The 55,992-nt window shown below is 66.2% G+C and carries 56 protein-coding genes and 2 pseudogenes (1 of these 58 only partly in view); 39 read left to right on the top strand and 19 right to left on the bottom strand.

Features of this window, described 5'->3' with window-relative positions; translation table 11 throughout:
* Positions 1-430, bottom strand: the beginning of a protein-coding gene (locus ACTWPT_RS42885) for a protein kinase domain-containing protein (RefSeq protein WP_443183366.1). Its footprint begins 3,062 nt before the window's first position; the window shows 430 of its 3,492 coding nt (coding positions 1-430); its start codon is at positions 428-430; its stop codon lies off the left edge, out of view.
* Between the two features lie 406 nt (positions 431-836).
* Here ACTWPT_RS42885 and ACTWPT_RS42880 point away from each other — a divergent pair, with 406 nt between their 5' ends.
* The 6 genes from ACTWPT_RS42880 (at position 837) to ACTWPT_RS42855 (ending at position 6,901) form a co-directional block, all read left to right on the top strand.
* The gene (locus tag ACTWPT_RS42880) at positions 837-989 is read left to right on the top strand and encodes a hypothetical protein (RefSeq protein WP_443183289.1); all 153 of its coding nucleotides are present in this window, start codon (positions 837-839) and stop codon (positions 987-989) included.
* A 73-nt stretch (positions 990-1,062) separates the two neighbouring features.
* Complete coding sequence (locus ACTWPT_RS42875; protein WP_443183288.1) at positions 1,063-4,509, top strand: protein kinase domain-containing protein; 3,447 nt, start codon at positions 1,063-1,065, stop codon at positions 4,507-4,509.
* A 343-nt stretch (positions 4,510-4,852) separates the two neighbouring features.
* Positions 4,853-5,245 (top strand): hypothetical protein, encoded by a 393-nt coding sequence (locus ACTWPT_RS42870; protein WP_443183287.1) that lies wholly within the window; start codon positions 4,853-4,855, stop codon positions 5,243-5,245.
* A 256-nt stretch (positions 5,246-5,501) separates the two neighbouring features.
* Positions 5,502-6,197: a tetratricopeptide repeat protein gene (locus ACTWPT_RS42865; RefSeq protein WP_443183286.1), complete on the top strand. Its 696-nt coding sequence runs from the start codon at positions 5,502-5,504 to the stop codon at positions 6,195-6,197.
* Between the two features lie 35 nt (positions 6,198-6,232).
* The gene (locus ACTWPT_RS42860; RefSeq protein ID WP_443183285.1) at positions 6,233-6,763 is read left to right on the top strand and encodes an RICIN domain-containing protein; all 531 of its coding nucleotides are present in this window, start codon (positions 6,233-6,235) and stop codon (positions 6,761-6,763) included.
* Positions 6,764-6,769: 6 nt separating this feature from the next.
* A complete protein-coding gene (locus ACTWPT_RS42855) occupies positions 6,770-6,901 on the top strand; it encodes a hypothetical protein (protein WP_443183284.1) in 132 nt (43 codons plus the stop codon).
* Here ACTWPT_RS42855 and ACTWPT_RS42850 read toward each other — a convergent pair.
* Positions 6,898-9,480, bottom strand: a complete 2,583-nt coding sequence (locus ACTWPT_RS42850) for a BTAD domain-containing putative transcriptional regulator (protein ID WP_443183283.1) — start codon at positions 9,478-9,480, stop codon at positions 6,898-6,900. The genes ACTWPT_RS42855 and ACTWPT_RS42850 overlap by 4 nt on opposite strands.
* Before the next feature lie 34 nt (positions 9,481-9,514).
* Between ACTWPT_RS42850 and ACTWPT_RS42845 the strand changes: the two genes are divergently transcribed.
* Entirely contained in the window at positions 9,515-9,754 is a 240-nt protein-coding gene (locus ACTWPT_RS42845; RefSeq protein ID WP_443183282.1) for a hypothetical protein, read from the top strand.
* Between the two features lie 55 nt (positions 9,755-9,809).
* Positions 9,810-10,211, top strand: a complete 402-nt coding sequence (locus ACTWPT_RS42840; RefSeq protein ID WP_443183281.1) for a DUF4158 domain-containing protein — start codon at positions 9,810-9,812, stop codon at positions 10,209-10,211.
* A gap of 376 nt (positions 10,212-10,587) precedes the next feature.
* Here ACTWPT_RS42840 and ACTWPT_RS42835 read toward each other — a convergent pair whose 3' ends face one another.
* Together ACTWPT_RS42835 and ACTWPT_RS42830 are read right to left on the bottom strand one after the other, a co-directional pair.
* Positions 10,588-11,526 (bottom strand): hypothetical protein, encoded by a 939-nt coding sequence (locus ACTWPT_RS42835; protein ID WP_443183280.1) that lies wholly within the window; start codon positions 11,524-11,526, stop codon positions 10,588-10,590.
* Positions 11,523-11,909 (bottom strand): hypothetical protein, encoded by a 387-nt coding sequence (locus ACTWPT_RS42830; protein WP_443183279.1) that lies wholly within the window; start codon positions 11,907-11,909, stop codon positions 11,523-11,525. Before ACTWPT_RS42830 ends, ACTWPT_RS42835 begins: the two co-directional genes overlap by 4 nt.
* A gap of 47 nt (positions 11,910-11,956) precedes the next feature.
* Here ACTWPT_RS42830 and ACTWPT_RS42825 point away from each other — a divergent pair, with 47 nt between their 5' ends.
* The 3 genes from ACTWPT_RS42825 to ACTWPT_RS42815 all read left to right on the top strand — a co-directional run bounded on the left by ACTWPT_RS42825 (position 11,957) and on the right by ACTWPT_RS42815 (position 17,704).
* Complete coding sequence (locus ACTWPT_RS42825; RefSeq protein ID WP_443183278.1) at positions 11,957-15,067, top strand: CHAT domain-containing protein; 3,111 nt, start codon at positions 11,957-11,959, stop codon at positions 15,065-15,067.
* A gap of 351 nt (positions 15,068-15,418) precedes the next feature.
* Positions 15,419-16,264, top strand: a complete 846-nt coding sequence (locus ACTWPT_RS42820; RefSeq protein WP_443183277.1) for an aminoglycoside adenylyltransferase domain-containing protein — start codon at positions 15,419-15,421, stop codon at positions 16,262-16,264.
* 630 nt (positions 16,265-16,894) lie between these two features.
* The gene (locus ACTWPT_RS42815; RefSeq protein ID WP_443183276.1) at positions 16,895-17,704 is read left to right on the top strand and encodes an aminoglycoside N(3)-acetyltransferase; all 810 of its coding nucleotides are present in this window, start codon (positions 16,895-16,897) and stop codon (positions 17,702-17,704) included.
* Between the two features lie 84 nt (positions 17,705-17,788).
* Here ACTWPT_RS42815 and ACTWPT_RS42810 read toward each other — a convergent pair whose 3' ends face one another.
* From ACTWPT_RS42810 to ACTWPT_RS42800, 3 genes are all read right to left on the bottom strand, one after another.
* Entirely contained in the window at positions 17,789-18,019 is a 231-nt protein-coding gene (locus ACTWPT_RS42810) for a DUF397 domain-containing protein (RefSeq protein WP_443183365.1), read from the bottom strand.
* Positions 18,016-18,708: a recombinase family protein gene (locus tag ACTWPT_RS42805; RefSeq protein WP_443183275.1), complete on the bottom strand. Its 693-nt coding sequence runs from the start codon at positions 18,706-18,708 to the stop codon at positions 18,016-18,018. Before ACTWPT_RS42805 ends, ACTWPT_RS42810 begins: the two co-directional genes overlap by 4 nt.
* An 87-nt stretch (positions 18,709-18,795) precedes the next feature.
* Positions 18,796-19,173 (bottom strand): MerR family transcriptional regulator, encoded by a 378-nt coding sequence (locus ACTWPT_RS42800; RefSeq protein WP_443183274.1) that lies wholly within the window; start codon positions 19,171-19,173, stop codon positions 18,796-18,798.
* Positions 19,174-19,272: 99 nt separating this feature from the next.
* On the opposite strand from ACTWPT_RS42800, the gene ACTWPT_RS42795 reads away from it, so the two are divergent.
* The 8 genes from ACTWPT_RS42795 (at position 19,273) to ACTWPT_RS42760 (ending at position 25,205) form a co-directional block, all read left to right on the top strand.
* Positions 19,273-19,707 (top strand): hypothetical protein, encoded by a 435-nt coding sequence (locus ACTWPT_RS42795; RefSeq protein WP_443183273.1) that lies wholly within the window; start codon positions 19,273-19,275, stop codon positions 19,705-19,707.
* Positions 19,708-19,806: 99 nt separating this feature from the next.
* Entirely contained in the window at positions 19,807-20,157 is a 351-nt protein-coding gene (locus tag ACTWPT_RS42790; RefSeq protein WP_443183272.1) for a hypothetical protein, read from the top strand.
* Between the two features lie 37 nt (positions 20,158-20,194).
* Entirely contained in the window at positions 20,195-20,566 is a 372-nt protein-coding gene (locus tag ACTWPT_RS42785) for a rhodanese-like domain-containing protein (RefSeq protein WP_443183271.1), read from the top strand.
* Positions 20,563-21,009 carry a MerR family transcriptional regulator gene (locus ACTWPT_RS42780; RefSeq protein ID WP_443183270.1) on the top strand — a complete coding sequence of 149 codons (447 nt, stop codon included), beginning with the start codon at positions 20,563-20,565 and terminating at the stop codon, positions 21,007-21,009. Before ACTWPT_RS42785 ends, ACTWPT_RS42780 begins: the two co-directional genes overlap by 4 nt.
* Positions 21,010-21,177: 168 nt before the next feature.
* Positions 21,178-21,366: a hypothetical protein gene (locus ACTWPT_RS42775; RefSeq protein ID WP_443183269.1), complete on the top strand. Its 189-nt coding sequence runs from the start codon at positions 21,178-21,180 to the stop codon at positions 21,364-21,366.
* Positions 21,367-21,430: 64 nt separating this feature from the next.
* Positions 21,431-21,763: a YnfA family protein gene (locus tag ACTWPT_RS42770; RefSeq protein ID WP_443183268.1), complete on the top strand. Its 333-nt coding sequence runs from the start codon at positions 21,431-21,433 to the stop codon at positions 21,761-21,763.
* A gap of 1,388 nt (positions 21,764-23,151) precedes the next feature.
* Entirely contained in the window at positions 23,152-24,909 is a 1,758-nt protein-coding gene (locus ACTWPT_RS42765) for a hypothetical protein (protein WP_443183267.1), read from the top strand.
* Between the two features lie 2 nt (positions 24,910-24,911).
* On the top strand, positions 24,912-25,205 hold the full coding sequence (locus ACTWPT_RS42760) for a hypothetical protein (RefSeq protein ID WP_443183266.1): 294 nt from the start codon (positions 24,912-24,914) through the stop codon (positions 25,203-25,205).
* Between the two features lie 8 nt (positions 25,206-25,213).
* Here the strand turns inward: ACTWPT_RS42760 and ACTWPT_RS42755 are convergent, their stop codons facing one another.
* Both ACTWPT_RS42755 and ACTWPT_RS42750 read right to left on the bottom strand, forming a co-directional pair.
* Positions 25,214-25,579 carry an ACT domain-containing protein gene (locus tag ACTWPT_RS42755; protein ID WP_443183265.1) on the bottom strand — a complete coding sequence of 122 codons (366 nt, stop codon included), beginning with the start codon at positions 25,577-25,579 and terminating at the stop codon, positions 25,214-25,216.
* 120 nt (positions 25,580-25,699) lie between these two features.
* Positions 25,700-26,197 carry a hypothetical protein gene (locus ACTWPT_RS42750; RefSeq protein ID WP_443183264.1) on the bottom strand — a complete coding sequence of 166 codons (498 nt, stop codon included), beginning with the start codon at positions 26,195-26,197 and terminating at the stop codon, positions 25,700-25,702.
* Positions 26,198-26,810: 613 nt separating this feature from the next.
* Between ACTWPT_RS42750 and ACTWPT_RS42745 the strand changes: the two genes are divergently transcribed.
* The 5 genes and pseudogenes from ACTWPT_RS42745 to ACTWPT_RS42725 all read left to right on the top strand — a co-directional run bounded on the left by ACTWPT_RS42745 (position 26,811) and on the right by ACTWPT_RS42725 (position 32,544).
* A complete protein-coding gene (locus ACTWPT_RS42745) occupies positions 26,811-28,538 on the top strand; it encodes a protein kinase domain-containing protein (protein WP_443183263.1) in 1,728 nt (575 codons plus the stop codon).
* The gene (locus tag ACTWPT_RS42740; protein ID WP_443183262.1) at positions 28,535-28,960 is read left to right on the top strand and encodes a hypothetical protein; all 426 of its coding nucleotides are present in this window, start codon (positions 28,535-28,537) and stop codon (positions 28,958-28,960) included. Before ACTWPT_RS42745 ends, ACTWPT_RS42740 begins: the two co-directional genes overlap by 4 nt.
* A 397-nt stretch (positions 28,961-29,357) precedes the next feature.
* Positions 29,358-29,882, top strand: a pseudogene (locus ACTWPT_RS42735) (LysR substrate-binding domain-containing protein); the annotation flags it as partial.
* Positions 29,883-30,569: 687 nt separating this feature from the next.
* On the top strand, positions 30,570-31,856 hold the full coding sequence (locus ACTWPT_RS42730) for an ATP-binding cassette domain-containing protein (protein WP_443183261.1): 1,287 nt from the start codon (positions 30,570-30,572) through the stop codon (positions 31,854-31,856).
* Entirely contained in the window at positions 31,756-32,544 is a 789-nt protein-coding gene (locus ACTWPT_RS42725) for an ABC transporter permease (RefSeq protein WP_443183260.1), read from the top strand. The genes ACTWPT_RS42730 and ACTWPT_RS42725 overlap by 101 nt, the downstream gene beginning before the upstream one ends.
* A 553-nt stretch (positions 32,545-33,097) precedes the next feature.
* On the opposite strand, the gene ACTWPT_RS42720 is transcribed toward ACTWPT_RS42725, so the two are convergent.
* Entirely contained in the window at positions 33,098-33,733 is a 636-nt protein-coding gene (locus ACTWPT_RS42720; protein WP_443183259.1) for a hypothetical protein, read from the bottom strand.
* 1,231 nt (positions 33,734-34,964) lie between these two features.
* Here ACTWPT_RS42720 and ACTWPT_RS42715 point away from each other — a divergent pair.
* Together ACTWPT_RS42715 and ACTWPT_RS42710 are read left to right on the top strand one after the other, a co-directional pair.
* The gene (locus tag ACTWPT_RS42715) at positions 34,965-36,290 is read left to right on the top strand and encodes a serine/threonine protein kinase (protein WP_443183258.1); all 1,326 of its coding nucleotides are present in this window, start codon (positions 34,965-34,967) and stop codon (positions 36,288-36,290) included.
* Positions 36,291-36,540: 250 nt separating this feature from the next.
* The gene (locus ACTWPT_RS42710) at positions 36,541-37,704 is read left to right on the top strand and encodes a hypothetical protein (protein WP_443183257.1); all 1,164 of its coding nucleotides are present in this window, start codon (positions 36,541-36,543) and stop codon (positions 37,702-37,704) included.
* A 7-nt stretch (positions 37,705-37,711) separates the two neighbouring features.
* Here the strand turns inward: ACTWPT_RS42710 and ACTWPT_RS42705 are convergent, their stop codons facing one another.
* Together ACTWPT_RS42705 and ACTWPT_RS42700 are read right to left on the bottom strand one after the other, a co-directional pair.
* Positions 37,712-38,713, bottom strand: a complete 1,002-nt coding sequence (locus ACTWPT_RS42705) for a hypothetical protein (RefSeq protein ID WP_443183256.1) — start codon at positions 38,711-38,713, stop codon at positions 37,712-37,714.
* 3 nt (positions 38,714-38,716) lie between these two features.
* Positions 38,717-41,095: a hypothetical protein gene (locus ACTWPT_RS42700; RefSeq protein WP_443183255.1), complete on the bottom strand. Its 2,379-nt coding sequence runs from the start codon at positions 41,093-41,095 to the stop codon at positions 38,717-38,719.
* A gap of 772 nt (positions 41,096-41,867) precedes the next feature.
* On the opposite strand from ACTWPT_RS42700, the gene ACTWPT_RS42695 reads away from it, so the two are divergent.
* The gene (locus ACTWPT_RS42695; RefSeq protein ID WP_443183254.1) at positions 41,868-43,379 is read left to right on the top strand and encodes a hypothetical protein; all 1,512 of its coding nucleotides are present in this window, start codon (positions 41,868-41,870) and stop codon (positions 43,377-43,379) included.
* 213 nt (positions 43,380-43,592) lie between these two features.
* Here the strand turns inward: ACTWPT_RS42695 and ACTWPT_RS42690 are convergent, their stop codons facing one another.
* Positions 43,593-44,321 carry an XRE family transcriptional regulator gene (locus ACTWPT_RS42690; protein WP_443183253.1) on the bottom strand — a complete coding sequence of 243 codons (729 nt, stop codon included), beginning with the start codon at positions 44,319-44,321 and terminating at the stop codon, positions 43,593-43,595.
* 157 nt (positions 44,322-44,478) lie between these two features.
* Between ACTWPT_RS42690 and ACTWPT_RS42685 the strand changes: the two genes are divergently transcribed.
* From ACTWPT_RS42685 to ACTWPT_RS42675, 3 genes are all read left to right on the top strand, one after another.
* The gene (locus ACTWPT_RS42685) at positions 44,479-44,832 is read left to right on the top strand and encodes a hypothetical protein (protein ID WP_443183252.1); all 354 of its coding nucleotides are present in this window, start codon (positions 44,479-44,481) and stop codon (positions 44,830-44,832) included.
* A 4-nt stretch (positions 44,833-44,836) separates the two neighbouring features.
* Positions 44,837-45,298, top strand: coding sequence for a GntR family transcriptional regulator (locus ACTWPT_RS42680; RefSeq protein WP_443183251.1), 462 nt, complete (start codon positions 44,837-44,839; stop codon positions 45,296-45,298).
* A gap of 67 nt (positions 45,299-45,365) precedes the next feature.
* Positions 45,366-45,911 carry an HD domain-containing protein gene (locus ACTWPT_RS42675; protein ID WP_443183250.1) on the top strand — a complete coding sequence of 182 codons (546 nt, stop codon included), beginning with the start codon at positions 45,366-45,368 and terminating at the stop codon, positions 45,909-45,911.
* On the opposite strand, the gene ACTWPT_RS42670 is transcribed toward ACTWPT_RS42675, so the two are convergent.
* The 4 genes from ACTWPT_RS42670 to ACTWPT_RS42655 all read right to left on the bottom strand — a co-directional run bounded on the left by ACTWPT_RS42670 (position 45,815) and on the right by ACTWPT_RS42655 (position 48,903).
* Positions 45,815-46,780 carry a hypothetical protein gene (locus tag ACTWPT_RS42670; RefSeq protein ID WP_443183249.1) on the bottom strand — a complete coding sequence of 322 codons (966 nt, stop codon included), beginning with the start codon at positions 46,778-46,780 and terminating at the stop codon, positions 45,815-45,817. The genes ACTWPT_RS42675 and ACTWPT_RS42670 overlap by 97 nt on opposite strands.
* Positions 46,781-47,160: 380 nt before the next feature.
* A complete protein-coding gene (locus tag ACTWPT_RS42665; protein ID WP_443183248.1) occupies positions 47,161-47,619 on the bottom strand; it encodes a hypothetical protein in 459 nt (152 codons plus the stop codon).
* 63 nt (positions 47,620-47,682) lie between these two features.
* On the bottom strand, positions 47,683-48,159 hold the full coding sequence (locus ACTWPT_RS42660; protein WP_443183247.1) for an NUDIX hydrolase: 477 nt from the start codon (positions 48,157-48,159) through the stop codon (positions 47,683-47,685).
* A 3-nt stretch (positions 48,160-48,162) separates the two neighbouring features.
* Positions 48,163-48,903, bottom strand: a complete 741-nt coding sequence (locus tag ACTWPT_RS42655) for an XRE family transcriptional regulator (protein ID WP_443183246.1) — start codon at positions 48,901-48,903, stop codon at positions 48,163-48,165.
* A 151-nt stretch (positions 48,904-49,054) separates the two neighbouring features.
* On the opposite strand from ACTWPT_RS42655, the gene ACTWPT_RS42650 reads away from it, so the two are divergent.
* Positions 49,055-49,261 (top strand): hypothetical protein, encoded by a 207-nt coding sequence (locus tag ACTWPT_RS42650; protein WP_443183245.1) that lies wholly within the window; start codon positions 49,055-49,057, stop codon positions 49,259-49,261.
* Entirely contained in the window at positions 49,258-49,449 is a 192-nt protein-coding gene (locus ACTWPT_RS42645; RefSeq protein WP_443183244.1) for a hypothetical protein, read from the top strand. Before ACTWPT_RS42650 ends, ACTWPT_RS42645 begins: the two co-directional genes overlap by 4 nt.
* On the opposite strand, the gene ACTWPT_RS42640 is transcribed toward ACTWPT_RS42645, so the two are convergent.
* A complete protein-coding gene (locus tag ACTWPT_RS42640; protein ID WP_433002446.1) occupies positions 49,409-49,774 on the bottom strand; it encodes a GntR family transcriptional regulator in 366 nt (121 codons plus the stop codon). The genes ACTWPT_RS42645 and ACTWPT_RS42640 overlap by 41 nt on opposite strands.
* Before the next feature lie 109 nt (positions 49,775-49,883).
* On the opposite strand from ACTWPT_RS42640, the gene ACTWPT_RS42635 reads away from it, so the two are divergent.
* The 7 genes and pseudogenes from ACTWPT_RS42635 to ACTWPT_RS42605 form a co-directional block, all read left to right on the top strand.
* Positions 49,884-50,213, top strand: coding sequence for an SCO3933 family regulatory protein (locus tag ACTWPT_RS42635; RefSeq protein ID WP_394496402.1), 330 nt, complete (start codon positions 49,884-49,886; stop codon positions 50,211-50,213).
* The gene (locus ACTWPT_RS42630; RefSeq protein WP_443183243.1) at positions 50,206-51,525 is read left to right on the top strand and encodes an FtsK/SpoIIIE domain-containing protein; all 1,320 of its coding nucleotides are present in this window, start codon (positions 50,206-50,208) and stop codon (positions 51,523-51,525) included. Before ACTWPT_RS42635 ends, ACTWPT_RS42630 begins: the two co-directional genes overlap by 8 nt.
* 12 nt (positions 51,526-51,537) lie before the next feature.
* On the top strand, positions 51,538-52,200 hold the full coding sequence (locus ACTWPT_RS42625; protein ID WP_443183242.1) for a DUF2637 domain-containing protein: 663 nt from the start codon (positions 51,538-51,540) through the stop codon (positions 52,198-52,200).
* Between the two features lie 20 nt (positions 52,201-52,220).
* Positions 52,221-52,562, top strand: coding sequence for a hypothetical protein (locus tag ACTWPT_RS42620; protein WP_443183241.1), 342 nt, complete (start codon positions 52,221-52,223; stop codon positions 52,560-52,562).
* A gap of 18 nt (positions 52,563-52,580) precedes the next feature.
* On the top strand, positions 52,581-52,742 hold the full coding sequence (locus ACTWPT_RS42615; RefSeq protein WP_305921205.1) for a hypothetical protein: 162 nt from the start codon (positions 52,581-52,583) through the stop codon (positions 52,740-52,742).
* A gap of 215 nt (positions 52,743-52,957) precedes the next feature.
* Positions 52,958-54,331, top strand: a complete 1,374-nt coding sequence (locus tag ACTWPT_RS42610) for a replication initiator (protein WP_443183240.1) — start codon at positions 52,958-52,960, stop codon at positions 54,329-54,331.
* Positions 54,241-54,471, top strand: a pseudogene (locus ACTWPT_RS42605) (helix-turn-helix domain-containing protein); the annotation flags it as partial. The gene ACTWPT_RS42610 and the pseudogene ACTWPT_RS42605, both read left to right, overlap by 91 nt.
* Positions 54,472-54,527: 56 nt before the next feature.
* Here ACTWPT_RS42605 and ACTWPT_RS42600 read toward each other — a convergent pair.
* A complete protein-coding gene (locus tag ACTWPT_RS42600; protein ID WP_443183239.1) occupies positions 54,528-55,646 on the bottom strand; it encodes an IS630 family transposase in 1,119 nt (372 codons plus the stop codon).
* Positions 55,647-55,992 lie beyond the last annotated feature (346 nt).

Below are 55,992 nucleotides of genomic sequence, written 5' to 3'. Positions count from 1 at the left end.
GGCCCATGATGATGTTGTCGGGTTTGAGATCGCGGTGAACGATGCCGGCCTGGTGGATGGCGGTCAGCGCGGTCGCCGCGCCGACGGCCAGGCGGCGCAGCGCGTCCGGCTCGTACGGCCCCGACCCCGCAACCACCCGCCGCAGGCTGGGCCCGGGCACGAACTCGCTGACGATGTACAACGGCACGGAGTCGACCTGTGCCTCGATCACCTTGGCCGTGCAGAACGAGGCCACCCGCTGAGCCGCCGCCGCCTCCTTGGCCAGCCTGGCCTGCGACTCGGCGCTGTCGAACCTCGGCACCTTGACCGCGACCCGCTCCCCCTCCTCGCCATAGGCCTCGTAGACGACGCCCTGGCCGCCCTCGCCGAGCCGGCCTGCAAGCCAGTAACGGCCCAGACGCCGTGGGTCAGAAGGAGTGAGAGGATCCATCAAGTCTGCCATTCTGTTCGAAACACCCCGCGAAGCGGAATTGGGTTCCTCCATGGAGAAGAACCCCATGATCCTCACTGCTGACCGGTCACGGGCATGGTCACCGCCATGGCGGGCTTGTTGTTGTTCAGGACTTCCAGCAAGGGGCGGTGTTCCCGGCTTCGTAGGCTCGCAGGCAGGGCTGCGACCGGATGCCGTGTCGGCGGCGGCCGTGTGGCGCCCGGCCCCTGCCCGATCAAAGCTCGACGTCCCCGTCGTCGGGGCCTGCGTTCTGCCGAGCCGGATGCTGGGTGTCGCGGGCGGCCTTTGAGGCGCGGCCCACCGGTCGCCTCAGGCGCGTTGTGCGCCCCTGGCGCGCTCAACTGATCTTTTGCCGCATGTGCTGCTCCCTTTCAAGGATCGATGGATGTCTGCACCATCGCCTGCGGCGTGTGGAGATTTTGTTGAGAATGCGTTGATCCTGGCCACGCTGCCGGGGCTGGAGAAGGCGTCGCGGACGCTGGCCCGTGCCGCGCGGGTGCTGATCGAGCGGCACGGTCTCAAGGGATATTTCTCATAAGACAGAGCCGCCGCGCGGACTCCGGCCATGGTACGGAATATCACCACACGACTTTGGTGGAGGAAGGATCTTGATGGCGCCTCTGGCCCCCTCCGACCCGCACCGCCTCGGGCGTTACTGGCTGGCCGGGCGCCTGGGCGAAGGCGGTCAGGGCGTGGTCTACGAGGCGTACGGCGACAACGGTGAGCGGGTCGCGGTCAAGGTGCCCAGGTTCGACAGCGCGCAGGCGCGGGCCAGGCTGGCCAAGGAGGGTGCGGCGGCCGAGAGGGTGGCCTCGTTCTGCACTGCGCGGGTGATCGAGGCCCGGGTGGACGTGCCCGTCCCGTACATCGTCAGCGAGTTCGTGCCGGGGCCCAACCTGCGGCAGGTCGTGACCGAGTCCGGGCCGCACCGAGGGGACCGGCTGCGCCGCCTGGCCATCGGCGTGGCGACAGCGCTGACCGCCATCCATCGGGCAGGGATCGTGCACCGCGATCTCAAGCCTGACAACATCATCCTCGGCCCCGACGGCCCGCGGGTGATCGACTTCGGGGTGGCCAGGGAGGTCGGGCCGACGACGAGCGGGCCGCTCATGGGCACCCCCGCCTACATGCCGCCTGAGGTGCTCGCCGGGAGTGGCGCCACTGAGGCGGCCGACCTGTGGGCCTGGGCGATGGTGGTGCTCTTCGCGGCCCGGGGAAGCGACGCGATCGCGCCGGGCGAGCCGATGGCGGTCGTCGGCCGCGTGCTCGCCTTCGAGCCTGACACCGCCGGGCTGCCCGACCCGCTCGGCCCTCTCGTGGCCGCCTCGCTCGCCGCGGACCCCGCTGCCCGGCCCGCCGCCAAGGACGTCCTGCTGCGTCTCGTCGGTGAGGACGAGAGCGAGAGCCACGACCTGCTCACTTGGGGCAGCACGCAGGCGGGAACACTGCGCGGCCCGGCCGAGCCCGACCTGGGCGCGATCGCCGAGGAGCTCTACGGCCTGCTGACCGAGGCGGAGCGCGCGAGCACGCCCGAGGTCTTCCTGCGGATGGTCGACGGCGACACGCTCAGACCGGTCGCCAGGGACGAGTTGCCGGAGACGGAGGCCGTCGACGCGATGCTGGCCGTGTTCGCCGCCGCCGGCCTGGTCGCGAGCACCGGCACGGCCTACGAACTGGCCAGGCCCGGCCTCCTCCACGCCTGGCCCAGGCTCCGGGACTGGGTGGCGGGCAACCGCGAGGGACTGCCCGTGCATCGCCGCCTCGCCGACGCCGCCGCCGAATGGGAGTCGCACGGCAGGAGACCCGCCGATCTCATGCACGGCTCGGCCCTGGACCGGACGCTCCACTGGGCCGCCGCCGAGCGCAAGGACCTCACGCTGGCCAGGCGCGAACGCGAATACCTCGACGCCGCCTCCCGGCAGGCCCGCAGGCAGTCCAGGCGGCGCAACCTGGTCGCGGCCGCCCTGGCCGTGCTGCTCGTGGCCGCGCTCGGCGGGCTGGGCACGGCCGAATACCTGCGCAGGGAGTCCAACCGGCAGCGTGACGACGCCCGTTCCAAGGAACTGGTCCTGCGCGCGGCCGACCTGAGGGAGGTCCAGCCCGAGCTGGCGCGGCTGCTCAGCGTCGCGGCCTGGCGGCTGAGCCCGGAACTGCCGGAGACGCGCGGCGCGCTCTACGACTCCGTGTCGCAGTCCACGGCACGCATCTCGGGCGACGCCTCGATCACCGACGCGGAGGTGCGGTCGCTCAGCCACGACGGCCGCACGCTCGTGGCGGTCGGGAGTGGTAGGGCCCAGATCTGGGACGTCTCCAGTTGGCGGCGCCTGCGTGAGTTCTCCGGGGTCGACGAGAACGTGGACAGGGTCGCGCTGAGCCCGGACGCCCGCGTCATGGCCGTGCAGGGCCGCAAGGGCGTGCGGCTGTGGGACGTCGGCGCGGGCCGCCCGCTCGGCGGCTGGTTCGCCGCCAAGGCCGGGGAGTACTACGTGTTCGGCAGGCTGGAGTTCGACCGGACTGGGCGCCTGCTGAGCGTCCCTGTCGGTCCGACGAGCGAGCAGTTATGGGACGTCGCCACCCGTCGGCGGCGCACCGCGCCGTCAGGGGCGGCACTGACCGCCATCAGCGCAGACGGCCGCCTCGGGTTCGCGGCCACGGGGTCGGGCGAGCGGGCGGAGCTGTGGGACCTGCGCCGCGGCGTCCGCGTGCGCGCCTCCTGGCTGCCGCGCGCCGGGAGCGTCCTCAGGGCCAGGTTCAGTCAGGACGCACAGGAGCTGGCCATCGTCGAAGAGGTGCCGGGCTCGGAGCGGCCCAGGGTGCGCGCGTTCCACCTGGACATTGGGTCCACCTGGCTGACCGACGACGGCGAGGAGGGGCAGGCCGTCGACTACAGCTTCGACGACCGTTTCGTCGCCACCTGGGCTTCGACGGCAGAGGTGGCGGTACGGCGGCGGGCCAATGGGCAGATCGTGTTGCGAGTCGAGCTGCCGGACTTCGTCAGCGAGGTCCGCCTCGACGCCAAGGGCCGGGCACTGCGCGTCCTGACCGACAGCGGCACCGTCCACACGATCGACGTCGCCCACCTCTTCGACCGCTCACTCACCGATCACGCACTGGACGACCTGCATCCAGGCCCCGGGGCACGGGTCCTGGCCGTCAAGCGGGCCGGGATCCTGAACCTGCTGGACACGGCGTCGGGCCGGCCGCTGGTCCCGGCGATCAAGACGGACGACACCGGAGCCGTGATGGCGTTCAGCCCCGACGGCAGGCGGCTGGCCACCGCCGAAGGCACGACGGTCCTCGTCATCGACACCAGCTCGGGCAAGGTCACGGCGCGGTACCGGCTCGCCTCCAAGGGGGCGGCGACGTCCGACCAGGTGGTCTTCAGCTGGGATGGTCGGACAGTGGCTGTCATTCCGTCCGGATTCGACGGCCAAATGCCGCTGGAGTTGCTGGATCTGGAGCGCGGGTCGTCCAGGGTCACCACGATCTCGGGCCTCGGGCCGATGAAGTTCCTGCCGAACGGCGGGCTGATCATGTCGTTTCCCGAGGTCAGGATCGTCGATCCGGTGAAGGGCCGGCCCGCCGCCCCGGGGGCCGCGCCCGTCGCGGACACCTTCGCCGTGGCCGCGGACGGCAGCAGGATCGCGCTCAGTCAGCCTGACGGGATCTCTCTCTGGGACGGGGAGCTCAAGACCCGGCTCGGCTCCTTCCCTTACGCCCCCGACGGCGACCCGCAGATACTCGCCTGGTCGCCTGACAAGAGCATGATCGCCGGCTTCGAGAGCGGCGCGCGCATCAAGCTGTGGGACGTGGCGAGCAGACGTCCCCTGGGCGTGGTGTTCGACGGGCTGGGCGGCAACACGAACGGGCTCTGGCTGGAGTTCTCCGCCGACGGCAGGAAGCTCGTCAGCCTGACGGACGACGGGACGCTCCGCACGCACGACATCGACGAGCATCGCGTGGTGGGGACGGTGTGTGAGCGGGCCGGGCGCGGGCTCACCGCCGAGGAGTGGCGCACGTATCTGCCCGAGATCGAGCCCTTCCACCTGTGCCCTTAGCTTGTCTTGACCTTGCTCGATGCGGTGCAGCCCGGCGCAGGCTCGGCGCCGCGCCGAGGGAGCTGTAGCCGGCATGGCAAGCCCCACGGGATCACACGGTCTATACGCCTGGAGGAACACCGCGAGAATGTACGCCGGGTGGCGCTGTACGGCGTATGCGAAGCCGCCTGCGCTGAGATCGCCGCAGAGGTCGAGAGGAACGCTGCGCTGACCCCGTCCTGTCAGGGTGCCCTTCGTGTGCCACCGACCTGGGTTAGCGGGCTCAACAAATCCTCAACACAATCTCAACGCATGAGTTCCTATCGTCCATGACATCGATCGGTTCAGGTGAAGGGGGAACGGCATGGGGCACATGGTCAAGACATTCGGGGCGCTGGCGATCGCGGGCGCAATGGGGGCGGCCTTGCTGAGCGGATCGGCCGCGGCGTCGGCCGCCACGCTGCCCGGGTGCGGCGGACCGAGTCCGGTCAACGTCGACGACGGCTGGGGCGTCATGCGAGGGTCGTTCAACCTCAAGACCGCTCCGTACGCCGCGTGCGGGAACGTCACCAAGCTCCACGCGGGCCAGGTCCTGTACTTCCACTGCTGGACGCGGAACAAGTACGGCAAGCACTGGGTGTACGTCCGCGTCAAGGGCACCGGGACGCACGGCTGGATGAGCAAGGACAACCTGCGCACCATCAGGAACACCCAGAGGCAGGACTGCGGCGTCGAGGAGCACCGCGACTTCATCTGACGGTTCGGATGAGCTGGGGTGGGCGAGCCCGCCGCAGCTGCTTTGCCGACCGCCGGGAGCCGGCACACGGACGTGTGATCTGTCCCGGTCTGCTTGCAGATCGGGCTCAGCGACTGCTGATGGTCGCGGCCAGTCTTGTGATCCCGTCCCTACCCACCGCGCCTGAAAGGCCGTCACGCCTCCAGGCCCGTGACGGCCTTTCAGGAAAGCGCGGCGCCGCAGCGGTTGCTGCCTGATGTCGATGGAGAGATGAGCTGTGGCGGAGGTCCCGGACGAGGGCGACGGGAGCAGGCGGGCTCGGCTGCTCATGGAGAGGGTGCATCTCGGGGAGTTGGCCAGCGCGGCCGATGCCCTGAGCGCAGAGCGAGAGGCCATCGCCATCTACCGACGGCTGGCCGCGGTCTCCCCCGAGCTCTACCTGTCTGAGCTCGCCACCTGCCTGACCAGTCTCGGCGTGACCCTCTCCGAGCTCGACCGGCATGGCGAGGCGTTGAACGCCGAGCAGGAAGCGGTCTCTGTCTACCGGCGCCTGGCCGCGGCCTGCCCCGACGGTTACCTGGCCGACCTCGCCGATGCCCTCATCAACCTTGGGACGACTCTGGCGGAGCTGGACCGGCCGGCCGACGCCCTGAGCGCCGAGCAGGAAGCGGTAGCCCTCTACCGGCGCCTGGCCGCGGCCTCCCCCGACGGTTACCTGGCCGACCTCGCAGAGGTGCTCGCCGACCTCGGCGTGACCCTGACCGAACGCGGCCTGCCGGCCGAAGCGCTGCCCCTGGCGGAAGAGGCGGTCACCATTTGCCGGGAGCTGGCCGCGGCCTCCCCTGAGCGGCACCGCGCCGGCCTCGCCCATTGCCTGGCCAGCCTCGACGTCGTCACCTCGGCGCTCGGCCGCGAGGAGCAAGCACGCCGATCACGGCCGGCGCCTCGGCCGACTGCCGGCGACGGCCCCTGATCAGGTCCCCAACAACCCAAGAGAGGACGAAACATATGCGTACAGCGATCACCCTTCTGGCCGGCGTCACACTGGCCGGCGCCCTGCTGCCGGTCCCCGCCCAGGCGGCCACCGCATCCAGCGGATCCGTCGTCGAGCTCAAGAACCTCGCCACCGGCATGTGCCTGGCGATCGGCCGCGGCGAAGCACGCAAGGCCAAGCCCGCCATCCAGTGGCCGTGCAACGGCGGGCAGGAACAGCAATGGCTGATGTCGTCCGACGGATACCTGGCCAACGTCGCCACCGGCATGTGCCTGGCGATCGGCGGCGGCGAAGCACGCAGGGCCAAGCCCGCCATCCAGTGGCCGTGCAACGGCGGGTGGGAGCAGCGCTGGAAGCCCAAGCGGCTGTTGCGAATCAAGGGCGTCCCGGAAGACCAGCTCCGGGCGTATCACTTCATGAACGGCGCGACCCAGATGTGCCTGGCGATCGGTGGCGGCCAAGCCCGCAAGGGCAAGTCCGCCATCCAGTGGCCGTGCAAGAAGGGAGGGAGCGAGCAGGCTTGGCAGATCACCAAGGTCGGCTAGCTACTAGTGGAGCAGTATCTCGACATCGCGCTGCGGCTGGCCGACCGGTTCCTGATCCTGGACGCCGGGCACGTGGTCCGCACCGGCGACGCTGATGAGCTGCACCGCGAGGACGTCCGCCGCTTGCCGGCGGTTTAGATGAGTGCCAGGAGGGCGCGGGCGTTCGCGCCGCCCTGGTGGTCGCCGGTCTGCTCGAAGACCTCCAGCGCCGCGCTGGCCAGCTCGCGCGTACGCTCGGCCGCGCCCTCCGCCCAGTTGACCTTGGCCAGCGCCAGCAGGGCGTGCGCGTCGAGCAGCCGGTCGCCGAGGCGCACGGCGATGCCCCTGGCCTGCTCGGCGGCGGCCCTGGCGGCCGCCTTGGCGCCCTGCGCCAGGTGCACCGCGGACAGCTCCAGCAGCGTGTCGGCCTGCCGGTGCCGGTCGCCCAGCTCGGCCAGGTGCCCGACGGCGGCCCGCAGCCGGGCGGCTGCCTCGTCGAGCCGGCCCGCGCGGCGCAGCACGAGGCCGAGCACCTGCTCGGCATCGGCGGCGTCGCGCTCGTTCTCCGCGGCCTCCAGGCACGTGAGCAGGGCCCGCTCCGCCTCCTCCAGCCGTCCCAGCTCCAGGTGCACGCGGCCGAGCCGGCGCCTGGTGTGGTTGACGTCGCGGCTCCTGCCTGATTGCCCGGCCTGGCGCAGGAACATGGCCAGCGCCACCCGCAGCTTCGCGTGCGCGCTGTCCCATTCCCGCTCGGCCAGGTGCAGGTCGCCCTGGTCCAGCAGGGCGAGCGCCTCGCCCCGGTCGTCGCCCGCCCGGCGCGCCGACTCCAGCGCCGGCCCCGCCACGGCCCGCCAGTCGTCGAGGAACCGGTGCCGCTCCAGGAACGGCACCAGCAGGTGCGCCAGCCGCCAGCACCCGTCGTCCAGCCCCGCCGCGTGCAGGTCGGCGACGAGGCTCACGAGGAACGCCCGCTCAGCCGCCAGCCACTCCACGGACTCCCTGATGTCCCTGGTCGCCACGGCCGTGGCCGGATCGCCGGACACCAGCGAGAACCGCGACGCCCGCACCCTGGCCTGCACCACCTCCGACAGGGTCGCCAGCACGCCGGGCACCGGCTGCTCGCGGGCGAACAGCCGGGTCAGGCCGTGCAGCCGGTAACGCACCTGGCCCGCCACGTCCACCCCGTGCGTCTCCAGCAGGCCGGCGTCCACCAGCGCCTCCGCCTGCCCGCCCAGCCGCTCGGTCACCCAGTCAGCGAAGTCGGGCGCGGACAGCGCGCCGAGCCCGCGCAGCGTCAGCTTGGCCGCCTCGGGCAACCCGTCGAACCCGATCGCGAACACGCTCCGCACCGTCAGATCGCCCGCGTGCAGCCGGTCCAGCCGCTCGTGCTCGTCCTCCAGCAGCCCCACCAGGTAGTCGACGGTCCACTCAGGGCGGGCCGCCAGCCGGGAGCCCGCGATGCGCAACGCGATCGGCAGGCCGCCGCAGAATCGCGCCAGCCTGCGCAGAGCGTCGTCCGCGGCCCGTCCCGAGCTCCTGACCAGCAGCTCCAACGCCTCGGCGTCGTCGAGCACGCCCACCGACAGCCGCAGCGCGCCGGTCAGGCCGCCGAGCGGGGAACGGCTGGTCACAACCGTCGGGCACGCGCTCAGCAGTGGCCGCACCTGCGCCTCGCCGGTCGCGTTGTCCAGCACCACCAGCAGCCGGCGGTTGGCGGTGTAGGTGCGGAACAGCCGTTCGCGCTGCCCCGGCGACGCCGGTATCGCCTGCGCCGGACAGCCCAGCCAGCGCAGGAAGTCCTCCAGCACCGCCGCTGGGGTCGTGGTCTCGCGCAGGTCGGCGTACAGGATGCCGTCGGGGAAGCGCTCACGTCGCAGCCACGCCGCGTGCGCGGCCAGCGCCGACTTGCCCGCCCCCGCCTGGCCGTGCAGCACGACCAGGCCGCCTATCACCCGCTCCAGCAGGTCCGCGCGGCCGGTGAAGTCGGTCATGTCGGGCGGCAGCAGCACCGGCGGCCCGGCCGAGACGTGCAGCGACACGTCGTCGTACAGCATGCGGTGGTAGAGCAGCTGCAGCTCCGGGTCGGGCTCGATCGCGTGGCCGCCGTCGAGCTGGTCGCGCAGCACCGCGTACGCCGCCAGCGCGTCCACTCGGCGGCCGCTGCGGTAGAGCGCCAGCATGTACTGGCCGCGGAAGCGCTGCCACATCGGGTGCTGCTTGGTCAGCTGCCTCAGCTCGGCCAGCAGCTCGCGGTGCCGGCCCGCGTCCAGGTCCGCCTGCACCCTGCGCTCCAGGGCGAGCAGCCGCAGCTCCTCCAGCTCCTCGCGCAGCAGCCGGGTCTCCACCCAGCGCTCGCCCTCGGGGTCCAAGTCCGCGAGGACCTCGCCCCGCCACAGGGCCAGCGCGTCCTCGTACGCACCCTGGTCCACGAGCAGCCGGAACCGGTCCACGTCCAGGAGGCCGTCGCCGAGGTTGAGCACGTACGAGCCGGACACGGTCGTGATCACGTCCGAGCCGATCAGCCGGCGTAACTGGCCCACGTAGCCGCGGATCAGGGAGTCGGACCGGTCGCCGCCCTCACGCGACCACAGCAGCCGGCGCAGCCGCTCGGCCGTCAGCGGGCGACCGGCGTTCAACAGGAACATCGCCAGCAGGTCGCGGTGCTTCGGCACGGTCGGCGTGCGGTCCCGCCCGTCGCCGTCGCGCACTTCGAGCGGCCCCATGATGCGAAATTCCATGCGATCTTCCTTCTCGGGGGAGATGTCGATCAGAATGGCATACCTGATCGCTCCTCTCACTCCTGCCGACCCGCATCGGCTCGGCGACTACTGGCTCGCCGGGCGGCTGGGCGCAGGCGGCCAGGGCGTGGTCTACGAGGCGTACGGGCTCGGCGGCGAGCGCGTCGCGGTCAAGGTGCCCAGGTTCGACAGCGCCAAGGCCAGGGCCAGGCTCGCCAAGGATGGTGTTGTTGGTGTGCCGCTAACCGACGTGTCATGGGCCGCCAAACCTTGAAGATCCCTAGCCTGACCTTCTGTAATGCCGAAGCGCCTGACGCGGATCTATGGGCATGGAACGTCCGCCGCTCGGCATGGATGAACTCATCGACCACTGGACTGTGCTGAGCGATGAGGTTGGCCTGGTCAGTGCGAAGCAGGAAGGCACTCGTCTGGCCTTTGCGCTGCTGCTGAAGTACTTCACGCAGCACGGGCGCTTCCCTCGCGGGCGGGCGGAGTTTCCTGATGAGGTGGTCGACTGCGTCGCGAAGCAGACCAAGACATCGGCCAGCAGCTTGGGCCTGTACGACTGGTCAGGCCGGACGATCCAGCGTCATCGCATGGTGGGCGTGGCATCGTGCCAGAAAAGGATCACAAGCTGCCGAAGAACAACAGTGCTCGCCGCATCGCCGCGCAGCAGGGCATCGAGTACACGGCTGCACGGCTGCCTTGAGGATGCTCCAAGGCCCAAATGAGCAGCCAATCCTGGCTGCCGATTGCCAGATCCGGCTGGCTGAGGCGTTCCAGGCGGCGGGATGACCCGTCGAGATCGAACCGACCCCGAGATCGGCGGGCGACTGCTCTACCCCGGACCGGCCGGGTGGCGACCAGCAGGCCTTACGTCGAGTTTGATCATGATCCGGACGGGCCGGGCGTGGATGTGACGAAGGTTCCCGTCATGGCGATCACGGCGCCACTGAGCCAGACAGCGGCCTTCATGCCGGTCTTCCCGCCACCACGCCGCCCTCCGTTGCGGTGGCCGAGCCGCCGGTGAGCGTGGGACACGACCAGCACGCCGAGCGGATGCGTGCCCTGGCCGCCTACGTGGACCGCACCGGCGGCTGAAAGGGCTCAAGGCCGTGCGGAATCCTGAGGGCCGGGAGCGGGCGCGGGGGGCGGGTCCTTGCGCAGGCGTGCGCTGATCTCGTTGCCAAGCACGGCGGTGAGCGGGCCGCTCGCGGGTGTGCCGAGGTGCTCGGCGAGCACGGTGCCGTAGAGGTCTGCGGCGGTCTCGACCAGCTCGCACAGGGTGGCGGTGGCCGTGCGCGCCCGGACCACGCCGGTGCCGAGCAGCACCGCGCCGATCAGGAGCGCGGGCCACCACAGCACGCACAGCGCGCCGTACAGGACAGCCCAACCGGTCAGGGTCGCGGCGGAGGCGCAGGCCGCCTGCGCGGTGGCGATGTCGGCGCGGAGCTGTTCCGGCAGGACGGTCCACAGCCGGGGCCAGACGACGGTCAGGTCGAGGCCGTAGGCGCGCCGTACGCGGACGATGCTGGCGCGCCAGCGGTCGCCGATCCACGAGGGCCGGGCCGGGGCCTCCAGGGCGATGGCGTCGCGGCGGGCCAGAGCGTCGGCGATCTCTGGGCCGGCCACGACCTCCTCGGCGGCGCCCGCCGCCTGGATGGCCTGCGCGACCAGCGCGTCGGCCCGGCGAGCCGCCCGTTCCCACCGCCACCGCCGCCACGCGACCGCCCAGCGGGCGGGCGAACGGCTGCCGCGCGCTAGCCAGAACCTGCGCACCAAGCCGCCGATGCCGGTTGCCGCGAGTCCGGCCGCCGCGCTGCCGATGAGCGTCGCGGCGAGGACGGCCACGACCAGGCTGGTGCCGTGCGGCCCGGCGGCCCACCGGGTGACCCAGTCGACGGCCGGCCCGAACCGCAGCGCGTCGCGGTGACCGAGACGCACGGCCACCAGCGCCGTCGCCAGCCACAGGACGCCCGGCAGCACGATCAGGCGCAGCCATTGCTCGGCGGCTTTCTGGCCTAGGGCGTCGAGGAACCCGGTCACCTGCTGATGACCTTGACCGCTGCCAGCGGGTCGGTGGTCAGCGCGCAGACGGGCGGCCGGCCGTCGCCGCCCGGTTCGACCCGGCCGCACGGGCGCGCGTGCGGGCAGCGCCACGCGTGGACCTCGCGGACCCCGGCCACGGCGGCGGGCAGCGGCTCGAAGCGCCGGGTCCCGGTGGTGACGCCGTCCAGGCCGGCGGCTGCGGCGGCCGCGTCCATGGCGTCAAGCAGCGGCGCGAGCGCGTCGAGAGCCGCGCCGACGCGTACGGCTCCGATCAGCTCGTCCCACCGGGCGGCGGGCAGACCGCCTTCATCGAGCGCTTTACGTACGCCCGGATCGTGGTCGAGGTGCGCGCACAAAATGGCGACCCGATTGGCCGACACGAGACCTCCTTCCATTAAGGAGCGGAATCAGCGTACGGCACGCAACAATGACCGATGTGTCGTCTTCCGGCAAACGCGACCGGCCCAGAATCGGATGCAGCTTCAATATTCTGTGGACGCCTATTCTCGCGGCGGCGGTCACCGCTTTCCTGGGCGGGCCGTGGTGGGTGCCGCTGAGCTGTCTCGCCATTCTGGTTCTGGGTGGCCTCTGGTCCCTGCCGGTGACCGGTGTGCTCGGCTACCTCACGTGGGGCACCTGGTGGATGGCGGCCCCCATGGCGGCCTTGGCCACCGACACGGCCATCCGCATCTGGATGCAGCCGTGGCGGCTTCTGCAGCGCGGTGAACGTTCGTTCGCCCTCTATCACCGCACAGGCAGGCGGAGGCAATTGCTGCGGGCCGTCGAAAGGTTCAGGCGCGCGCTCGCGGTGGCGAGGCCGTACGACCCGAACCGGGCCCTTTACGCCAGCGATTACGTCGGCGCGCTGGTCGCCCTGCACGCCCGCGAGGACCGGCCCGACGTCTTGGAGTACGCCGAACGCCTGGGCCGGGAGACTCTGGAATCCCTCCCCTCCGGGCATCCGCACCGGGTCCCGTGCCTGAGCAGCCTGGGCAGCGTGCTCCTGGCGCGGTACGAACGCGAGGACGACCGCGCATTGCTGGAGGAGCACGTCCGGCTCTGCCGCCAAGCGGTCACCGCGCCGGACCGCGCCGGCCAGGATGCGGCGCTGCTGGCCAATCTGGGCGCGGCGCTGATTTTGCTGTACCAGCGGACGGAGAACGCCGAGACGTTGCGGGAGGGCCTGCGGGCCTGCCGTGACGCGGTGGCCGCCGCCGAACCCGGCCCCATGTACGCGCATCTCCTGACCAATCTCCAAAGCGCCCTATCAGCCTCCTATGCGATCAATGGTGAGCTGGCGATGCTGGAAGAGGCCGTCGCAGTGGGCCGCGAACAGATCGCCGCCTTCCAGGCTCATCGGTTGATGGCCGATACGATCCTGGCGAATCTCGCGGGCACGCTCCTCTTGCTGTTCGAGAGAACGAGGCGTCCCGCGTTGCTCGACGAAGCGGTCGGGATGGCGCGCCGCGCCCTCGCCGCGTGTCCTCCTGATCATGCGGAGCGGGACAAGTTCCTTGCCGGGCTCGGCCGTGTGCTGTTGCTCGCGACCGAGATCGGGGACCGCCGGGATCTCGCCGACGAGGCGGTGCGGACACTGAGCGAAGCCCTCGCGGTGCTCCCCGCGGGCGATGCGCGGCGGGCCGATCGCCTGGGCGACCTGTGTGCCGCTCTGGTGAAGGCGTTCGCCGTTCACGGAAGACCGCAGGACCTGCTCGAAGCGGTGAAAGCGGGTCACGAGGCTCTTGCGCTCACGCCGGACAACGACCCGGACCGCGTGCTGACCTTGGTCTACCTGGGAGGAGCTCTGCGGGCGCGGTACGAGCACAACGGCGACGCTGCCGACCTGGCCGAGTCCTGCCGCGCCCATGCCGAAGCGGCCGGGAGCGCCTCCGGGCCGGTGTCCGTCAGGGTCAAGGCCGCGTGGAGGGCCGCCGAGCTGTACATCCGCGCGCGGGACCACCGCGCCGCCCTGGCGATGGCGGAGCTGGCGGTGGGCCGGATCCCGCTGATCGCGCCGCGGCGGCTCGGCCTCTACGACCGCGTGCACCGCGCCGTCGACCTAGCGGGGCTGGCCGCGACGGCGGCCGAGGCGGCGATCGGGGCCGGCGAGCCCGGCCGGGCCGTCGAACTGCTGGAGCAGGCTCGAGGCGTCGTCCTAGGCGGAGTGTTCGACACACGCGGGGGTTTCACCGAATTGCGATCCCGCGCTCCGGGCCTGGCGCGGGAGCTGGACGACCTGATCCGGGCCATCGAGCGCGCGGACCAGGATCCGGACGCGGTGCCCCTACCCGCCGCACGAAACCCCCAGCCTCCGCCCGCCGCGCGGGGCCACGACGCTCTGAGCGAGCTGCGCACCCGGCTGGACCGGCAGTGGGACGAGCTGCTGGCCCGCATTCGCCGGCAGCCCGGGCTGCGGGACTTCCTCCTCCCGCCGCCGATCGGACGGCTCCGCAGGCAGGCGGCCGAGGGGCCGATCGTCTACGTCATGGCACACCGCGACCACGGCAGCGCTCTGATCGTCACCGGCGACCAGAGCTCGCCGGTCATCGCCGTGGACCTGCCGCTGCTCACCCAGCAGGCGGTGGGCGAACGCGTCGAGGCGCTACGGGCCACGCAGCTCGCCGCGACCGCGCCGGGCGCGGTCAGCCGGCGGCGGCAAGCACAGCAGGACACCTTCGGCATCCTCGCCTGGCTGTGGGACGCCGTCGCCGCGCCGGTCCTCGACGCCGTGGGCCTCACCGGCCCGCCGGTCGACGGCGGGCGGTGGCCGCGGATCTGGTGGTGCCCGGTCGGTTCGTGCGCGTTCCTGCCGCTGCACGCCGCGGGCCGGCATGCCGACGGCGGACACGACAACGTGCTGGACCGGGCGATGTCCTCGTACACGACCACGATTCGCGCGCTCGACCACTCCCGGAGGTTCCGGCTCGACGCGCGCGCGGCGCCCTCCGCCCTGGTCGTGTCCGTACCTGACGCTCCCGGCACCGCGCCGCTGCCCGGTGCGGCCGCCGAAGCCGACCTCCTCGAGCGCTTGCTGCACGCCGCGACGGTGCTGCACGCGCCGGATCGCGCCGCGGTCGTCTCTGCCCTGCCGGACCACGAGATCGCGCATTTCGCCTGCCACGGCGTCGCCGACCTGCACGCGCCCGCCGACAGCCGCCTCCTGCTGCACGACCACCTCGAGCGTGCGTTGACGGTCAGCACCATCAGCCGCCTGCGCCTCAGCCGCGGCGAGCTGGCCTACCTGTCCGCGTGCAGCACGACCGACACCACCGCGCGCCACGCCGACGAGGCGGTGCACGTGACGGCCGCCTTCCAGCTCGCCGGCTATCGGGGCGTCGTCGGCACCTTGTGGCCGGTCAACGATCGGGCCGCCGTGGCCATCGCCGAGAGCTTCTACACCCATCTCGCCCGGCCGGGCACGAACATCCCCGATCCGACCGCCGCCGCGACCGCCCTGCACCGCTCCATCCACAAGCACCGGGCCCTTTACCCCGCCCTGCCCACGCAATGGGCCTCCCACATCCACCACGGCCCTTAGGGCCCGCCACTCGGCCCAGGACTCCCGAAGCTACGCCCAAGGGCGAAGTAGCGGAATCCGCTGCACGCCCTCAGCTTCTTGCCCTTGGTGATCACGAGTTTGGTTGCGATCTCTCGCAGACTGAGGCCTTGGTCGCAGACTGCAACGTCCGCAGCAGTCCGCCAACCTTCGTAATCGTCCAGTCCGGTGGCTCCCACTTGAGACCTCGTGATCCCCCTCTGGTCGCTGACCGTACGGGTGCGCACATATATTGCACGGCGGGCCGCCGGCGCAGAACACCCAGGACGCGAACGCAGAACCTGCGGATTAAAGGGTTGATACGCCGAATATCCGCGCCATAGGTTCCCTGGAGTGCTGAGCGATTTCCTTCATCCGGCCGACCGCGCCCAGTCGTGGGACGACTGCGACGCCGATGTCCGCGAATATGTGACCGGCACGCCCGCGGCCGTCGGCATCCCACTTGTCGGCGCCTATCTGCACGGTTCCCTGGCGATGGGCTGCTTTTACCGCGCCAAAAGCGACCTGGACCTGCTCCTGGTCGTCGAGGAGCCGCTCAACGACCGGCAACGGGAGCACGCCTCCCTCGCCCTGGCCACGCGAAGCGACCGGCGGCCGATCACTGGCGATCTGGAACTGTCCATCCTGACCCGCCGACAGGCGCGAGCACACGAGCATCCGCGACCCTACGAGGTGCACTATTCCGCCGCGTGGACGGAGCGGATCCTGCTCGGCCAGATGGACTACGACGACCGGCATCAGGCCGATCCGGACCTGGCCGCGCACATCACCGTGACACGTGGCCGGGGCGTGACCCTGATCGGGGAGCCGCCGCAGGACGTCTTCGCGCCGGTGCCGGCGTCCGACTACAAGGCGGCCGTTCTCGAGGACCTGGCGTGGGCACTCAAGGATGATCGCCTGCTGGAATCCCCCTATTACGGGGTGCTCAACGCGTGCCGCGTGATCGCGATGCTCGAAAGCCCCCCGGGAACCGTGCTGAGCAAGGAGGAGGGAGCCCTGTGGGCCCTGGAGGAACTGCCCGAACGCCATCGGCCGATCGTGGAGCAGGCGCTCGCGTGCTATCGCAGCGCTCGACCGGTCGCTCTTGAGGAACGGGAGACCGACGGCCACGCATGGGACGCCGACGCCCTGCGGGCATTCGCCGCCCACGCCCTGCAGCACGCGGACAGGGCGGATTGAGGGCCGCGCCCTCTTTCGTCTACGAGAAGCCGCGCGGTCATGCGTGCCTGGAGGCTTGAGCTTCCACTGCTCCTGGGGTATGGCGATCGTCTTGGCGACAAGTGATCCACGATGCGCCCTCGCATAGCCCTCTGGCGGGATGATCCGGCTTCCACCTCAACCGCCTACGAACTCCAGGGCCGCGCGGCGATCATCCCGGAGCCGGAGGCATTGAATCCAATGGCCCGCGATGCATGGGCATGTGCGTCGCGATGCTTGTAGTCCTAGAGCCTTGGATGCCCGCAGTAGCAGATGCTGGTCCACATGCGGCCTAGGTCGGTGGACTGCTCGGGTCCGGCCCGCATGCGGGGCAGGCAGAAGGTTGGTCGCCTGCCGTGTGAGGCGGCTCTTCCATGACGACACTGTACGGCGCGGCGGCGCGCCGGCGGTCGGTGCGTTGGTTGGGTACGGCGCGGTGGCCGTACGGCGATGCCCCGCGCGACCGGCCACCAGGCCCCAGCGCGGCCCAGGGACGCCGGCGCGGGGCGTACGGCGGCACGGCGCACCGCCGCTTGACACGACCGCCGATCACCGTATGGGTGTCCTCGTCCTTCTGGCCCTCGGATCTCGGGGTAGGCATAATCACCGGTTATGTCGATGACGCCCCTGACCGGCCCGATGTGTACGCGCGAATCACTCGCCGCCGAGTTGCGTGGGATTGGCGTTCTCCCTGGTGAGACCCTTCTCATGCACTCCTCCCTCAGCTCGCTCGGCTGGGTCTGCGGCGGTCCTGAGGCCGTCGTTCAGGCGCTGCTCGATGCCCTTGGTGACGACGGGACTTTGGTGGTGCCGACGCACTCGGGGGACAACTCGGATCCGGCGGAATGGGGCAATCCGCCGGTGCCTGAGACATGGTGGGCGGATATCCGTGCATCGATGCCGCCCTATGACCCGCGCACGACACCAACCCGCGGTGTCGGTGTCATCCCGGAGACAGTCCGCAATTGGCCGGGCGCCGTCCGCAGCGCCCATCCGCAGACTTCCTTCGCGGCCCTAGGTCCGCGCGCCACTGCGATCGTGGACGGCCACACGCTGAACTGCCAGCTTGGCGAGCGAAGCCCGCTCGCCCGCCTGGAGGAAGCAGAGGCGCGGATCCTGCTCCTGGGCGTGGGCTTCGCGACGTGCACGGCGTTCCATCTGGCCGAGTACCGGATTCCCGCGCCACAGGTCGATAACTCCTTCGCGGTCATGACCCCGCAGGGACGCCGCTGGAGGACCGTGCGTGACATTTCGATCAGCGACGAACGCTTCGGTGATCTGGGGGCGGCCTTCGAGAAGGAGCGGCCGGTGTTCCAGGGCAAGGTGGGTGCGGCCGAGACTCGGCTGTTCTCCCTGGCTGACGCCGTCGCATTCGCCGAGGTCTGGCTGGCCGAGCACCGGCCGCGTACTGCCTCGACCTGATGTCCCGCTCAGTCGCCGATCAGGCGGCTCGGGCGAGCTGGAGGGGCGGGGTAGTACGCGGCCGCCCCTGGCCGCCGGCGGGGGTCAGATTAGGTCCTCAAAGGCCCCGCTCTCGATTCCCCTCCCGAAGAACCAGACCGACCTGTCCTCTGATCCAGTGAAGATCAGAACGGGTCCGTCCGGATCTTCGCTATCCCGCAAGGCCACGGCTCGGCCACGTCCATGCTTGGGGTGCTCGGGCGGCAATGACACCGGCGTCATATCGACGCAGTCGCCTCCACCGTTCGTGTAACGACGCCACTGACGTGATCTCAGGGAATTGCCGGTAGATAGTTGTGCTCGAAATGGGTGAGGACAAGTGCTGCGCGGGCGATGTCGGGTACGGACACGCCGCGCTCGCGCAGCAACCGGGCGTAGGCGATCATGTCATCGTCGAACACCTTGGGCCGGCCGCCGTGGCGGCCGCGCTCGCGGGCCGAGGCCTGGCCCTCCAGCGACTTCTCGCGGATGTACTCGCGCTCGGATTCGGCCATGCCGGCGAAGAAGGCGAACAAGGCCGCCCCGTGCCCGGACGGATCGTACAGGCCCTGGAGCGGACGGGTGAGCAGCTCCAGCTCGATGTCATGGTGGCGCAGTTCCTCGGCGATGGTGAGCAACTCGGCGGCGCCGCGGCCCAGGCGCTTCATCACGTGCTCGGTGACGATGACCCGCTGATGCGGGACGGCCTGCTTGATGGTGCGGGCGTACTCCATCGCCTTGGCGAACTCCGGCCGCACCTTGACCCGGGTACTGATCTTCTCGGAGAAGATCGGCTCACAGCCCGCCTCGCGCAGCGCGTCGAGCTGGTTTTGCAGTTCCTGCTGGGCCGCGCTGCAGCGGGCGTATCCGACCCTGGTGAGCCGGGCCGCCGTCGCGGGCGTCACGGCCTCGATCGCCGGACCCGCCTGCCAGGCCCGTCCCGGGCCGCCCTCGGCCGGGATGCGCACCTCCAGCTCGGCGCGCAACTAGGGCACCAGCATGAAGCGCGGCGTGTGGTACTTCGGGCGACCGCGCAGTGGGAGGGCCGGTCGACCGCGCGCCCGCATCGAGGTTTACTGCTGGCGGCCCAGTATGAGGCGGCATCGGCCGGCCTGGCAGTCCTCTAAGCTCTCCACTGCGGCGTGCCGGGCCCTGGCCAGTTCAGCAATCTTGGCGTCGATCCGGTCCACCACAGCCTCCAACCGCCACCGCTCGCTGTCGCAGGTGGCACCGCCCTGATCATGGGCGGCCAGAGCGTCGACGACCTCATCCAGGGTGAAGCCCAGCTCCTGCAGGGCCTTGGCCATCCGGATGCGCTCCACCGCCGCGGCGCTGAAGATGCGATACCCCGAGGGTCTGCGCTCGGCGGCGGGCAGGATGCCGCGCCGCTCGTAGAAGCGGACCGTGTCCACGGTGACCCCGGCCTCTTGAGCGACTTCTCCGATTTTCACGCCGCTTCACCCCTTGACTCTGGACTCAAGTCCAGACTCTACGGTTGGAGTGATGGCGCTGCAAGAGCGCCGACAAGCCACCCCGAAAAGGAGCCCGCCGTGGACATCCCACCCGCTTCCACTCCGATCGTCTGCGACATGACCACCGCACCCGACACCACCCAGCAGCGCCTGGACGAGTACCGGCGCCTGTTCGGCCAGCACCTCATCAGCCGCGAAAGGACCGCCGAGGGCATCCGCTTCCGGCTGCGCGCCGAGCCCGGCGTCGAAGAGCAGGTACGGGATCTGGCCGAGCGCGAAAAGGCGTGCTGCGCCTTCTTCGCCTTCGACATCACCACCCACGGCGAGCAGGTGATCTGGGACTGCGCGGTCAGCGACAACGACACCGCCCGAGCCATCTTGGAGGGGTACTACCTGCTGCCCGAAACAGCCGCCCACATCCAAGGCGCCGACGAACTAAATAAGCACCTGGCCGACAAAGGACTGCACTTCATCGCCGACCCGAACGATCCCCTCCGCTACACGGTCGGCTGACCTCGCCACGCCGGGCGGAGCGGGCCCTGTTGCCTCGCAAGAGGAGAGTCGGTCGCAGGGCTTGCATCCGGTACCTAGGTACAGGCTTACCGTCGAGGTATGACACAAGACATTGCCTTGGACCAGGAATGGGTACCGTCTGCGTGCACGCTGCCCACCGCCGAGCAGCCCCTTCGGGTCGCCGAGTTCGACGGGTTGTTCGCCGAAGCGGTGCAGGCCCTGTCACGCCCGGATCGCACCCGACTACGACTGGAGCTGATCTTCAGCCCCGAGAATGCCGCACGGGCCGCCGAGCTGGCGGCGCGGGAGAACGGATGCTGCTCGTTCTTCACCTTCACCCTCACCATCGCCGACGGCAGCCTGGCGCTGGAGATAAGGGTTCCGCCGGAGCAGGTCGGGGTGCTGGATGCCTTGCAGGCACGCGCCAGCGCCTCGACCGCTTCGGCGTGAAGCGGCCACGCTCCGACTCCACGATGGGAGGACTGTGATGGAGCGCATCACGCGCGACGACTTGCTCGCGCTGCTGGACAGCGGGGCCGTGCAACTGGTGGAGGCCCTGCCGGCCGACGCCTTCGCCGCCGAGCACATCCCAGGCGCGCGCAACGTGCCCGGCCAGCTCACCGCCGAGCTGGCCGAGCAGGTGGCGCCCGATCCGGCGGCCACGGTGGTGGTCTACTGCTCAGGCCCATACTGCAACCGCTCCAAGATCGCTGCCGCCGTGTTCACCCGTCTCGGCTATGCCGACGTACGTGTCTATGTCGGCGGCAAGGAGGACTGGGCGCAGGCCGGGCTGGCCTTCGAGGGCAGTCGCGCGGGCACGATCACGGGCGCGGACATCGCAGCGGGACGGCCGGCATGACGCAAGACATCGACGGCCCGTACCTACGCACCGGGCAGGTGGCCGAGCAGGCCGGGGTCAACATCCAGACCTTGCGCTACTACGAACGCCGCGGGCTGATCGCCGAACCTCAGCGCAGCCCCGGCGGGCACCGCACCTACCCGCCCGAGGTCGTCACCCTGCTCACCGTGATCAAAGCCGCCCAGCGGCTCGGCTTCACCCTGGAAGAGGTGGCCGAGCTGATCGACACCGGCAGGCGCGGCCACCCCACCCCGGACCTGCGCGCCCGCGCCCAGGCCAAAATCGCCGAGGTGGACGCGAGGATCGCCGACCTGACCACCATCCGCCAGGCGCTGACCCAGGTGGTCACCGCAGGCTGCGACAGCCTGACCCACTGCACCTGCCCCGACTGCCCCCTGCCGTTCGCCGACCTGGCCACAGGCCGTAACCCCGAGGAGAGCTGACCGCGTGAGCACCCACCACGACCACCGCACGCCCACCACCGTGCCCCTCAGTGCCCCGGCAGCGCGCCGATCGAGCACGCCCCAGACGGTAGTGCTGGTCCGCCGCTGCGCAGCAAGATCACTGCCGCTCTGGCGGTACTTGCGTGCGCGGCCTGCTGCGCCCTACCGGTGCTGATCGGGGCAGGGCTGCTCACCGGAGCCGGCGCCGCGCTGGCCGAACAGACCCTACTGGCCGTCGCCGGGCTGCTGATCGCCACCGCCGCGGGCATGTGGTGGCTGCACCGCCGCCGCACCGCCCGCAGTGCCGCCACATCCGGAACTGGCTGCGGTTGCAACGGAAACGGCTGCGGATGCTGAACGCACGCCACTCGGTGGTGACCCGGCGGCGGCCCTGCCACCGGAATGCGCTGTACTACCGGTCATGACGATCGTCCGCTCCCTCCTGCTGTTCGCCCTGGCCGCACTCGCCGAGATCGGCGGAGCCTGGCTGGTCTGGCAGGGGGTACGCGAGCAGCGCGGCGTGCTGTGGATCGGGGCCGGCGTCATCGCGCTGGGCCTGTACGGGTTCGTCGCCACGCTCCAGCCGGACCCGAACTTCGGCCGCATCCTGGCCGCCTACGGCGGCGTCTTCGTCGCCGGATCCCTGGCCTGGGGCATGGTGATGGACGGCTTCCGACCCGATCGGTGGGACGTCATCGGCGCCTTGATCTGCCTGGCCGGTGTAGCCGTGATCATGTATGCCCCGCGCGGCTGACCCTTCCTACCTACGGAGCAGTGGTCAGTAGTTGGTCCACAGGCATTCAACGCCCCGGGCACTCCGTGCGGCTGCTACAACCGTTGCTACAGTCGGGCTCCAGAAACGACTCAGGGAGCCCCTTTTGATCAAGGAACTCCCTGGTCACACTGTAGAGCCGACGAGGGGAATCGAACCCCTGACCTTCTGTTTACAAGGGACTTCGAGGCTGTCCACGGGCGTCCGCCACTGTCACGTGCGCCTGCTCAGAGCCGCCCTTGTCTTGATCCACTTCCAAGGACGTACACCCGCGTCCAGGAACGTTGTTAGCACGGGCGCTAGCAAGATCAACGACATCTGTGGGGCATAGCTGACCCTTATGCGCCTTCAGCCCCGGAACCACCGGGGCCATTTCCCTTCACAATGCTCGCCGCGCCGCGTCGTTCCCACCAAAAGGGTGCCACGCTGCGTCACCCTGGCGTGCACGGACAGCGAGAGGAGGACCATGCACGAAGACCACGACCACGCCGTCACAGCATCCAGCGACCTGCATCCCTTCCGGCGACCTCCGTACGGCCTTCCGCTTCGGGACAGGCCCCGGCACCTCACCACATCCGACTCCCTCGGCTGGCGAACATACTCGACCCCAGCCCCGCCAAAGACATCGACCGTGCGAACCCGGGACCGGCTGACCCGGCCGGCGCTTGTCGCGGGTTTCTTGGCCTGCGTGGGCTTCGGCATCTGGTCGAGCACGTGGAGCGCGGACAGCGCCTCCCCACGAACGAACGCCACCACGATGCCGCCGCCACGGCTGAGCGTTGCAGAACGGCCGATCGGACTTGCCTCGACCTTGCCATCAGCGCCCGTGCCTCGCACGCCGCCGCCCTCAGCGACGCCCAGCTCAAGACCCAAGGTGTCGAAGGGCAAGGCGATATCGTCGGGAAGCCATCATCGATCACCCTCCGCTGCGCCGCGCAAGCGTCCTGAGCACCCAACGGAGGGCCCGCGCAGGAAGACAACGAGTCGCGTTGATCACGCGGAAGAACCCGAGCGTATCGATCGGAAAGACAGCAGCAAGAAGCGAGTGGCACCCCTGATCGCCGCGAAGTGCGACGAGCTGTTCCCGCCTTCCCGCCCTGAGTTCCGCGTCCGCAACCGCGCATGCCACCTGTTTTACGGATAGCGCGTTAACGGCAGGCAGCAAAGGTCCAACAGAAGGAGCTCCGGGCTCGGGGCCGACAGAGTGGCAGTCTCGCCAATATTGCGCTCAGATGGTCGCAATGCCGATTTTTGGCCGTCCGCTACCAAGCAAGGGTAATTCCGGTTGTTTATAGAGGTACATAGGGCATTTACCGAGATTGGCTAGTGTGCTTGACTCCTGCCCTGTAACCAACCCTCTGGGAGGGTCCATGGGGGAGTTCGTCGGGATCGACCCCAGCGGGGCAGAACAGCTGATGCGTCAAATGACCGTCGGCAAGGACGTCCTGGGCCGCACACGACCAGGGCTTGAGGCTGCCATCGCGGAGTCGGGCGCGTCGTGGACCGGTCCACCAGGAGTGGCCGCCATGCACCGGTCCTGGGCGTTCTTCGATGACACGCAGCGGGATCTCAAGTGGCGGATGGACACCCTCAAGCAGATGGTTCCCGCCTCGGAGAACGGCGTGTTGAGCGGGTTGTTCACGTTCAATAGCGAAGCGGAGGCCACTCGTCAGGGAAAAGCCGACGCGGCGCCCATCGTCGGGGCGCTCAAGCAGCATGAGATCGAGAACTCGGTGGAGAGCTGGCGCAAGGTGACCGCCGCCACGGCGGCGACCAAAGAGAAGTTGAACGATCCCGCTTACGCCGCTGCGCTGCTGTCCGCTCTCGGGCCGGACAAGTTCCGTGCGCTGTTCATGCACTGGATGGAAAACAAGGGTCCGGCCATGGACAAGGGACTGCCGCCCAGCGTGCTCAAAGAGGGAAGAGAGACCCTTGGCCCGCTGGCTGAGGCGTACGCAAACGCCGAACGCGCGGGAAGACTGGGCGAAGAGTGGGGCGAACAGTTCATCAAGACGACCCAGCCCGGCGTGTTGACGGCGCTTGTCGCGATGTCCAAACCATCGACCAAGCTCCTCAATCAGGTCGCGCTTCGGGTACTCGGCCGTCCGCTGACCGCAGACCTCCCGACAAGCCAGAACTGGAATCTGAACGTGCTGGTGGACGCGTATGACGCTAATCCGCAGGCGTTACAGACGCTGCTGGCCGAGAACAAGGACGCGGCGGGCTGGCTACTGCATCCGCAGCGTGCCCGGCAGAGCGGCATCCCCGACTTCGAGAAGAGGCTGGCTGGCGTTCTGGACAAGGCGTTGCGACCCGGCGCGGGAGTGGACAGCGTGCGCGACCGGGCGTGGTTCAACATCATTCGCGGGATGGGTGCCGAGGAGAGTCCGTGGATCGGAGGCTCGTGGGGCACGTTCAAGGACTCGCCGATCAGCGAGATCCTCGCCGAGAATGTTGTGCCCTATCTCGACCAGCTCGCCCGCGGACAGTCCAAGCGCGACTCGCCGGAACTGACACGGCTATTCCCCAGGGCGCCCTGGGACGGCCTCGACCCTGACACCGCGTCCCGGTTCATGGGCGGCCTCATGCAGGACAAAGACGCGGCAAACACGCTGATGAAAGCGATGCAGAACTACACCGCTGGGATGGACATCGGCCAGTTCAGGCCGTTCGGAGACGAAGCCATCCAGCGCGAGTTCACTTCCCGCGCCGCGCTCGCCGGAGGGGCGGCCAATCTGTTGCTGAGCGGCTCGGCCCATGCGGAGTGGACCGACGATGAATATGCGGACTGGCTCGCCGGGGTCGCACTGATACCTGTCTCCTGGCTCTCCAACAAATACTGGCCCATCGAAGACGCCACGACGGCCACAGGCCGTGACGTCGCGCTGGATGAGGCCAAGGACGGCCTCAAGGGAATGATCACGGATTACCTCGACAAGAAGACCCCGGCCACGGCCGCGACCGTCGCGGACGCCATCGTGCGACAACAGGTCCAGTGGATAAACGAATCGCTCGCCCAGCATGGTCAAAAGCCGTTGACCGAAGAGCAACAGAATGAGGTACGGATGGCGATCCGCGGCAGGCTCTACGACGGTTTGAAGAAGGCCCTGGAAGCGAGAGGAGGCTGAGCATGACCATTCCCAGCCAAGGTCAGCTGCTCCAGCAGGCCGCCGAAAAGGAACAGCTCGCCGCCGACCTCACCCGATACGCCGCACAACTGGCCGAGGTGTTCACCGGCGCGCTGGCCAGGCCGCAGGGTGCCGATGCCTATTGGAAGGGACCGGCTGCGGGCCGCTTCATCACGCAGGCCGTGCAACTGGCTCGTGAGGTCGACCTGCTCCGGGACGACTGCGCATCCACCGCCGACCGTCTCCGCAAGCAAGCCCAGGCCGCGCGTGCCGAGGCCACACAAATGCCCTCCTAGAGAGATTGCTAGTGCTGTGACCAGAAAGGTTCACCGGCCTGACCGTCCCCGCTTTCCACCTGGTGTCCCGCTTCCTCCAGAGCGATGACGGCCTGCTGCTCTCTCCGCTGGGGAACCAGAACCAGGTCGGCGTCGGAGGTGGAGGCGACGAACACCGGTATCGCCGCCTCTGCCAGCGGCGTGACGATCGCCGCCAGCATTCCAGGAACGTCCAGGCCGTGGGCTGTGGCCCCACTGTAGAAACCGATCCACCGTTCCGATGACTCCAGAGGCCGGACCGCACGGACAACGGTCAGCCCTTCTGGCCCGCGGACAAGCACGACCCAGTCGTCCCCGGGCGACGCCGGATGCGGCAGTTGTTCGATGGCGAACACTGGGGAAACGATGCGCAGGTGTTGAGCCGTAGGCGAGTTCATGGACGCATGCCTACCAGAGATCCTGCGACCCACGCTTGCTCGGCCAGTGGCGCCCGGCGAACGTTTCCGGTCACGGCACTAGCCGTCGCGCTGGTAGCAGCTGGTCTTGCCCACGATCATGATGTGCGGCTTCTGCCCATTGCGGACGGTCACGAAGAAGGTGATGCCTGTCTGCGGATTCCGCAGGACGGCGGCCCCGAGGTTCTCGTCGCCAAGATCGGCATCGTCCACAATCATGTTGTAACCGCGCAACTGTAGCCAACTCGCCATCAAACCGGCCACGTTCGATGGTGAGTGGACGTACGGCGGCCCGGTGAGGTCACCCTGCGCCCGGAAGAACCGCTGAACCTGGCCCTTCAAGCACCCCACTTCGCTTTCCCGGTCCGCTCTTTCGGTCGCGGCGGCGGATCCAGTCGCGGCCAACTCCCTTGAAGCGAGCAATTTGTCGCCGTCCGCAATGAGCTGCTTGGTCGCCTCGTCCAACGTCGGTATGTCGGCGTCCCCTGAGCAGCCCGTCAGCACCATGAGCGAGACGAGCATCGCGGCGGTCAATAACTTGCGGGCACCCTGGCGCACGACCCGGACACTACCTAACCCCCACTCCGGCGTACACCTTGTATGCGTGCGCGCTATGCGTCGGTAGCTCCGGCACGTATTGGGCACGATCAACCGCAGACGATTCAGTGACAGCCGGACGGCGCCGGACACATGAAGAAACCCTTGACCGACGTTCCCGCAGGTCAAGGGCGCTTTGCTGCTGGTCGAAGATGGTGCCCCGGCAATGGTGCCCCCGGCAGGATTCGAACCTGCGCACCCGGCTCCGGAGAGGATTGCAGGTTCGCTCGCAGACATGCTTCTGACCTGCTGCACAGATATTGCTCGATCAAGGTTATGGATGGCCCACAAGAGGCCCGTGATCATGCAAGGCAGCCTGTGCGGAGAAGACGTGGTCGTGCGGTTGACCATATGTCGACGGCGGGCCATGAGCTAGCCTTGATGATTCAAGCGTCTATCCGAATTTGGTGAGCAGTGCGGCTTGACGGACTGGCCAGCCATACCGGGCTGAAGACCGAGTAATTCCCTCGCTGCGGGCCACGGCGCCGTAGGGTTGCTATCCAGACGAGAGCCTTCCCAGTCGGAGGCGCATGTGACTGATGTCGAACCCCTGAGAGCGTGGGACCCAAGCAGGGTGGGATCCTTCCGGCTGCTCGGCCGGATCGGCAAGGGTGGACAAGGCGTCGTCTATCTAGGCGCCAACGATGCCGGCGAGCGGGCGGCGGTCAAGCTGCTACACGCCCGGTTGGGCGACGACCCCCAAGCCGGTTCGCGGTTCGCCAATGAGCTGCAAGCCGCCCAGCGGGTTGCTCCCTTCGCCACGGCGAGGGTCCTGGAGGCTGGCATGGATGGCAACGCCGCCTACATCGCCAGCGAGTTCATCGAGGGCCCTTCCCTGCTCAAAGTCGTGATGGCCAACGGGCCGCTGCGAGACGCGGCGCTGCATCGGCTCGCCATCGGAACAGCCACCGCACTCGCGGCCATTCACCGCGCCGGGGTCGTGCACCGCGATTTCAAGCCGTCCAACGTGCTCATGTCTGCCGACGGGCCGCGGGTGGTGGATTTCGGCGTCGCCCGCGTGGCCGAGACCGGCACCACCACCAGCGAGGCGATCGGTACCCCTGTGATCCTCGCGCCGGAGCAGATCGCCAGTGACGAGGTGGGCACGAAGGCTGACATCTTCGCCTGGGGAGCGACGATTGTCTTCGCAGCGACTGGTGTCCTGCCATTTGGGAGCGACTCGGTGGCGCAAGTGCTGTACAGAGTCCTCTATGACGAACCCGATCTGAGCGCGCTGCCCGAGCCGTTGCGCGACGTGGTGCGCTCCGCATTGTCGAAGGCGCCGGCCTCCCGCCCGTCGGCCCATGACATCTTGCTTCGACTGCTGGCTGTGCAAGGTAAAGCCAACGAGGTCCAAGGTGCCCTCACGGCGTCTGTCGCATCGGAGGCTGTCGCGGACGACACCGATCTCCCCCTGGACAGGATGCCTACCGAGGCCTCCGCACGTCGGACTGCCTTTGCGGCCCTTACGTCGGGCATCCTGGCGGGCATCGTGGCGGCCTTGGTGGGCCTTACCGCTTTCCTGCTGTCGACCAGGATCACCGTTACAGGGTCGGCATTACCGACACCGGCGTTATGGACAGCGGGTGCGGCGATCCTGGCGACGTCGCTGATCGTCTTCCTCCGCAGGAGGAGGGTTTCCGAGAAAGCGCACGCGCAACGAGGGCTGGCACTGCTGGACCGCGGCAGGGCTGATGCAGCGGTGAGAGCGCTGCAGGATGCAGCGGACGCGTTGGCCGGCGCCGAGCGGCTCCAGGCTCGTGCCAACCTCGCGGTCGCGCTGCGTGAAGCTGGACGTCTCGCCGAAGCGGAACGGGAACTGTCCGACGTCCTGCCCACCTTGCGACAGGTCCTCGGCGACGATCATCCGGACACCCTCGCCACTCGTGCCAACCTCGCCGCGGTGCTCGCCGACGACGGCAGAACGGATGAAGCCGCCGCCCACCTGCGCGAGATCGTATCCGCCGCCGCCCGTGTCCTGGGCCCCCACCACCCGCAGACCCTCACCGCCCGCGCCAACCTGGCCGCCGCCCTGACCGGCAGCGAACAGACCGATGCCGCGGAGACGGAACTGAGGAAGGTGATACGCGCTCGGCAGCGAACTCTCGGCCACGAGCATCCCGACACGTTGCGCGTGTCGGTGAACCTGGGCTATCTGTACCTGCGCACCGGCCAAACAGTACGGGCTCAGGAGTTGCTGGGCGAGGTCGCCGAGACCGCCGCCCGCGCCCTGGGCGAGGGGCACCCCGTGGCGGTCCGTGCCCGTGCGGGGGCCACCGGCGCGCAGGAGGCGGGCCGGTGAGGAGAAGCCGGGTCACGCTCACGATCGCCGTCGCGGCCGTCACCTCGGCGCTGGGCATCGTGATCAATATCGCCACAGACTTGAAAGACGACCCACGGGCCTGGGGCGCACTGGTTCTCCTCACCCTGTTGTCCGGTGGCGTGACGGCCGCCGTCGACGGGAGCGGGCCGGCGGGCGGAAGGGTCACCACGGTGAGTGTGACCAGGTGGTGGAGGCGCCTGGGTGCACCCCGTTTCCGCCGGTCGTCCAAGGTGCGCGGGATCATCTTGCAGATCGAGGTGGAGATTCGCCCGGATGGTACCCGGGTCGAGCGGACCTCGGTCTTCTCAGAGAGCGTGGCCATAAAGCTGACCGGTCAACTCCACCACGGCGATGTCCCCACGGAGTCCGTGCAGACTCCTGAGCCGGGCGATGGGCCTTGAGCGGCGGTCGCTGTACAGCGGCCTAGCAGATCAGCTGGGCATCGTGCGATGTTCGCCCCGGTCAGAAGGCGAAACGCCTGGTTGAGATGAGTGCCCCCGGCAGGATTCGAACCTACTGACTGTGTACGAGCCCGAGTTTCGCCGACTTGGGCGCTCGCCTCAGATGCCTAGATCCGAATCGGAGCTTGACTCCTGACCGCAGGCCGTGCGAATGGGGCGAGGGTCTGGCGGGTGGCGGTCGACGGGGACCGAGTGAATGCCTGAGTTGATACCGGACCTGGAGTCCCCGGGCGCTCGAGCCCTTGCGCAGAACGCGGACCTGCGGCGGGCTGGGGCCACGAACTGCTGATCGGATGTCGAGCCGTCGAGCGGCAACAGCGGACTCGAGGTCGGCGCGGTCCCGATGACGACACCGGAGATCTCCCCCGCGGTCGCCGACGGCCGCATCGATGCCGGGATCACCCGCGGTGAACAGCCGGGCCGTGGCGTGCGCCGGTTCCTGCTGCGGCGTATGCGCGTCGGGGTCCAGCTGGCGCAGCACCATCCGCTGGCCGAACACCCGGAGATCGAGATCGCCGACGCGGCCGCGTATCCGCTGCGACTCCCGGACCGTACGGCCAACCCCGTGATCCACGATCAGCTGTCCGCACTGTTCCGAGACACCCGACCACACCCCCGATTCCACACGCCCGCAGTCTCTTTCGACATGTCTCAGCGCGACCTGCGCGACGGGGTCACCCTCGCCCCGGCCGGAGAAGCCGCGGTCACGGCACAACCGGCCGGTCTCACCTGGCGACCGCTGCGGGGCGCGCCCAGCCTGACGATCCACCTGGTCCTCCCACGCGAGCAGTCGCCGCTACACCGCCGCATCCGTGCCGTCGCCAAAACCCTGGCGCACGAGCTGCACTGGCTGCCGGACTGACGCGCAAGAGGTCAAGCGAGACGGACGCCTGCGGTGGCGAGCCCGAAGACCTTGCGCCCGGCGGACTTCGCGGTGATGACGACGGCGGTCTTGCTGAATGTCCGACACGACCTCGCTACGCCGGCGGATCAGCATCCGATGATGGCCCCGGGTCCGGTCCGAGTCGTACACCGCGCGGCGACGCGAACTCGAAGTCATCAACCGGCCGCACGACTCCACCCGGCACCACGGACAATCCAGCCACACGCGGCATCCTGGATCAACAGCAGGCACTACATCGCAGACTTAACCGGAACGTTGCAAGATCTCTCGCAAGGTAAGTCCGGAACTCGCAGAGTTCACACGAACCGAACAGTGGAAACCGGATCCGGTCTGATCTGCGCTCGGGCGTATCGCCAGATACCTTGGTCCGGCTATAACTCGATCTTGTAAGAAATGATTGACATGCTTGGCCAAAATTAGGCAGAGGTAGCAGTTCGGTGTTAAGTGCCAGGGTAGGTAGCAAAACAAGATCTCTATCAGACTCATCTGGGTGACTCAAGACGCGTGGGGAATGGCCCTCTTGGCGCCAAGAGTCGGCGGACGAAGCCGAGGCCAGCTGTACAGCCAGCGTCCAGCAGGGAATCACATCGCAGACCGGACACATCCAGGTGAGATGAAATGCGCCAAAGGGGTTCGGGGGCTCTTATGGCAGTACTGATCTCAGCTGCGGCATCTGCCGACGACTCCTCGCCTGTGCTGGCGGTCCTGGCCTTCCTCACGGTCCTGATTGCGGCTGCGTTCGCCGTTTGCATGATCCTTCGCTTCCCTCGCCAGGTCACGATCCTCGGGCTCCTGCTCGGGGCGATCACAGCCGTCGTCTACCTCCCAGGAGGAGAGCGGTTTGGTGAATGGCATGAGCGTCTGCCCTGGATCGAACGCGGAACTGACCTGGTCTCGCGTGGGGGCGCCTTGACCGTGCGCTGGGCGGCCGAGCACTTGGCGCTCTTGATCGTAGCCGTGATCTTCGGGGGAGGGCTTGTCCACCTTGCAATCAAGGCAATCAAGTCCAAGATCGCTTCACGCGCTGAAGGCGAAGCCCTCGACGTCGAGTGGAGACACATAACAGCCCTCGACGAAAACGGCGCCGCCCTACTTGACGATGTCAGCCTCAAAGTCGAACGCGGCAAGATGGCCGCCGTGGTGGGGCCGGCCGGTGCTGGCAAGTCGACGCTGATCAAGGTTCTTCTGGGAGAGTGCCGGCACACCGTTGGCGGCACGGTCCGGCTCCAACCGCCGGGCGGGGTTGGCCGTCCGCACCGAAATAAGATCCGATACGTTCCACAATCAGGAACTGACGATCTTTACCCGGACCTCACGGTATACGAAACGCTGCGCTATGCCGCCGGAGTCCGCGGACGACGTGCTGTCAAGAGTCGGGTCAACGATGTGATCTCCCAGCTGCGCCTCAGCGGTCAGCGCGACCAACAGGTGAGGACGTTGTCAGGTGGAGAGCGCCGCCGAGTGTCAATCGGTGTCGAACTGCTTGGGCACCCACAGTTGCTCGTCTTGGATGAGCCAACGGCTGGCCTGGATCTCGGCAAAGATCTGGATATTACGAGGGATCTTCTATGGCTCAGCGCGAATCTTCCCTCCACGGTGATCATAACCACTCACACGACCGCCCACTTGGGCCTGGTAGACAAGGTGGCAATTCTGGACAAGGGAGGACATCTGGTCAAGGAGCCACCGCCAACCACTAACCAGGGTTGGAGCAACCTCATGGGGGCGGCTGGAGAAAACGGAGCGGAGGCAGCCAACCGGCCGCCTACCGGCATACGATACGAACCTTCGCCGTTCCTGGTGGGGCTGGGCTTCGTTTCGGGGCTTTGGGATGGCGTTGCGACGTCAGATCCTGCTGGTATGGAGACGGGGGCTCAGGTCGCTGATCACCCTGCTCATCATGCCTCTGATCGGGGCATTCTTGGCCATTGAAGCCTCGCCCGGCGGCCTGAAACCCTCCCCTGACATGAAGAGCGTTCAGGTCTTGGCGATTCTGGTGACCGTCGCTGCCCTAACTGGATCCTCGTTGACTTACACCGACCTGGTCCATGACCGTGACGTGCTCCACCGTGATCATCGGATCGGGGTGAGCGCCACCTGCCTGTTGGCAGCCAAGACGATCGTCTTCGGGGTCATCTGCGGCGTCATGGCGGTGGTGATGACATCCATTTACCAATGGGGACGGGACCTGCAACCGAAGGCTTACGGGTGGCACCCCTACCCGTTGCTCCTCTTGGTGATCTTCCTTGTCATGATCTCATCTCTGGGATTGGGCATGCTCATCTCGGCGATAGCGAAGACCCTGGAGCAAGCAGTCACCCTGAACACGCTCCTCGCCATGTTGCAAGTGGTACTCAATGGCTCCCTCTTTGACCTAACCTACCGGCCCCTGCAGCTATTCAGCCTGATACTGCCTGCACGGCTCGGCTTCGCCGCTATGGCTTCCGCCTCCAACCTGAATCAGTACGACCCGACCGACGACGCTCTGTGGGACCCCAGCTTCGACCAGTTCCGCTGGCTGCTGGTCAGAATGGCGATCGTCCTCGTTATAGCGATAATCGCGGCAATCTTTATCACAGAGAGGCACTGGCGCGGCGCCTCACTCAGGCGTCGGTTGTAACAGTCAAAGGTCGACCAGCGGACGCTGCAATCACCGGAGGGTGGTCGGGAACTGCAGCAAAGCCTTCGGGCGGACGGTGGTCACGGCCAGCGTCCTGTGGCTCGTTCAGACATCGATTACGTCCACGATTCGCTCCCGAGCTCTGCATGTTCAGTGCGGGCCATCACCCACTCAACACGCTCTTGCTGGGGCGACTCAGAGGCGTGGCCGCTGCGTCATCGACGTGCATGCCGTTGTCCTCGATGGAGGTGAGTACGAGCATCTGGGTGTCCTGGAGGTTACGCCGGGCGATTCGCCTACCTGACTCTCTGGTCACATTGAGAAATATTCCAGTTACTCAATGTCAGTGTCCGGCGAACGGCTCAGCTGGTCCAGTAATCCAATTTCCCGTCAGTAACACCTCTTGGCCGAGCTTGTCTCGCGCGTGTCACAGGCAAGCATAAGCCTACATAAAAGAATTTGTTCTTCTGTCACCTTTATATGCAGATTGACTGACAGTCGCTTGGACTGCCTATGCGCATCGCGGCCTGTCTGGTTTGCGCCGAGCCCAACGCTAATGGCTGAAGGTAGATAACGAAGCCCAATCTTCCGCACCTGTCAGAACTAGCTTCTTGAGCTGCGCCTTGCCTTCGAACTTCGCCACATCTACGAAGCATGCACAGCGACTTAGATCGTATCCCTGCATGCAGCATACGCCTATGCCGACGATTTGCAGTCCGCGGGCCGTTGCAGTCAATTTCTCGTCTAGGATAGGAAGGGGAATTCGGCTGACAATCTCGGCGGCGAAAGTCCGCTCTAATGAACCTCCCTTAAATAGTCCAACGAGGAATCCGGCCACCTTGCCAATGCCTGCGTGAATCTGCTCTTTGCCCTCCAAAACGTCCCGCGCGATCTGCGCTAACGTTTGGCATCGTTTCCCGTTCCAGCGTTTGGTGAGTTTGGCCCATGTCTCTTTGCTGGCATATTCGCAGGCGCGATCGGTGGCCGCAGCTAAGGCGCCCTTCTCAATGGCGATTTCGAAATAGTCTATGGCCTCCTTGATCAGTCGTTTTTCGCGTTCCTCGGCTCTCTGCGCGCGCAGGCTGGAGCGCGGTAGAGGCGGAGGCGCGCTTGCGGGGCTCCGTCTAGAGTAAGGCGAAGCTGGCTTTGGGGGCTTCCTCGCCCGTTCACCGATCGCTAACGCTGACAAACCTTTATGGAGATGGCAGCGTTGATTAGGTCCGGCTACAAGATTCTTGCAGGGAGTGCCGTCGCTAGTAGGCGCTCGACACTTGTGTTTGGGTGACCTTCTGCGGGATGTCACAAGTTAGAATGCTGAAACGTGCGGCTGAAGCAGTCAATGTAACGCGAAGGTCTGTATCTTGTAGAAACGTTGGGCGAGTAACACGGCTGTCACATAGAGCGCTTGAGGCGTATGGGCATCGTCTATGGCGAAAGTTATCGGGGACCTCACGCGTACTATTGCGACTCAATTGAGGCTTGGGCTGAGCAGCCACATGGTCATCCCGTACATGTTCCGGGCTCATCAGAGTCTCCACCAAACTCGGCATGGTTCAAGTGGTGGGCTTCTGCCCGAGGCTGGGCAGCAGGCTCTCCCACCCTTCCCGACGTACTTGGTCGCGTATGGTGGGGGCGGTGAGGACCTGATGGATTACCTCAAGTGCGGAATTATCTAACCTTTCATCATTGATTTTGAAATGAGCTGGCGCTACCTCACGGTTCCCCCACTGCTGTACAGCAGTCCGCCTCGTCAGCGGTCCTCCTCATCCGCCCGATGCCAGCGATCCAGTCGAGCCCTGACCGTCCGCTTTCAGGCGAACAATCACCCTGCTCGGCTGGGTCAGGTGCGTGTGGACGATGGCGCGGATTCGTCACCGTGCGGGGACGTTGCGGTCGTACTGCTGTCATCTCTGCCATGGCCACCCCGGTGCCGGGGTCCGACGAAGGAGGGCCTCGGCGTCGATCGCCCTACCCCGCATGGCGGGCACCGAAGTCCGCGATCGTCACGGCCTCAGCCGCCAAGCCGCCTTCTTATCCGCAGTCATGGCAAGGCTGTCAATCAACGTGCGTACGCGTCCGGGCCGTGCTCATTGCGCATGTCGGCCTCCCAATCCCTGTCCACTCCCCTCTGAAGTCGTCCAGGCCCCGGGTTGGATCCGTGTCAGCAAGGTCGACCGATAGCGACCACCTCGCCCGTCGTGGGCAATTCAGCACCTCAGCCATGGTCACCTGGTGACGTGACTCAACGATCCCACGGCGGAGAGGCACGGCGACGATCGGCCCCGCCGCAGAACTGGGGCACCGAAGTCCGCAGTCGCAATGCCGGCACTCTGACTGCAGCCGACGCCTGCAGCTGTATCGAACGGATTACAAGCCCGAAGCCTCTGCCGTGGGAGAGGCCCGCCACCTACGCTGATCTCATGATGCAGCGTGGAGACAGCGTTGACCCGCGGATACTCTACAAGATGGACCCTAAAACGCTTGGTCGAGGCGGATACGCAGAGGTTAGAGGCGCCATCCGCCGAGAAGATGGACTGCGGGTGGCGTTGAAGAGATGTAATTCGACACCCGACGCGCTGGCTCGACTCTATAGAGAGATAAACGCGCAGCGAGATCTAGCTCATCCAAACATCATGCCGGTGTGGGACTTTGACCCCGGCTATCACTGGTACACAATGCCTCAGGCGGAAGGAACCCTCACCGCGCGCCGCCCACAACTAAGTGAGGACGATTTTGCAAGCCTGCTGGTAGATGTGTCGAGAGCGCTTGATGTAGCACATAATCAGGAGCATATCCATAGAGATTTGTCGCCGAACAACATCCCACTGATAAGCGTCCCTGAGTCACAAAGCCCCAGATGGGTGATATCCGACTGGGGCCTAGTCTTGCGGCCCCCTACCAGCTCCTCACCACCCCTGACCGTAACCGGTCAAGGAGTAGGTACGCCTGGCTTTAGTGCACCCGAGCTGATGGTGGACGCTAAATATCAATCAAGCAAAAAGGTAGATATTTATAGCATCGGGCGGCTAGCCGAGTGGTTTCTCAGCGGCAAGTGGCCTGTCCATGGCATCTACCATCTACCCGATGGAAAGAATCAACACTGGCGCCAGTTCATACGGGCATGCGCAGCGCCACAACCGGAAGATCGACCGGCCTCATTGAGCGACGTTCGCACGCTTCTGCAGCAAGTCTTCGAAAGTAAGGATCAACCCCCCTCTGACCGAGCCAGGACACTTCTCGCAGGCATCCTGTCGGGGAGCAGAGAGGATTTAAGCGCCCTGGTAACTCTCGCTCTCGGGCACACGGACGATGCCGACGTATATCTCGACAGCCTTGCGCTAGTTCCGTCAGCTAAGTTGCACAACTGGACAGTATCGGAGCCTCGACAAGCATCCATCTTGGCACAGCAGATGGCTTGGCATATCATCAACAGTTGGGGAGATCGCGACAGCTCCTATGTTGACGCCCCCCTTGGATGCGTTCACGCTATCCTTCAAACGCTGGTCGAGGGGAATGAACTAGGCCATGCTGAAGACGTCGCCCTCCAGTACTTCCTTGCGGATATGTATACCCAGAGCGGGCGGCAACGGGACCGGACACTTGAGTGGCTTGCTGACTTGGATGGAGCGGCAGCTAGGGTCATGCACCGAGTCCTCACACCGCGACGCGACCTCGTCACCTACTATAAGCAAGCGCGGACTTGGCAACCACGCAGTGACCTTCTCAGCGCGCTTCTAGTGCAGTGAACGAAAAAATCGACGCGCGCCGTGGCGATGATGACCGCCGCCGTGGTGCAATAGACTAGTGACGCTACCCAAGATCCACTCCTCCGAGCACGGACCCCTCCTGGACGCTCACCCAGACCCCGTACGGGTCTTGGAGACTCCGTCAGGCCGCGGGCGTAGCCATGGCACCAGCTCTAAGGCCTCATTTGATCGCTGGTTTCGGTATCCTGCCGGGTTTGCCTCTGACTATGCAGCACATCTACTTTCGGCCTTGAACCTGTCCCCCGACTCACTGATCCTTGATCCTTTCGCAGGATCAGGCGTTATAGGCACGGGATGCCAGAGCGCCCATCTCCGCTTTTTTGGAATAGAAGCCCATCCTCTCGTCGCCGAACTCGCCAACCTCAAGCTCAGGCCAACGCCGGGCCCTCCGACAGAGTTAAGGAACGAGGCCACTCGTATCGCCGACATTGTTCGAACGAAAGCTGTGGCTACAAAAAGGCGAATAGAGAGACTCCAAAGTACAGAAACAGACCTGGTAGTAAGGTCATTCACAGGGCCAGTTCTGGCCGAGTTGACGGCACTGCGTGACGAAATAAAACAGGGTAGTCGAGTCAAGTGGGAGCCGTATCTCAGATGGGCCCTACTCGCTACTCTTCGAGACGTCGCTGCTGTAAAAGTGGGCTGGCCATATCAACGTCCTGCAGCCGCGAGAAAGCCTATACATTCCGACCCGATCTCGAGGTTTTTGGTAAGAGTTCACTGGATCAGCGAAGATATCGCGATTAGGTCCGATGCGGACGCAGGCCTGTCCCGAGTCGTTGCCGGCGACTCGCGAAATCCTGACGCGTGGTCACTCGAAGAGCAACTCGGTCAGGGGTGCATCTCGTCACCTCCATACCTGAATAACTTCGATTACGCAGACGCAACACGGTTGGAACTGTACTTCTGGGGTTATGCGTCGAGTTGGGCGGAGATGTGTGCCACTGTTCGAGTTGATATGGTAACCGCAACGACCCAACAGAGCAGCGCTCCTGCTGCACAAGCGGCGGTCCAGCAGCTCCTCCAGGTAGGAACATTCGGCGACCACCTTACACCGCTAATCGCTGCGCTGAAGGACGAAAGAGCTGCTAGGCCGAGAGGAAAGGAATACGACCAAGTTCTACCAGACTATTTCGCAGCGATGGCTCAGGTGCTGAAGAATTTGGCAGCAGCTATTGAACCGGACGCTCTAAGCATATGGCTCATCGGAGACAGCGCACCCTATGGTGTCTACGTCGACACGCCCGCGCTCATCGGTAAACTTGCTGAAGAGTACGGCTTCACAGTAGAGAAAGACGTGACCATGCGAAAGCGTGGAGCGCGTTGGGCGCAGAATCAGACTCGTCACAACATCGAGCTGACCGAGCGTGCGATGCTCTTCCGCCGAACCTAGACAAACGTTATTGGGCTCTTTCCTGTTCCACATGGGCATCCGCGTACGCGGATACGATGCGGTCGGTGACTTTGATCGTATCCGCAGGACGTTCATGGACCATGGATTGGTACGCAAGTTCTTCGGCGATCGCACGGAAGGATCTAACGAGCTCAGCGATGCCAGCTCTGAGCTTCGCCTCAGTCAATTGCGGTCGGCGAGCAAGGTCTTTGCCGATGAATCGGATTACCTCATCTTGGTATTGTGCGGGCACATAAAGCAACCTGCCAGACCCCTCTTGTTGGGGGACAGTAACTAGACGATGCGCTAGCCGACGACGAGCTTCGCTGAGAATATAACCGCCTGTTAGTTTATGTTCTGAAGAAGACTTCTTTCTGCCCGATGCGATCGTCTCTGCGAAACGTATAGCCGCATGGTGGATTGCTTGATCGATAAGTGCGCCTTCAGAGGACTCGCCGTAGTCAATGATGGCAGTTTCAGGTGTTGTGGATCGATTGATAAGGAGAGCTATCACTAGACCTACTGACGGAGCTTGTAGAACCTCCTTCCCCGTGCCAGCGCTCAGGTCAACAGTCTGGATTAGCTTTCCCATGCACCAGGTGCGATAAAGCTGAAGCGCCCTACCTTCTGCCTCCATGACCTCTTGCATAGCAATCACCACGTGGTCTTCATTTGGGTTCTTGCTGCGCAGTATGCCAAGTGCAAGGCGAGCCTCAACACCAACGATAAGCCGATTCTCGCCCACATCAACTACAAGAGACACTCCCTTTTTATGCATCCGCTGGTACACGCTGGCCGGCGTTGTTTCTATATCCGACAGACGTTGCCGGAGCGTAAATCCTCGCAGAGACGGATCGAAAAACTTCCTGCACTTGGAGAGGTCTGCTTCCAGGTCGCCTGGGAGTTCAGAGTAAGTCAGCTGCCAGAGATGCGTAAGATCCTCGATGAGAAGTGCAGCCTCCAAATCAGCAAGCACTGTAGGTAGACCAAAAAGTGTAATGTGATTCATGGACTATTGAGCCTGTTCTAGAAGCAGAGGTTCGGCGAAATATCCCCGAAGCTCTAGACTTTTGACACGCTCTGGAGCTTCTTTACGACTGTGATCCAGTGTGCCTTCACGAAGCGGCAGGATAACCACAACTTGCTCGCTAGGCTTCCCAACGCTCCGTTCAGTAAGATATTTCGCCAGGTACGCCATTGCGTCTCTGTCGATGACTGATCCGAATTCATCTAGGGCGATTAGCCTATTGGAAGCCCGGGGAGGCTCTCGATCTAGCTGCGCCATTCGTGCACGTGTGAAGGCGAGTGCTTGCTGACCACTAGAGAATGCAGCTAGGGGTCGCCGCTGATCCGCACCGTCTCCATTTTTCCACGATACGATCATCGTCAGCGGATCCAGGAAGATGCTGCTGCCAGATTCAAAGAGTGCCTGTTTAACGTTGTCGTTGTCGAACCACCTACGTACTTCTTCACCCAGCCATAGGCGTACTGAGTCATTCCATGTTCCGGTTGTTCCCTCCTGTTTCTCCAAAAGGTCAACCGTCCTGTTCAGCGCTCCTGCTATACCCTGCACCGAGCTGATGGCGAGTTCAAGTCTATTACGCGCCGACTCTGTTGCTGAAAGAATGTTCTGCAGTTCCTGCACCTGTACTTGTGGAGTAGCCCTCTCAAGTCCATCAATGCCAGGTGAAACCCGGCGGATCCATGAGTTCTCCGCCTGTGAAAGTTCTTTGATAACGCTGTGAACTTGGGTCAGACGTTCAGAGGCCACTCTGGTTGCACGGGTTGCCGCTTGTTCGGCAAGGGCATGCTTTTTGGTGAGGCGATCTAGATCCTCAGCTTTTTCCTGCAGGCGACGGCGTACACGGGATGCCTCCACTTCCGCCGATGCACAAAGGCGCAGGAGTTCTGCTAGTAGTGCATCTTCTGATTGGCCGCCGCCGAGGAGTTCCCTCGCCTGCTGCAAACGTGCATGCTGCCCTTGTAGCGTGGTGACCCTATCATCTATGTTATTACGCTGGGTGAGCAGGTCATTTAGAGCCCGCGCGGTGGTCGGAGGTAGGTTTGCCGCTGCGGTGCTGAGACGCTCGGATGCTCGCTTCTTTGTGTCACGTGTGGTGTCGACTTTCTGCAATAGAGCATCAAGATCGACGAGTTTTGTGAGTTTGGCTCTCGCCATATCGATGCTGGCTGCAAGCTCCTCAGCACTTGAGGTAGGCCGCTGCTGTTCAAAGGCTTCGAGCTGGCGCGCCACCGCCTCGCGCAGCGTTGTCACAGTAATCTGGGTTTGGGCCCCCAGTTCCTCAAGCAGAGTCTGCTCTCCAAGGTCATCCTGCTCAGCCTGATGAAGTGGTGACAACAAGTCTCGGAGAAGATTTATAAGGAGGGGTGTAGCGTTCACTTGGGGCTGCAACGCCACCAAATCCTTGAGGCGCTTGGCCGCGGCCTTTCGAGCCTGTTCAATTGATGGCTTCGATGCCGCAATGCCGGCGCCTTCGCACGCGATACGCAGCTCGGTTTCTGCTTCTACAACCTTGGTCTCCTGGCGTGCGAAATGCTTCTGAGCTAGGCTAAACTCCTTCTCTGCCTCGGTATCTCTTTGCTGACGCTCGCTGGCATGCTTAATTTCCTCGTCGAGGCGTGCCTTTTGCTCTACGAGTTCACGTCGCGCTCGATCGAGCTCAGCCAACTTCTCATCAAGCTCTGGTCCGCGCCCGCGAACTTGGTCGAGCTTCTCAGAGACAGCCACAGCCTTCTTTAGTAGCTCCACCTGTTCGGTTAGCGCTACTAGTTGCTGGTTCACTGCTGCCGCTTCCGCACGGGCAGCGTCTGCCTTATGAATCTCAAGAGGCAGTTGTGCAGGAGACGCAGCTGTAATCAGGTCCTGTATGTAGGTGAGAGCACTGTCGAGTTCTACTTGCCTCGGCTTACCATGCGTATCAAGCCAGCCCCTCAGGTGGTCGCGTGACTTCTCAGCATACTTGGCAAGCATGTTAGAGATGGTTTCGTCCGCTCGGATGTGGTGTATTTCGAGTAGTTCGCGGACGTGCGTTATATCTCTAGAACTACCGTCAATCAATATCCGCCCCACAGAGTTTCCTAGGGGTTCCGGCGTGACGGGCCATTGAGACGGGTTAATCTCCCACTCTACAGAGCTGGCGCCCTTCAAGTCTGTGATTCTGATGCTTGTATCAGATAGCTGATCTCTGAAAGTCTGCCATGCTGCTTCTTGCCCGGCAAACGGCTGATCTCCAACGCATAGTTGCAACAATTTTATCGCGCTTGTTTTTCCCATGCCGTTGTAGCCTTCGATGCGGCAAAGTAGGATGTTCGGTATCTCCTGAATAACCCTGAGCCCTCTTCGCGGCTTTGCATCAATCGTTATCCGCATGCTGCATCAGCCTCCCAAGGGTGTCCTGCTTGTCGAACGGCTCCGTCATCAATGCCTCAATCAAAGGCATGTCTAGCAGGTAGGCGCTGGTCGGGGCTAGGCGCTTTCTTGCGGCGTTATCTACCTCTCGCAATACCCCGACTACATGGTTGCTCTCGGGAGTCATGTGCTGCTGATTCTCCTCGAAGTGTAGGGGTGTAATCCTACTAAGCCGCAAGCCTTATGGACAGACCGTCGTCGACGGCGTCGGACTGTAAGGTCCTTTTTTGGCCTGTCTGTCCACTCTGTGGCGACTGCGCTACTGGTTGCGTCGGTGGCTCTGGCCGCGACCGGCCGAAGAGCCGCAGCGCGGCCAGATGCCACACGACGCAGCGCAGGTCGCCGCAGGCGGACTGCCCTTGATCACGTACAGAGAAGTTGCTTTCTGATCATGGCCTAGACATCATTGCCTAGACATCATGGCTTGCGGTCTATGGGCGGGTTGCATGCCGTAGCTGTCGAGTTCGTGCCGCGGTACCCAGCACACCTCCCGGAATTCCGCACTCAGGGTCGGCTGGCCACTGACGGCCCGGGCCGTGAGGACGAGAGAGAACTCCTGCCGGACCTCCGTCGTTGCTTGTGTATTGGATGACGTGGCGGGTGTCGATTTCCCAACCTGCCTGCACGGGTGTCCAAAGTCCCGTGCACAGCGAGGCGACGGCTGTGAGGGGAGTCGCCGCCATCACAGAAATAATCACGAGCCATGTGATCACGGCCCGGGCAGGATGGTCCCGTGACCCCTGTCCTGCGCGGGCTCGCCGTTAATCCAGCCCTGCCACCCGAACTGCTCGGTCGGTTGATCGCGATCGCCGACGAGGACATTGCCGTCGATCTGGCCGAGCGAGAAGACCTCACCCGCGCGCAAGCGGTCGCGCTGGCCTCACGCACTGAATACAGCGTCGCGCGACTCGCGGAACGCCGCCTGCTCACGGGCGACGACATCAATCCCGTGACGCAACCACTCGCCGCCCTGGCCCTGCTCGTCGAGGGCGCAGGCCGCCCGGCATGGGCACGCCTGCTTGCGTCCGATCCGATCGTCGACCACCGAGAGAAGCTCGCCGCCTGCCCGAACCTGCCGTCCGAGGTGCAGGAGATCCTCGCAGCGGATACGGACATCCGAGTCGTCGCCGAACTCGCGTTGCAGGCGACACCGGACATGGCAGCCCGGCTCGCGGAGCATCCGCATGCCGAAGTCCGCCGCGCGGTGGCCGACAACGAAGCGACACCGCCGGCGGTGCTGGCCGCGCTGATCACCGGTGAGGGGCTACCTCCGGCGCGGCGGTGTCTGGTCTGCGACCGTGAGGAAACGCCGTTCACCCACGATCCGCACTGCCCTCGACCCGACTGCGACCTGCCACCGGATGCCGCATGTGACGGCTCCCACGAGTCCACCGTTTATCGGACGCACCTGAGGGTGCTGTGGAATCCGGCCACGCCCGCCGCGGCTGTCCTCGGCTTCGTCGACCATCCCTCAATGCTGCTGCGCTGGCCGCTGGCCGTCCGCCCCGACCTACCTACGGCAATATACGAATGCCTCGCTGGCAGCTCGGAACCCGGTGTCCGCGCGGCTCTCGCCGAGAATCCCGCGATCGATGACGACCTGATCCGCGTACTGGCCGCCGACCCGGTTGCGGACGTGCAACGCGCCCTCGCTCGCAATCCGCGCGTGCCGCTGGAGGTGCTCAGCGGCTTGGCGGGCACCGCCAGGATCGGCTCCGCTCTGCTGCCGCGGATCGCCGCCGCCTCGCGCGTTGAGATCGAGAACCTGGCCGCCTCGCCGAACCCCGCTCTGCGGATGCTGCTGGCCGAACGGCGTGATCTGCCACCTGAGATCCGTGATGCACTGGCCGCCGATCCCGACGCCAAGGTGGTCAAGTCCATCGCGCCACACCCAGCCCTGTCCGAAGCACAACTACGGGCCATGATCGACAGGCATGGAGTGCGGGTCGTCGCCAGGGTGGCCAAGAACCCGGATGCCTCACCAGCGTTGTTGGAAGAACTGACCCGGCACCGGCCGCCGGTGCAAAAAGCATTGCGCGAGGTCGCCCGGCACCGTAACGCGACGGCGCCAGCGCTGCTGGCTTGCTTGTCTGACTGGCAGGCCAGGCCTATCGCTGCCGGTCATCCGGCCCTGCCGCCACAGGTCATCGTCGAGTTGCTCGCCTATGATGAATGGCGGGTGGTCGAGGCGGCGGCCGCCAATCCATCGCTGCCGCCCGTGGTGATGTCGAAGCTGGTGCCCTAACCGCGGAGGGGACCCCGCCTGGCAGGAGATCTATCGGCAGATGGCCGCGGGCGTATGCCGGCTCAGCCGTTCCCGCCGACCTAGCGGATCCCGTGGTCGTCGCATGTCCCAAGGGGTAGCATCTTGATCACGAACGGTAGAGCGCCGGTGGTTGAAACTGCTGTTCCCCTTGGTCTTCCTTGGCGACATTGGGGGTTCCGGCTGATCCGGCGCCTACTGCGTGGACGTCTTTGCATCGGCCCAGACGCGTTCGAAGCTCGCCAGGTAGGTTGCGGCGGCTGCTTCCGGTTCGACGGCGCGGAGGCGGATGACGGGCGCTTGGGCTGCGGGTGTGCCGTAGGCGTGGCTGTTGACGAGCAGCTCGGCGTCTGCGCGGTAGATCGAGTTGTAGAGCACCGTTTGGTGGAGGCGGATCTCGGCGTTCTCAATACCGGCGAGGGGTTGGTACAGGGTCAGCGCATTCCTCACTCGGGCGGCCATGACGGTCGAGCCGATTGCCTCGTCGGCGCCACGCGTCGCCACTGCGGGGGCATCGGGGTCGCCGAGCAGGACGCGTACCCTCACGCCTGCGCGGGCTTGATTGACCAAGAGGCGGATGATGCCGGTGTCCTCGGCGAGGAAGAGCCCGCTGTACGTGAGGATGCCGATCTCGCGCGTGGCTGACTGGAACAGGTGTCGCCATGTGGCGCGTGGAACCGCCCAGCGGTGCGGATAGATGGCCTGGACCTCGTCGTTGAAAGCGCGGTGCCTCCGGGTGACTTCGGGCCAGAGGTCGGCTTCCTCGACCTGAAGGAGGTCGGCGACGGCCCAGCGGTGGCGTGGGTAGGGGATGCGGCCCTTGAGCCAGCGATGGACGGTCTTGGGGTCAACGGCGAGTGCGCTCGCGAGGTCGATCGCTTGGAGGCGGGCGGCGGCCATCGCGTGGCGCAGGTTGTCGTTCATGGGGGTGGCCTGCTCCTCTCCGGATGCCGTCCTTGCTGGGACGTTAACACGAGACGTCCCTAGACGTCCCGGAGTTGCGGTGTTCCGGCCCCCTGCTGTGGAGCGACCCTCGATCGCGAGCAGCAGATCGGACGTATCTGCAGTCAGGAGGGTGAGCATGCGGACGAGTCAGACCGTCAAGGAGCAGCAGAAGGCGTACGCGCAGCGGTTGCTGACCGAGCTGGGTAAGCGGCTGGCCATGCGTGAGGTCGTGGCGGTGCTGGTGGTGGCCGAGGACGGGCGGCCGGCTCTCGATGTGACCGACAGCCGATGCAGGATGCGGCGGGTGTTCGTGCATCTGCCGTTCTGCTGGTTCTACTGGGGAGATCAGGGAGACGAGCGGGTGTCGTTCCTCAAGATGTCGGGCGCGGTGGACCGGATCGAGCAGGCCGCGCGGGAAGGGTGGCGCGAGGGCGAGCAGGGCGAACTCAGCATCGACCTGAACAAGATCGTCGATGCTTACCGTGGCTGACCCAGTGGCCACCGACAGGTGGCTGACCGGCGGGCAGGTCTACACACAGGTCGCCGATCGCCTTCGTGAGCAGATCGTCACTGGGGAGTTCCCGCCGGGCAGTGCGCTGCCTTCTGAGGCGCAGCTGTGCGCGAGGTTCGGTGTAGCTCGCAACACCGTACGGCGCGGTCTGGCGCTCCTGGAAGAGGAAGGGCTGATCACGACCATTCCTTCCAAGGGGCGGGTTGTGGCCGCGATTGGCGAGCAGAGTGCGCCGTACCGCTATCTGGCGATCGCCGCAGAGTTGCGCGCCCGTATCGAACGCGGGGAGCCGCAACCCGGTAGTGCGCTGCCGAGTGAGGCGGAACTACGACGGCGTTACGGGGCCTCGCGCAATACGGTGCGGCAGGCGCTCGCCGTGCTGGAACGTGACGGTCTGGTCGTGGCCGAGCATGGACGGGGCCGCTTTGTTCGCCCTTCGGCGTAGGACGTCTTGAGACGTCCGGCTTTGCCGCCTAGATCCGCCCATGTCCGGCATGTCTATCGTGGGGAGTGTGGGACAAGCTGAATGGGCGCGTGACCTGGCCAAAGATCTCCTAGCTACGGCCCTGCCACGGCGCTGGGCGCACACGCAGGGCGTCGCCGAGAGGGCGGCATCGTTGACTCCGATTCTCGGTGAGGAGACCGACACCTTGATCGCCGCGGCGTACCTGCATGACATCGGGTACGCCCCGGACCTGGTAGACACCGGGTTTCATCCGCTCGACGGGGCCCGCTATCTGCGCGATGTCGTCAAGGCTGATGACACGCTGTGCCGCTTGGTCGCGCACCACTCCTGCGCGGTCAACGAGGCGCTCAACCGCAACCTGTTCGACGCGCTCACGTCCGAATTCGACGAGGAACGCCCGGAGTTGGTCGAGGCGCTGACCTACTGCGACATGACCACCGGCCCGGACGGCACGCACCTTGACGTCACTGAGCGGCTAGCCGAGATCCATTCCCGCTACGGCCCCGAACATGTGGTCAGCCGCTCGATCACCGCTTCGACCCCGTGCATCATGGCCGCCGTGCATTCGATCCAGTCCGCTCTCAAGGGCTGACCGACGATCATCTCTGCGGTGCCTCGAAGTCGACGAGGTACTGCGCTGACCGCACGTAGCCTGGTGCCCACAGCAAGGGCGTCGTCAGGACTCAGAGCGGTCGAGTCCACCTCGACGAGTAGGCGCCCCACCTTGGCGAACAGCACCCTTCTGCCATTCGCCTCCGTCTCGGATAGCCATCGATCCGCCGACAACCGCTGGCAGGATCCAGAATCTCGTTCCCACGCCGCGCACTCCTTGCGTGGATCACCACTGCCGCTGATACGGACCATGACATCGGGCTCGCTCTGCCGGTCCTTGGCGTAGTCGAGCGCCAAGACGTCGTCGGCGATGGTCCACACACCGACCAGTGTGCGTCCAGGGCCCTCGTCAGGCACTGCCAGCGGAAGAGATTCGTTGTAGGAGGCGATCAAGTCCTCACGATGCTGCTGATTCCTGGCCTCCATCCGTCTCTGCTCGATCGTCGCCGTCATGATCACGCATGTGCACACGACCACAGCCGCGATGGCCCGGGCCAACAGCGACGCCGTACTAAACACTCCGGCGGCGCTCGCATAACTCACCACGGCCAGCACGGTGAATCCGAACCAGGCCAGATGGGGACGGGGACTCGGCACAGCCAGATCCACCGCGTTGTTCAACACCAGCAACAACACGGGCGCGAGCAACGCGCTGCGGATCGGGTGCACGATCCTCAGCACCACGGAGAGCAACACGCCGGCAGGGATGGCCAGCAATACTCCCACAACCACCCCGGGCAGGACGGTGTACGCCTCCATGTCCTCCTCGTACAGCCGCGACACCGGATACCCGAGTCCGAGACCTACCACCAGCCCCACACCAGCGCCCCGGACAAGATCCTTCCCCATGAGCCAACGATGACATCAACCGATGTAGGGCACAGTGGAACCGCTCAAATAGTGCTTTATCCGCATGCGCATCGACCGATCCATAGGCAACGACAGAACCTCGTAACGTGGCGCCCATCGGACTTCGCGGGATTCGTCGCTGGGGTCGGCTCGCCGCTGATGGCTCAGACGGTGAGGACGATGGAGAACCCTTGGCGGGCCTCGGCGTTGCTGGTGTAGAGAATGGCGTGGCGGGGGTCGCTGTAGGTCCCGACGAGGCCGATGATCTCGCAGGTGATGCGGCCTGGCGTCCCACGGTGGTCGTTGGTCCGCGACCGGGTTTCGTGACGACGGTCGGCGCGGCAGGGCGACGCCCACCAGGGGGCCCGCCCAGTGAAGAGTCAGGAGGCGAGCGCGTCCGCGTGGCGCCGGAGCACCTCCCGCCATCGTGGGCGGGTTCGTTCCTCTTCCTCCAGTGCCAGCTCCACGGGTGCGCCCGCGGTGCAGACCCCGTAAATCTGCGCCGCTATCTCCGGGGTCAGCAAGTGGTCGAAGTGGAAGGAGCCTTCGAAGCCCAACCAAGCCACCGGGCCTGCCTCGCAGGCCCGCCGAAGGCAGACGTCCAGATACCCGGCCAGTTCACCAGGAACCTCATCGAAGATCAGGTCGTACTCGATCAACCGCCTCCCTGGCAGACGATCATCCTCGTCCTCGAGTTGGTAGACCCTTACCTGCCGGGGCACGACCTGGCCTGCATGGAAATCCAGTGCGGGCGCCGTCTCGCCGGTGTGGACCACGAAGACGCTGATCATGCATTGCACGCCGTCCCACATCAACGCCTCGGTGATGTTGTCACCCACTGGCTACAGCCCCCACTTCTGCTCGTTAGCCGCGGTCGGCACCACCCTTCCGCAGCGTGGAGATCAGCCGATGTACGGCAGGTCGGTTTCGGCTAGGAAGTGCTCGATCCGCATCCGCATCGACCTGTCCATCTGCAGCTCGGCGACCCGGTCACGGGGGACCCAGCGGACTTCGCGAGATTCGCTGCTCGGCGTCGGTTCGCCGCTGACAGGGCGGGCGGTGAGTACCAGGGAGAACTCTTGGCGAGCCTCGCCGTTCGACGTGTAGAGGATGACGTGCTTAGGGTCGCTGTAGGTGCCGACTAGGCCGGTGATCTCGCAGAGTATGCCGGTCTCTTCCTCGGTTTCCCGTACGGCTGCCGCCGGGATCGACTCGCCAAGGTCGATCGCACCGCCCGGCACGGCCCAGTTGCCGTTATCGCTGCGGCGGATCATCAAGATGTCGTTCGCGGCGTTGGTGACGATGACGTTCACAGACGGGACCAGGCTGTTGGGTGCTGGGGCGTCGGGGTCGTCGTAGTAGTCGATCCGCTTGGCCATGGCTCAGGACCCTACTGGTCGGGCGCAGTCCCAGACGCGTTCGAAGCTTTCGGCGTAGGTGGCGACCATGTCCCCGCCGATGACCTTACGCAGGTGCAGCACCGGCGCGTTGCCGGCGGGGACGCCGTAGACGTGGGTGTTGACGAGGAATTGGTCGTCGGCGCGGTAGATCGAGTTGTACAGCACTGTGGCGTGCAGCCGGAATTCGACGTTCTCCCGCTCTCGTAGGGACCGGTAGAGGACGAGGACGTTGCGGATCTTTGCGGCCATGCCGTCGTCGATGCCCTCGTCCTTGCCGCGCTGGGCCACCTCGGCGCAGTCGGGGTCGCCGAGCAGGATGCGGACCCGTACTCCGGCGTCGGCCTTGTCGCCGAACATGCGGACCATGCCGGTGTCATCGGCGAGGAACAACCCGCTGTAGACCAGCACACCGATCTCCTCGGACGCGCTCGCGAACAGTCGTCCCCACACGTCCCTCGGGACGGCCCAGCGGTGTGGGTAGACGGTGACGATCTCGGACTCTGAGGCTGCCGCGACTTGTTCGCGGGTCAGCGCCTCTGGCCAGAGGTAGGTCTCCTCGGTGCCGAGGTAGGAAGCCACCGCAAAGCGGTGCTTTCGGTACGGCTCTCGGCCCTTGGTGATCCACCGTTCGACCGTCTTGGGGTCAACCTGGATCGCGTTGGCCAGGTCGGTGATGCTCACGCCCTTTTGTAGGAGGGCGGCGCGTAGCCGTTCGTTCGCCATATCACCTGCTCCGGGGACGTCCGGGGACCTGGACATCGTAGGCCGGACGTCTTGAACATGTCCCGTCGTGTAGTGATCTCGCCCTAACTCTCCGTCGCAATCTTGGTGTCGCAAGGCAACACCGGAGCGACCGAAAGGAGAGGTGATCACCATGAATCACGACATCTACCCGGAGCCCACCTGCTCGTGTGGGGCACTGCTCGACGAAGGGCGGGAACTCTGCCGCAAGTGCCGGGCCCGGGACCGCTGGCTCAGGAAGCAGACGGCCAAGCGCAAGGGCAGCAGGCGGCGCGGTGAGACCCGCCGTCCCCCGCGGGCTCCTCGCGGCCTGGCTGCGGCAGGGGTGATCTGGTCATGACCGCGATCCCGCTGATCATCGCCGGAGTCCTCGGCGTCACGCTGCTGGCGGGCTACACCATGGTCCTGATCGGCATCCGCCGCGAGGACAAGGCCCTGAACCTGCGTCAGCGCCCGAACGGAGCGTCTGCGTCGCTGGCGCGGAAGGTTACCGGCTGCTACGCCCGGGGCGGCGTGTCGTGGACGTAGCCAACTGCTCCTCGACACGTGAAAGGCGTTCCGAAAGGTCGCGAACGGCGGAGCGCAACTCGGTCACCTCGCTCGCCAGGTCGCCAGCGGGTGCGGCGTCGGTGTCGCGGACGAACACTCCCTTGCCCTGCTGGCCGATCACCAGGCCCTCGTTCCGCAGGATGCCGACGGCCATCTTCACCACCGACAGCGAGGCGTCGTACTGCTCGGCGAGTTGCGCGGTGGACGGCAGGGGAGTGCCGGGCGCGAGAGAACCGCCTCGGATCTGCGCTCGGAGATCGTCGGCGATCTGGAGGTAGCCGGGCCGCCCGGTTTTCTCGACCATCGCGATCCATCACACCACGAAACCTCAACCAAGCCAACCGAGAGGACGTTGACAACTGAGCCAACTAGGTTAACTATGTTGGCTAGGACGAATAAGGAGGTCACAGCCCATGCGTTCCGTTCCCATCCCTGTGGATGTCAGCAAGCTCGCCATCACCTGCGTCAAGGCCCCGCGTCCGCGGGTGCTCAACCGCGACACCGGCGAGATCAAGACCGATAAGAACGGCAACACCGTCTTCGAGGTCACCGTCTCGGTAGAGGACGAGTTCGGCCGGATCGAACTCGTCAAGATCGCCACCACCGGAGAGCCGCCCATCAACGTCGGCGATCAGGTCAACCCGGTCGGCCTGCTCGGCTACGTCTGGGAGATCGCCGGCCGATGGGGCATCAGCTACCGCGCCTCGGCCCTCCTCCCCGTGCGGGAGAGCGCCGATGCGTGACGCGCCCGTCCTGCTCACAGTCCTGGCCGCTGTCGCGGCCGGGCTGTGGGCCTGGCGCCGCTGGCACCATCAATCGTTCTGGCTGGTGGTCGGCTACCCGATCATCGCCCTGTCCGTACTCGCGTCCTGGCGACGAGTCGCCCTCGGCTGCGGACTGACCAAGAAGCGGCAACGCTTCTGGTTCACCACCGTGCCGGGCATGGTCGCCTCCACCGGCGTCGTACGGGTCAAGCGTCGGTTCCAGCGCATCGCGGTGGACACCAAGCCGTTCATGTGGCTGCCTCTGCCCACCCGGCACGGCTGGCGCGTCACCCTGCACACCCTGGAAGGCCAGACACCCGGCGACTACGCCGACGCCGCCGAACGCCTGGCGCACTCCTGGGGCGTGCACGCCATCCGCGCCTCCTCGCCCCGGCCCGGGCGGGTGGTGCTGATGGCCACCATGCGAGACCCGCTGGTCAAGGTCGATCAACTGCCCGCCCCGACGGACCTGCTCAAGGTCACCGTGGGACGGCTGGAGAACGGCAAGCCGTGGACCATCGACTTCCGGACCGTGCCGCACTGGCTGAACGCTGGCGCGACCCAGTCCGGCAAGTCGAACCTCGCCAACGCTCTGATCGTTGGGCTGTCTCCGCAACCCGTGGCCTTGGTCGGCTTCGACCTCAAAGGCGGGGTCGAGTTCACGCCCTACAGCCCGCGCCTGTCCGCGCTGGCCACCTCGCGCGCCGAGACAGTCACGCTGCTGGATGACCTCGTCGGCCTGATGGTCGATCGGATGGGACTGTGCCGCCAGGGAGGTGCCCGCAACATCTGGCAGCTCCCGCCCGGCATCCGCCCAACGCCGATCGTCGTCCTGGTCGATGAGCTGGCCGAGCTGTACCTGATGGCCGACAAAAGCGAGAAGGACGAGATCGCCAAGACCTCGACCGCGCTGCTACGGGTCGCGCAACTCGGGCGGGCGTTCGGCATCTACCTGTTCTGCTGCGGCCAACGTATCGGCTCCGACCTCGGCCCCGGCGTCACCGCGCTGCGAGCTCAGTGCTCGGGCCGGATCTGCCACCGGGTCAACGACCCGGAGACCGCCACCATGACCCTCGGCGACCTCGACCCAGCCGCCCTCGTCTCCGCTCGCGCCATCCCTGCCGAGACACCCGGCGTCGCCATCGTCGCCGGTCAGGACGGCCAGTGGTACCGCGCCCGCTCCTTCTACGTCACCGAGCAGACCGCCGAACACGCCGCCCGTACCTACGCCGACCTCGCCCCGGCCTGGGACGAGATCACCAGCCACCTACCCGAGTCCATCAACGCCTGAAGGGAGAGGACGATGCGACGCTTGGCCTGCTGGCTGCTGGACACCGGCCCGGTGCTCGTCCTGGCCATCATCGCCGGTGCCGGATCGTTCACCCACATCCGCGACACCGCCGCCGAGCACGGCCAAACCGGCTGGATGTCCTGGGCCATCGCCGTCTGCATCGACCTGACCTGCGTCATGGCCGCCCGCGAACGCCAACGCGACAAGAAGACCGGACGAGCACCGCGCGGCCTCGTCTCGTGGCCCGTCCTGGTCCTCGTCGGCGGAATCGTCCTGTCTCTGGCCGCCAACCTCGCCCAAGCCGCCCCGACCGTCTGGGGCTGGATCACCGCCGCCACCCCGGCCGGCGCATTCCTGCTCGCCGTCTCGATGCTCGAACGTCGCGCATCTCACGCCCGTCCTGAAACAACGGAGATCCCGGAAGTCTCGTCCTCACCCGTCCTGACCCCGTCCGCCGTCCCGGAACTCGTCCCCACCGACGAGCAGGACGAGGACGAGCGCCAGGACGAACAGGAGGACCGTCCCGCGCCCGCACTCGTCGACTACGCCCGCCGTGTCGCCGACGAACACCAGGCCAAGCACGGCAAGCCCATCACCCGCGACGCCCTGCGCGCCCACCTGGGCGTGTCCAACCAACTCGCCTCGGACCTACTCCGCACCCTGCGCACCGCCTAACACAGAAGGGAGATCACCCCATGACCCGCAACCGCCGCACTGACCTCATCAACGGCCTGCTCGACCTGGCCGCCTTCCTGGAGGCCCACCCCGAGGTGCCCGTCTCCTCTCACGTCGTCGTCCACCACTTCCCCGAGTACGACAGCGACGCCGACATGCGCGCCGAGATCGACCAGATCGCCGCGCACGTCGGCTCCCGCATCGACTTCGAGGACTCCCCGTACGGCCACTACGCCACCACGGTCTGCTTCGGGCCAGTGGAGTACCGGGCCGTGGCCGTCCTGACCGCCGCCCGCGCCCTCCACGCCGCCGAACGAAGCTACTCCGGCTGCATCCAGCCCGACCCGACACCCACCACCTGACCACCAGGAGAAACGACCATGCGCATTCGCCTCGACGGCACCCGTGCCGAAGTCATCGACGCCCTGTTCCGCCTGCGCCTGAACTTCACCGTCACCGGTGCCTCACGGCTCTATCCCGACCGCTCCAGGCCGTCCCACTGGCGCATTTACCTCACCACGACACCGCGCCCAAGGAGGTGATCAGCCTTGATCGAGATCATCAATTACCGCTGCTGCACCTGCAACGGCACCGGAATCGACAACGACCGGAACCAATGCCGCGACTGCGACGGCACCGGCATCAACAACCACGGCGCATAACGCGCAGCGCCCCCGGCCTGGCCGCACATCCGCCAAGACGACTGCCAGGTCGGGGGCCATCCCCTCACCCGAACGAGTGAAAGGAGGCTTCCATCTTGCCTGCATGCACCACCAACCCGCACGCCCTTGCGGGCGTGATCGCCCGACTGAACGCCCCGGACTACGACCGGTGGGCCGCCCAGATCCGCGCCACAGGCGGCTGCCGCCAGCCCATCCACCTGCGCGGCAAGGTCGAACACTACGACCGCGCCACCGGCCAACTCCTGCACCGCTACACCACCCGCAACGAACCCGACGGAATCCTCCGCCTGCCCTGCAAGACCCGCCGCGCCTCCCGCTGCCCGGCCTGCGCCGAGATCTACCGCGCCGACACCTACCACCTCATCCGTGCGGGCCTGATCGGCGGCAAGGGCGTGCCCGAGAGCGTCACCGGACATCCCACGCTGTTCGTCACCCTCACCGCACCCAGCCTTGGAACGGTCCACACTCGACGTGAGCAAAACGGCAAGGTCCTGCCCTGCCACGCCCGCCGCAACGCCGAAACCTGCCCACACGGCCGCGTCATGTCCTGCACAGCCAAGCACTGCCCCGACGACCCCCACCTTGGTGAGCCGCTGTGCCCGGACTGCTACGACTACACCGGCTCAGTCTTGTTCAACGCCCTGGCGCCACTGCTGTGGAAGCGCTTCGCCGACTCCCTTCGCCGCCGCCTGGCCAAGCTCGGCGGCCTAACCCTCAAGGACCTCCGTGAACACCTCACCGTCTCCTTCGCCAAGGTCGCCGAATACCAGCGCCGCGGCGTCGTCCACTTCCACGCCGTCATCCGGCTCGACGGCCCCGGCGGTCCAGCCGCGCCGCCACCGCCCTGGGCCACCACCGATGCCCTGACGCAAGCCGTACGGCACGCGGCACAGGTCGTCAGCGCCCTGGTCCCTGCCATCGACGACCAACCCGCCCGCCTTCTCAAGTGGGGCCAACAGCTCGACCTCCGCCCCATCACGCTCAACGGCGACCTCACCGAACAAGCCGTCGCCGGCTACATCGCCAAATACGCGACCAAGGCGGCCGAATGCGTCGGCACCCTCGACCGCCGCATCCACCCCCTCGGCAACCTCGACGCCTTCAACCTCCGCGAACACCCCAAACGCCTGATCGCCGAATGCCTGCGCCTCGCCACCATCGAGGACCTGGCCGAACTCCGCCTTGCCAAATGGGCCCACATGCTCGGCTTCCGCGGCCACTTCTCCACCCGATCCCGCCGCTACTCCACCACGCTCGGCGAACTCCGAGCGGCGCGTGAGCGCTTCGTTCACACCGAAGAGGTCACTCATGGACGCCTGCCGCTCTTCGAGGAGGACACCGTCCTCGTGATCAGCGAATGGACCTACGCAGGCAAGGGCTACAGCCTCGGAGATCAAATCATCGCCGCCGCCATATCGAACGCGCCGCTCGCGGAGAGCCGCCTATGACTCGGCTACTCCTCACCGTTCCTGAGGCAGCCCAGGCCCTGGCGATCTCACGCAGCAAGCTCTACCAGTTGCTCGCAACCGGAGCGGTTGCCTCACTGCGGATCGACGGCTCCCGCCGCATCCCTGTCTCCGCCCTCAACGACTTCATCACCCACCTAATGGGGTGGCCACGAACGTTCACCGGGGTGGTGGTTGATCACGCGGCTTGGGCGGGTGGTCGTCCCCAGCGGCGCTGTTTCTCGCTGCGGATGCGGGCGCGTTCGCGGCGTTGGGCGGCCAGGACGTCGGGGTGGCGGGCGTTGGCGTTGCGCCAGCGCAGGTAGGCCTGGAGCTTTCGGGTCTGCACCGTGTGATTGGGATGGTCGGAGTTGCTCATCACGAAGGTGCGCAGCGGTCCGAACTGCGCTTCGATCGGGTTGGCCCAGGAGGCGCTGGTCGGGGTGAAGCACAGCTCGACCTTGTGCGCGGCGGCCCAGGCGCGGATGGCGGGGGTCTTGTTGGCCGACAGGTTGTCCAGAATGACGTAGATCGGTGCGCCGTCCGGGCGGGCGTGGCGGATGCTCTTGAGCGCGGCCAGGGTGTTGGCGCCGCTCTTGCGCTCGCGGTTGACTCCCCACAACTGGTCATCGCCCAGGCTGTAGCAGCCGTGGAAGTAGCGCACGCCATGGGTGCGCGTGTAGGTGGCCGGCTGTCGTTCGGGTTTGCCCTCGGGCGCCCAGCCGGAGCCGGGCTGGGGCCGGATGGACAGTGGCCCGAACTGGTCGAAGGCGAAGCACCGCTGCGGGAAGCGGGTGGTGACCTCCTCGATCCGGTTCAGCTTGGCGTCCCGGTCGGGGTCGGCGGACTCCTTCCAGGTTCGGGTGCGCTGGAAGGAGATCTTGTGCTCGCGTAAGTACTGCCGCAGCCGCTCACGCCCGACCAGCACGGTCCGCACCGGGTTGTCGGCCAGGTAGTCGACGAGTTTGCGGATGCTCCACCGGGTGAAGGGACGGCCCAGCTTCTCCGGGCGCGTCCTGGCCGTCGCGACGATGAAGTCCTCATCGTTCGAGGTGATGCGGCGGGGACGGCCACCCGCCCACTTAGGGTCCAGCGCGGACAGTCCCCGCTCGTTGAAGGCGTGGATGACGTCTCGCACGGTGTCCTCATCGGCCGCGACCAGCTGCGCGATCGCCGCCACCGGTGTGCCACTGGCCGAGGCCATGATGATCAGCGCTCGCCGGACCCGGATCGACTCGTGCCGGCCTCGCCGGACAAGTCGTTGCAGGGTCTGTCCCTCCTGATCGGACAACCGCCGTGCTCGCACAGGTTCGGCCATACGGATCCTCCTGCCGTCATCGCGCATGTCGATACGACACTGAAGCAGAATCCGGCGAAGCCTGCGCAAGCCGTCGGGTGTGTCCGCGGCCCGGTGAACCTATGTGGTCACCGCACTAACGAAGAAGGAGGACGCAGTATGACCAAGACGCTAATCGGGACCCCGGACGAGCCACCACGCAAGAGAAGGACGCCAAAGCTCCGCGATGGCGTGGTGAAGCGGTACCTGTCAAGATCTTTGAGACAGCTTCCTGCTATTTGGACGCTATGAGCGCTTGTGGGGTTGGCGGGTTGATCCACGCGGCGGTGGGGAGCGGTGGCGGACTCGGCGGGCTGCCGAACCGCGT

This window comes from Nonomuraea sp. 3N208 (assembly GCF_052245935.1).
In the GTDB taxonomy this organism is placed as follows: Bacteria; Actinomycetota; Actinomycetes; order Streptosporangiales; family Streptosporangiaceae; genus Nonomuraea.
Note: the sequence above shows the minus strand (reverse complement) of the source record. Positions and strands in the feature narration are given on the sequence as shown.

What these genes read in the sequence shown, in the direction of transcription:
- ACTWPT_RS42880 (WP_443183289.1), top strand. Translation starts at nt 837, where the DNA reads ATGTCTGCACCATCGCCTGCGGCGTGTGGAGATTTTGTTGAGAATGCG.
- ACTWPT_RS42875 (WP_443183288.1), top strand. Translation starts at nt 1,063, where the DNA reads ATGGCGCCTCTGGCCCCCTCCGACCCGCACCGCCTCGGGCGTTACTGG.
- ACTWPT_RS42870 (WP_443183287.1), top strand. Translation starts at nt 4,853, where the DNA reads ATGGGGCACATGGTCAAGACATTCGGGGCGCTGGCGATCGCGGGCGCA.
- ACTWPT_RS42860 (WP_443183285.1), top strand. Translation starts at nt 6,233, where the DNA reads ATGCGTACAGCGATCACCCTTCTGGCCGGCGTCACACTGGCCGGCGCC.
- ACTWPT_RS42850 (WP_443183283.1), bottom strand. Translation starts at nt 9,480, where the DNA reads ATGGAATTTCGCATCATGGGGCCGCTCGAAGTGCGCGACGGCGACGGG.
- ACTWPT_RS42845 (WP_443183282.1), top strand. Translation starts at nt 9,515, where the DNA reads ATGGCATACCTGATCGCTCCTCTCACTCCTGCCGACCCGCATCGGCTC.
- ACTWPT_RS42840 (WP_443183281.1), top strand. Translation starts at nt 9,810, where the DNA reads ATGGAACGTCCGCCGCTCGGCATGGATGAACTCATCGACCACTGGACT.
- ACTWPT_RS42825 (WP_443183278.1), top strand. Translation starts at nt 11,957, where the DNA reads ATGACCGATGTGTCGTCTTCCGGCAAACGCGACCGGCCCAGAATCGGA.
- ACTWPT_RS42815 (WP_443183276.1), top strand. Translation starts at nt 16,895, where the DNA reads ATGTCGATGACGCCCCTGACCGGCCCGATGTGTACGCGCGAATCACTC.
- ACTWPT_RS42790 (WP_443183272.1), top strand. Translation starts at nt 19,807, where the DNA reads ATGACACAAGACATTGCCTTGGACCAGGAATGGGTACCGTCTGCGTGC.
- ACTWPT_RS42785 (WP_443183271.1), top strand. Translation starts at nt 20,195, where the DNA reads ATGGAGCGCATCACGCGCGACGACTTGCTCGCGCTGCTGGACAGCGGG.
- ACTWPT_RS42780 (WP_443183270.1), top strand. Translation starts at nt 20,563, where the DNA reads ATGACGCAAGACATCGACGGCCCGTACCTACGCACCGGGCAGGTGGCC.
- ACTWPT_RS42770 (WP_443183268.1), top strand. Translation starts at nt 21,431, where the DNA reads ATGACGATCGTCCGCTCCCTCCTGCTGTTCGCCCTGGCCGCACTCGCC.
- ACTWPT_RS42765 (WP_443183267.1), top strand. Translation starts at nt 23,152, where the DNA reads ATGGGGGAGTTCGTCGGGATCGACCCCAGCGGGGCAGAACAGCTGATG.
- ACTWPT_RS42760 (WP_443183266.1), top strand. Translation starts at nt 24,912, where the DNA reads ATGACCATTCCCAGCCAAGGTCAGCTGCTCCAGCAGGCCGCCGAAAAG.
- ACTWPT_RS42730 (WP_443183261.1), top strand. Translation starts at nt 30,570, where the DNA reads ATGGCAGTACTGATCTCAGCTGCGGCATCTGCCGACGACTCCTCGCCT.
- ACTWPT_RS42725 (WP_443183260.1), top strand. Translation starts at nt 31,756, where the DNA reads ATGGCGTTGCGACGTCAGATCCTGCTGGTATGGAGACGGGGGCTCAGG.
- ACTWPT_RS42715 (WP_443183258.1), top strand. Translation starts at nt 34,965, where the DNA reads ATGATGCAGCGTGGAGACAGCGTTGACCCGCGGATACTCTACAAGATG.
- ACTWPT_RS42705 (WP_443183256.1), bottom strand. Translation starts at nt 38,713, where the DNA reads ATGAATCACATTACACTTTTTGGTCTACCTACAGTGCTTGCTGATTTG.
- ACTWPT_RS42700 (WP_443183255.1), bottom strand. Translation starts at nt 41,095, where the DNA reads ATGCGGATAACGATTGATGCAAAGCCGCGAAGAGGGCTCAGGGTTATT.
- ACTWPT_RS42690 (WP_443183253.1), bottom strand. Translation starts at nt 44,321, where the DNA reads ATGAACGACAACCTGCGCCACGCGATGGCCGCCGCCCGCCTCCAAGCG.
- ACTWPT_RS42685 (WP_443183252.1), top strand. Translation starts at nt 44,479, where the DNA reads ATGCGGACGAGTCAGACCGTCAAGGAGCAGCAGAAGGCGTACGCGCAG.
- ACTWPT_RS42670 (WP_443183249.1), bottom strand. Translation starts at nt 46,780, where the DNA reads ATGGGGAAGGATCTTGTCCGGGGCGCTGGTGTGGGGCTGGTGGTAGGT.
- ACTWPT_RS42660 (WP_443183247.1), bottom strand. Translation starts at nt 48,159, where the DNA reads ATGGCCAAGCGGATCGACTACTACGACGACCCCGACGCCCCAGCACCC.
- ACTWPT_RS42655 (WP_443183246.1), bottom strand. Translation starts at nt 48,903, where the DNA reads ATGGCGAACGAACGGCTACGCGCCGCCCTCCTACAAAAGGGCGTGAGC.
- ACTWPT_RS42650 (WP_443183245.1), top strand. Translation starts at nt 49,055, where the DNA reads ATGAATCACGACATCTACCCGGAGCCCACCTGCTCGTGTGGGGCACTG.
- ACTWPT_RS42645 (WP_443183244.1), top strand. Translation starts at nt 49,258, where the DNA reads ATGACCGCGATCCCGCTGATCATCGCCGGAGTCCTCGGCGTCACGCTG.
- ACTWPT_RS42640 (WP_433002446.1), bottom strand. Translation starts at nt 49,774, where the DNA reads ATGGTCGAGAAAACCGGGCGGCCCGGCTACCTCCAGATCGCCGACGAT.
- ACTWPT_RS42635 (WP_394496402.1), top strand. Translation starts at nt 49,884, where the DNA reads ATGCGTTCCGTTCCCATCCCTGTGGATGTCAGCAAGCTCGCCATCACC.
- ACTWPT_RS42630 (WP_443183243.1), top strand. Translation starts at nt 50,206, where the DNA reads ATGCGTGACGCGCCCGTCCTGCTCACAGTCCTGGCCGCTGTCGCGGCC.
- ACTWPT_RS42625 (WP_443183242.1), top strand. Translation starts at nt 51,538, where the DNA reads ATGCGACGCTTGGCCTGCTGGCTGCTGGACACCGGCCCGGTGCTCGTC.
- ACTWPT_RS42620 (WP_443183241.1), top strand. Translation starts at nt 52,221, where the DNA reads ATGACCCGCAACCGCCGCACTGACCTCATCAACGGCCTGCTCGACCTG.
- ACTWPT_RS42615 (WP_305921205.1), top strand. Translation starts at nt 52,581, where the DNA reads ATGCGCATTCGCCTCGACGGCACCCGTGCCGAAGTCATCGACGCCCTG.
- ACTWPT_RS42600 (WP_443183239.1), bottom strand. Translation starts at nt 55,646, where the DNA reads ATGGCCGAACCTGTGCGAGCACGGCGGTTGTCCGATCAGGAGGGACAG.